Raw genomic sequence first — 57,671 nt, forward strand, 5'->3', positions numbered from 1 at the left:
TCATCGCCGTCTGCGGCCTTCTCTACGGCCTCACGTTCAACCCCGGCCTCATCGTCATGTTCGGCTTCCTGGTCAACCTGTTCGAACGCGGCTACACCGCACTGGCCTACGCCTACTCGCCCGAACTGTTCGACACCACCGGACGCTCCATGGGCACAGGCGTCTCCTACGGCCTGGGACGCCTCTCCAACGCAGCCGGTCCCCTGATCATCGCGGCTCTTTACAACGGCAGCGGCTACCAGAGCGTCTTCCTCTTCATCGCCGGCACCTGGCTGTTCGGCGCAGTCGCATTGGCCATCTTCGGCCCAGCCACCCAGAAGGCACGCCTCTCCGCCATGACCGGTGCCAACCCTACCGCCGGCCCCGCTGAGGACACCGCCTCCCTCACCGTTCAAAGCCGCGAACAACGCCAGTAACCACCACAACAACAGAGTCAAATGGAGGTTCAGGCAACGCCTGAACCTCCATTTGCTGCCTTAAGCGCGGAACGAGAACCATGTCCACGCGAACGCGACGACCGCGATCTGTCCAGAGTTTCGAGAAAGGACAGTTTCGGGGCCGTGCCGGATACGCCGCTCCCCCTTAACTGGTTGCCGAAATCTCCATTATCGGCAGTTTGTCTTAGCCTCCACTAGGGCAGATTGTGCATCAGTGTGTCCGTTCTCATTGCAGATGTCAGTTTTCGCACTGAACCCGTAATCGCTTTGGTCGCCGCCGATAAGGGCAAGAGCAGAGCAAAGGAGTTCGTCGTGGTCAAGCCCTGTTTGAGCTTGAACAATTGGGACTGAGGCCGATCACATGCCTTGTTATGGGAATCCGCTGGCGATTAGATGTGAGTTGCCCACAGGTCTCTGTCTTTCCGCCTTTTCCACTGCAATGTTCTGCGTTCGAAAGGCGGAGCGTTCCCTGCGAACGTCAAACTCAAAGATGAGGAATGAAATTGACGACTGCTAATTCCAATCAATCTCCGGCATCATCTCGTCCCTTCCGACGATGGTGGATGACCGCAGCACGAGCCAGCCGCTCCCGCGTCGGGGTCAGATCAGGGCTTCGGACTGCCGCGTTCAGTACGGCAGGAGCCCTTCTGCTGACTGGACTGGTTCAAGGGGCATCGATGGCGCGGGCCATTGAAGCTACAGCCGTAGACCCTGTCGCTCAGTTGATTAACCTCAAGGGGGCGGATGTCGACGCGGCCGCGAAGAACCGCAATGGCCTTACGTTCAAGGGCTTCGGCGTTCTCTCAGCCAACTCAACGAGTTCGTTGTTGATGGATTACAAAGCCCAGCAGCCCAAGAAGTACTGGGAGCTCATCGAGACCCTGTTTGGCGGTGACCATCCGATCATGTCGACGATCAAGATTGAGATGGGAAATGACCGCAACACCTCAACGGGACCCAATGCCGCCACGATGCGGTCTCGGGACGAATATCCGAACGTTCAGCGGGAGCCCGGTTTCCAATTGGCAGCCGACGCCCAGTCTGTGGCCCACGGGGACCTTCAGGTCAGCCTGCTCCGGTGGAGCCGTCCAGCTTGGGTGACGAGTGATGCAACGCAGTACATCTGGTTCAAGAACACTGTCTTGGCCGCTTATCGCGAATACGGGGTGATGGTCGGTTCCATCAACCCGGACACGAACGAAACCGGCAGCCCGAACGTGGAGCTTTACAAAACGTTCTCCGGCTGGGTGAGTGCGGACACCGCGGGGTACGAGGGCGCAACTGCCGACGACCCAAACAATGGATTCAAATCCGATAAGGAGAAATCCCTCTATCAGGCCATCAAGACCGTTGCCGGCGACACCGTTTCAACCCCGCCCACGTCCTTCGGCGACCAGCTCACCTCGCCAACGGATTCCTCCCTTCGCGATGCAGTTGATGCGGTGGGCTTTCACTACGCAACAGCGGACGACGCCAACGGCAATATGAAGAAGCTTGCCGAGACTTACGACAAGGAAGTGTGGAACTCCGAGGGGCAGGCCACTTTTTCCAACTCCGCGGACCGGCCGAACAACACCAGCGCCGACGGCCAAGGCGGGACGGGCACGAAGTTCGGCGGCACGGGCGGACCGCTCGAGATGAGCAACTGGGTTACGACGGGCTTCTCAAAGTCCCGGCGGACCCTCAATATCTTCCAGCCCGCGATCGGCTCGTTCTATGACGGTTTCCAGTATTCGTCGAAGGAACTGGTGAGCGCCCGTGACCCCTGGTCCGGGTGGCTCTACTATGACGGCGGCTTGGCCGCCATCGAACAGTTCACACAGTTCGCGAAACTTGGCTGGGAGAACGCCGACAACACGGCCGGCATCTGGCGGGGCATCCCCCAGGCCTCGGGCAGTGCGCTGGGCGGCGGAAACCCGCCCAGTGGGGCGCAGACTGGCGCCGCGTCCTACACGACGCTGGCCTCCCCGGATAAGTCCGATTTCTCCACCGTCATCGTCAACGACAGCGCATTCACCAAGACTTACAAGATCACAGCTACTGATCTGAACCTCGGTGCCGATTCCACGATGGAGTTGTGGGAAACCCGCGCCGCCGACGCCGGCCAGAAGTACGACGCCAATTACGTGGTGCCCGTCCAAGAGGTAGCTCCCGATGGGAGCGGCACCTACACAGTGACAATCAAGCCGTGGTCGACCCTAACCGCAACGACGCTTGATCACGCGACCAGGAACGCCGATGGCACCCTGACTGCCAAGGACGGCTACGGACCGAAGTTGCCGACCTCGCCCGAATACACCAATCCGAACGGTGGCCGCGACGTGCTCGACACCGACGCAAGCGGCAACACCAACGGTGCAGTGGACGATAAGTTCCTCTACGCCGATGACTTCAACTATAAAGAAGAAGCCAATATCCTGGCCTACGATCCGAAGACCGGGGCGCTCTCCCCGTCCGACCAGACGTACCTGGACAGCCGGGGCAGCAAGGCCAAGCCGGCGGGCACTCCCAACGTCCAGCCCGAGGACGACGGGGCTACCCCGCGCTACACCAATGACACCAACGGAGCCTTCGAATCCGTTGCAACGGATGACCCGGCCCACGGGAGAGTTCTGCGCCAACAGGTAGGTCCCGGAATGGCGGGTGGAGCCTGGAACGGCGGCGACCCGAAGACAACCATCGGAGACTACCGGTGGGCCAACTACAAAGCCTCCGTTGACGTCCGCTTCGACGACGGAACCGGCCAATACGCCACCATCGGCGCCCGCGAGCAGGGCGGTTCGGGCAACGGGCAGAACGTCTCCGCCGCCGAACTGAAGGTCGAACCAACCGGGGCATGGAGCCTTCTGCGCTACGGCAGCGTCGTCGCCAGCGGCACCGCCACGGATAAACCCGCCACGAACTTCCGCGCCGGCCCCAACAGCTGGAACAACATCGCGGTCCAGGTCGCAGGGAATGTCTACACCGCCTATATCAACGGCGTGGAGGTCACCTCCTACACCGACACGGCCCCCCAGGCGACCGGACGCATCCAGCTTGGATCAGCCTTCACCATCACCCAGTTCGACAACCTTAAGATCGAAAAGGTCCCCGGCTACACGGCCTACTACACCCAAGTCATCGACGGCATGCACCAGACCAGCTGGGACAACAACTCCACCCCGGTGCTGAAATTCAACGACAAGTGGAGCCACGCCAACGGCCAGGGCATGTACGAATGGCAGCGCACCGCATCCAAGAGCACCGGCAAAGGCGCAGCCCTGACCTGCACGTTCACCGGAACCGGGCTTGACGTGATCGGCAACAACCCCGGCACCGCGAAACTAAATGTCACCGTCGACGGCATACGCATCGCCTCAAACGCACCGACCTGGCAGGCCGGCAGCGAACGCACAACCTTTACCCTGCGCGGACTGGAAAACACCGAGCACACCGTTGTCCTGGAAACAGCAACCGACGACGCCATCAACGTCGACGCCGTCGGGGTCATCAAAGCCAACGCAGACGCCGCCGCTGTCGACACCACCGGCCTCCAGACCCAGATTGCAACGGCCAAAGCACTCAACGAGGCCGACTGGAGCACGGCGACCTGGGCCCCGCTGGCAGACATCCTCGCCGACGCCCAAAAGGCAGTGGCCAACCCGGCAGGCTACGGCCTCGACACAGAAGGAGCCACTGCGCTGGCCGCGCGCCTCGCTGTAGCGGGCACACAGCTGGTCCCGAAGGACGTCAGCCCTGACGTCCGGGACCTCGGAGTACTTTCAGTGACAGCAGGCGGTGCCCTGCCCAAAACCGTGACCATCGACGGGGTGGAAACAGCCGTCGTATGGGACACCAGTGCAGCGCCGACCGTGGCAGGCGCCAAAGAACTCGCCTCCGTTCAGGTCACCGGCCGCACCGAGCAGAAACTGCCGTCAACGGGCCTCTACCAAAGGTTCAGCGCAGCGGCACTGCTCACCCCGGCGGACCTGGCATACTTCATCGATTCCGGCTCCGGCGACGCAGGTACCGGCTCCGCATACGCCGCGGTGAAAGCCGCCCAGCCGGGCCTGTCCAATGCTGTGGCAGACCAAAAGTGGAACGGCTCCGACGCCGGGACGACCTGGGGTTACTCCACCGCGTCCACGGCCGCTCCGGTGCCCGGCAGCTCTACCGACTGGGGATCGTCGTACCTGTCGGCCAATTACAACCAGCCCATTGACTACCACCTGTCCCTGCCCGCCGGTACGTATAACATCGTTGCGGTCCAGGCGCCCCGGGCAAATACCACGACCAACATCTATTCAACGGTCACGTCAGGCAGCTACCAGAACAAGGTCACGGCCACCTCGACCGGGGCGGCGACACCGATCACTCAAAAGATCACGCTGACTGATCCTGCGGTGGTCAATGTCTCCTTCGGTACCAACGGCACCAGCGGATACAACGCCCGGATGGCGCTCCTCTACGTGCAGGCAGTCCCCCGAGACCTTGGTTTCCTGGGCACCCTGACCACGGATGCAGATCTGCCAACGACGGTCACCGTCGACGGAAAGTCCGCACCTGTTACCTGGGACAAGGACTCCGCAGCGCAGCAACGCACCGACTACAAGCCATTGGTGTTGAAAGGAACCATCGGCGACAGCCAAGCCAGGCAGCCCATCGTTGCCCGCTACGAAGTCGTCCCCGCACAGCTGTCCTACTACATTGACTCCGGCACCAACGGCGCGGACTCTCCACAATTCACCTCGGTCAAGAATTCCCGGACCACTCTTCTTAACGACAAATCCGACCAGGCATCGCAGGGCGCAGACCAGTGGGGCTACGTCGCCGACGGGATGAAGGTCAAGGCCGGGACCGATCTGGCCGATAAATACTCCACCGGCCTGTACCAGGACACCACGCAGTTGATCTACCGGCTGCCCCTTTCCGCGGGCACCTACGCCCTTACGGCGGGCTTCACCGAATGGTGGAACCTGGCGCGCACGCTCAACCACACCGTCTCCGTGGCAGGAGAAGAGCTGGCAAAGGGAAACATCCCGTTGTCCGGTACGAACAGCCCGCTCTCGGGTGACCTGAAGTTCACCCTCACCCAGCCGGCAACAGTCGAATACCGGGTCACCAACGAGGGAGCGGGCAGCGAAAAGCCCGTCATCTCCTGGCTCGCGGTGGCCAAGTTGACCGACATGTCAGGGCTGCAGACGGCCGTTGACTCCGCCTCTACGCTTCGCGCCGACGACTACACACCGGAGTCCTGGAGCCCCTTTGCCGCGGCTTTGGAAGGAGCCCGCACCATTCTCGGGAAGCCAAGCACCCTGCAGGACAAGGTCGACGCCGCGACCCAGGCCCTGTCCCAGGCCCGAGCCGCGCTGGTGAAGGCGATTCCCGTCACGGTGACGACCCAGTACAAATGCGTCGCTAACAAGGCAGTGCTGATGATCACCGCAGAGAACAAGAATGACCTGCCGGTCACGGTGACACTGAATAGTCCGATCGGAACAAAAACCTTCGACGACATCCCGTCGGGCAAGAGCCGGACGCATCCGTTCAACACCCTGGCCTCCAGCGTTTCGGCCGGCTCGGTGGAGGTAGTCCTGACGGGCGCCGTTGATGGTAAAACCACCACACAAAAGCGGTCCGTGGCTTACCCGGCCTACACCTGCTGACCGTACCGGAGGAGACCGCCCCGGGCGCGGTCTCCTCCCGTAGGGCTGCTCAAAAGCTAAAGCCCGGCACCGCAAAGTGACAAACGTCCAAGCATCCCTGGACCAGCAAACACATTGCTGGTCCAGGAATGCTGGACGCCCCTCCATACAGCATTCCTGCACATCGAAGGGCCCTTGGCGGTAACTACCGCCAAGGGCCCTTCGATGTGGCTGAGGGTCAACTTCCCGGCGTCAGCGCCGCCCATACAGAGTCAACATCCACCGCTGTGCCATCAGCGAATTCGAACGTGCCCGCATCCGTGAAACCGGCGCCGTCCATTTCCAGCCGCAGGCCCTCGCCGCCAAGCCCGACCAGGGCCACATAGTCACCGTCTCTTGCCGGGCCGGAGGTGCCGATCCAGGGAATGATCAAGTGGTTGCCCATGGGGTGCGGTGCGTCCTGGCACCACGTGCCGGCGTCGCCACATTGTCCGCCCGACGCGATCGGGCGGACGTCAGAGAGCACCTCCGAGCTTGGATCCACTGGCCAGCCCCCAATGCGCAGTCGGACGTCGGAACCGGACGCACCGCGCACCCGCACGAGCCGCAACTCGACCGCGCCGTGGGTCAGGGACACCACGGTGGCCTCCGGCCCGGGGGTGGCTGTGCCGGCGGCGCCGCTGCCGTGGTCAGGGCCGCCGTCGGGATCCACCTCAATCCAGTTCGTGGTGGCGCGCGAAGCTCCCACCTGCACACCGTCCCGTTCGAAATGGCGGAGAAACTCGAAACCGGTGCGGTGGGTCAGCCGGGCGGCCCCGTCCACAAAGACGACGGCATTGTCCAGAGATTCAGCCTTAAGGTCGGGGAAGGTCGCGGTCGAGTAACCTAACCGTGCGTACAGAGGAGAGTCCGCGACCCGGACGCCGGGGTTGGCGTGGTCGGTTCCATGGTTCCGGACCCGTACGATGCCGTCGGCTACGGTTCCATCGACCTGCCAACCGGGCGCGGAAATCAAGTGCCGGGTGTCAGTGAGTTCGACGGGTAGGGGTTCCTCGACGGACGTCCATGCTGGGTGCTCGGCGGGCAGTGCGAGGCCCATCATGCCCTTCGCCGCCCAGTACGGGGATCCTGCACCTGAGTATGACTGTTTCATGCCTGGGAACTCGCCGTGGAAACCGATGGTGAGCAAGCCGTCGTCGTTAAGGGCACCTCGGTCCATGAAGTACTTCAGGATGCCGGATGCGGCGCGCCGGGAAACGCCTGGGGTGAGCCGGGTATGCCCGGGTACCTGGCCAGCCCAGAACGGTGCTGCTGCCGCAAAGCGGTATATCAGGCTGCGTCCCTGGATCAAGGGGGCTCCGTTGGAACCGACCAGGTGTACGGCGTCGTCTAGGAAGTCTGCCAGGCGATCACCGTCCACTTTGGTGCGTGCGCGGACCCTCGGGTCGTCCGGCGCCATCAGTTGCAGCAGTTGCGGATAGACCTGGAAGGCCCAGCCGACGTAGTGGTCGTAGGCCCGTTCTGAGCCGTCGGCAAACCACCCGTGGCCCCGATAGAGGGCATCGTGGATCGCGAGTCCGGCGTCAATGTCCTCGTCGGAGTACCCTCCGCCGACGCTGGCGAGGAATATCTCGACGACAATCTGGAACCACACCCAGTTGATCGGTGGATACTTTTCGCCGATCACCGTCGCGAACCAGGTCACCAGCTGCTCCTGGACGCGCTGCGGGAGCTTGTCCCAGAGCACCTCCCTTGTCAGGGCCAGGCCCACGGCCAGCGAGGCGGCTTCGACCTTGGCCTGGTCCAGTTCACCCGGCGTGGGCCAGCGGTCCGGGTTGTGCGGGTCGGTCCCGGCATCGAGTCCCTGCGCGTACCAATCGGCGATCCAGCCGGTTTGTTCAGGGTCGCCGGCGATGCGGAAGGAGGCGAGCAGGAAGGTCCGGGCGAACGCTTCGAGTGAATCGCTGCGCCGGCCGTAAGCGCTGGTTGCGCCGGGGAGGTGCAGGTTGGCGTGGTCGTCGGTGGCGTGGCGATGTGCCGAGCGGAGCATGTAGTCGGCGTAGGCGCACCAGTGCTCACGGGTCAGGCCTGTGTAGGGCGACAGGTCCCGATCAAGGGGAGGCAGGGACAAGGCCAGGGGTGGGGCCGTGGAGGGCATGGGTTCCTCACTAGGAGCTATTGGTTATGCGGCAGTGGTTACGTCAGGGCGGCAGCGGCTTCAATCGCGGCTAATCCAGGCGATGGCCCGGCGCAGGATCTCGCGGTGTTCGGGTGACTGGTAGGAAGCGGCGTCGTGGCCGAGGGCGTCGTAGAAGGTCCTCCCGCCCCTGCCTGTTCCGGTGCCGCGGCGTTCCAGTGACCACAGCAACGGGTGGTCCGCACCGTCATGGCTGTGTGTGGCGTGGACTGTGATGTCAGGCGAGGTGCGGAGGTAGCTGTAGCGCTCATCCAGCAGTTCGAAGTCGGGGATTCCCGCCGTTACTGCGCCGGAGTGGGGAAGGACGTCGATGGTGGCCGGCCCGTATTTCGGGTGCATGGATGTGCCGCGGATCCAGCGGCCGCCCAGTCCTTCCTCCCAGGCAGGCAGGTCCTTGAAGCTGGTCGAGCTGGAATGGGAGACCAGCAGCGGCCGCTCCGAGTGCAGCCAACGGGTGAGCCCTGCTGCGGCCGCGGGTGTGCCCGGGGACGGGGCGCCATCGCGCGGCAGTCCTACATTGATTGCGAGCAGGGAAGGCAGGGCCGCGTCCTGCGCTTCTGCAAGGTCAGCCAGGGCGGCATCGACCTCGTCAGGGATACTGACCTCGAAGCCTGCCGCGCCGAGCAGGTCTGCCAACGCGGCAGAGGTGTCGGTAAAGGGATGCCAGGGGTCGGCGTACCGTCCGGTGCCGCTGAGCAACAGAGCCGTGGGTCGGTTACACCCCGGGGCGGTCAAAGGGATTCCTGCAGGACGCTGGCGGCCGCAAGCCGCGGTGCACCCACGGAGGATTCGCGCAGGATCAGTTCCGGGTTCAGGTCGATGCGGTGCACGGGACGCATGCGCCCTTCGGCAAGCCGGGCCGCCATCAGCTGCACCGCCACTTTCCCGACGTACTGTTTAGGTGGGCGGACGGCCGAGATGGCAGGTTCCGCAAGGTAGGCGACCTCGTCGTCGTACCCTACGATCGCCATCTCACCGGGGACGGACACGCCCCGGTCTCCGCAGTGCTGGACAAAGGCCACCGCTTGGGTGTCTGAGTGGACCAGCATGGCGCTGGTCCCAGTCCTGCTGCACAAGTCCAGGACGTGATCGAAGTGTGTACTGCGCTCACCGTTTTCCTGTTTGGCAGAATCCTCGTGGACCGAGCCATCCAGCGGGATCTTCAGCGCGGCCAGTGCCTGCCGCCAACCCCGTACGACGTGCGGGCTCGTGGGGCTGGACGAATCGGTCAGGCAGCCGATCCTGCGGTGTCCTTCCTGCCACAGGTGGCGAACCGCCATGCCTGCGCCGAAGGCGTGGTCAGTGGCAACCCACTCGAGGCGGTGCGCGGGGGTGTCTGCAGGTGCGCGGCGCTCGGCGAGCACTACAGGTATGGGCAGAGCGTTCAACCAGCGCAGCAGTTCCTGTCCCTGCTCTCCGGTCATGTCCGGAGCCATGATGAGGCCGTCGATGTTCTGCGTGTCCAGCAGTGCCTGGACGTGCCGGCGGTTGTCGGTAGCATCGTAGGCGGAACCTCGGACCAGGATCCGCAGGTTCTGTTGGTCCGCTTCGGCCCGGGCACCGCTGATCACCTGTGGCCAGTAATAGTCCAGTGAGGGCACCACCATGCCGATGGAATAACTGCGTGCTGCCTGCCGTGCTGCAGCTGTCGTCTTGTCCAGTGCGCTGGGCAGCGTCGCGCCGCCGTGCACGCGGGATACCAACCCTTCGTCGGCGAGGATGTTCACGTCACGGCGGATGGTCAGTTCGCTGACGCCCAGCTTGGCGGCTATGTCGCGGACGGTGATGGCGCCGTGCGCGCGAAGCTCCTCCATGAGCCGCTCCCGCCGTTGCAAAGAGAACAGGGACTTGCCTGCTGGTTCGGGGTTTGTTCGGTCAGGGCTCATGATGTTGCCTCCACGGTGAGGATGAATGCGCCGGCGGCGCGGCTTTTGGTGGGCATTCGGAATCGCAGTCGGGTGAGCTTGGCGCCCCACACATCTGCGAGCAGTGGATCGTCGAGGTGCCATTCGTCCACGAGGGCGTCGGCGGAGCCAGGTTCCCACCGAAGGGTGGCTCCCCGGTCCTGGCGGGCCCCGGGAATTCCTGTTGGCCGTATGGTGGCGCGCCCCGGTTGCAGCTGGAGCGTGCCGGCCGTGAGGTAAGTGATGTCGACGTCGGACGGTACGTCTTTGCCTTGGGCGTCCTGCAGCTGGGCCGGCAGTTCCCACCGGTCGGAAATAGTGATCGCCCCGGGTTCGCGGTTAAGGCAGGAACTGCGGATCCAGTTCTCCGGCTTGAGCCCGTAGGCCGCACCGAGGGCCAGCGTAAGGCCTGGGTTTCCCGCGGTAGGTGACTCCACGACCTTCGCCGCGAACGCTTTCCCGGTTCCCTGTTCCAGCCCGAAGGGTGACGGGACACTGTGCCAGGCGCTTTGCATGGCGCGGATCTGATACCGGTCGGGGCCGAAGGTCTTTGCTGTATAGGTCGGTTGGCCCGCATCGACCAGCAGGGGAACTCCGTCAACTGCGATGACAACGGAGCCGACATCCCGGTGGTTGTGGTGCTCACCGTTGTGTCCGCCCTTGGCTGCGAGGTAGAGGCCCTTCTCGGTGCCGCCGGTTTCACGTGCAGTCATGATCTGCACCGAGGGCAGGTATGCAAGTTCGACCAGTGGCGGCCGCGTTGTTCCCTCACTCTCGGGTGGGGCTGCCCGGGCGAGCAGGAAGTGCAACACCCGGCCAAGTCCCGCGGCGGCCTCAACAGCGCCGGTCATCATGGCTGCGGCATGCCCGCCCGCTGATTCGTCACCAAGGCGCCGAGCCCACCGATACAGCATCTCCCACGGTAGGCTCTTCGCCGCACGGGCGGGACCGTCGGCCACGTTCAGGAACCAGGTGCCGCCGATGTGCATCCTGTGCGGAAAGGCCACAAGCTCGCTGACCACCGGCATTCCGCCGTCGAGCACGCCATCGGTGGCCTGTTCAAGCAGGGCGAGGCCTTCGAGCGCACGCCCGGCACCATTCCACCAATATGCGAAGCCTTCGTCGACGGCACCATCAGGAGGGATGGAGGCAAGGAAGCGGTCAAGCCCTTCGATGCATCTGGCCAGAGCGCGCGCCTGCGTGTGTGCGTCATCCACCAGGAACAGTGCAGCGACGATCAGGTTAGTGTGAATCCAGGGGTTCCAGTTGTGAACATCCCCTTTCAGGCCCAGCCAGTGCCAGTCCAGCCGCTCCAGGAATGGCTGGACCACGCGTTCGGACGTCTCCTTGCGGATGCGCCTACGCAGCCCGGGGGCCCTCGAGTCAAGCTGCTCCCCCAGGACGTGGTCAATCCATGCCAGTTGTGCAGCAACCTCGCCTGCGCCGAGGTCCAGGAAAGGGCGCGTCATATCCGGGACCACGCCGCCGGAATGGGCGAAGACGTCGTCGTGCGCGGCCCAGCTCCAGGAGCTTTGCTCGCAGAGCAGGAAGACGCCATCGATGACTTCGTCAAGCCATTCGTTCAGACTCGAACCACTGGGGTCCGAATCTCCCACCTGGGCATGTTCGGGAACGAGGGCCATGACGACTGCGCGTGTGAGTCGCATCTGCCGTCCGGCCACCAAGGTTTCGTAGGCCGTCCGGTTGCCGTCACGGAAGTACCTTGCGTAGTGCGACACCAGCGGTTGCGGCCATGGTGTGCCCCTCTCCGCGGCGGCCTGTTGCCATAGCTCGCCCAAGCTATCGGCGCACAGTGAGTTCCACACTGCATCGGCGGCAGGAGGGACGCTGATCCGGGCGGCGGCTCCTTCCAGCAGAACCTGAAGTTGTGCCACAGAAGCAGCGGGGCCCCATGAGGACGCCAAGGGCATGGACCCCGCCTCGTGCGGAACTGTAAAGGCGCTGGAGGATGTCATTACGGTACCTAATGTTCGAGTTAGATTGTTTTGTATTGACTATGAACGAGTCGATTGTTCTGTCTTGTTCCTGAGTATCTAATGATTGTTAGATGTGATGCAAGACATGCTCGAACAAACCGGCGACACCACCCAAAGAAGAGAGGAGGCCCGGATGTCTCACAAGCCAAAGGCCCTGCTGGTCATGAACCGCGGAACCTTTGCAGAACAGTTTGACGCCACACGCCTCGCCCGCCTGTCGGGCCTGGTCGACCTCGGCGGACAGCCATGGACCGATTCCCTTGAATACCCGAAGCTGGCACCTCATCTTTCGGAAGTTGAAATCCTGCTGACCAGCTGGGGCGTGCCGCAGCTAGACGCTGTGGCGCTGGAGCGTATGCCGAAACTGCGCGCAGTATTTCACTGTGCCGGTACGGTGCGGAGCTTCGTCAGCCAGGAACTGTGGGACCGAGGCATCCTTGTGACCAATGGCGCCGATGCCAATGCCATCCCGGTCGCCGAGTTCACGTTCGCGACCATCGTGCTCGCTGGCAAGAAGGCGCAGGTGCTGGCTAATGACGCCCGCATTTTCCGTGAGGACTGGAGCTACAGCACCCGTCGCGGTGACTTGGGCAATAGCGGCAGGACGATCGGAATCATCGGCTTTTCGCGCATCGGCCGTAGAGTGGTCCAGCTCGTCCAGCAGCTTCAGGATGTCACGTGCCTGGTCGCAGACCCGTACGCAGACGCCACTGCGGTTGCTGCCGTCGGCGGCAGGCTGGTCCAGTTGCCGGAGCTGCTGGCCACCTCAGACATTGTCTCCGTGCACGCCCCGGCCCTTCCGGAGACCCGGCACATGATCGGCGGCCCGGAATTGCGTGCCCTCAAGGACCACGCAACCCTGATCAATACAGCGCGCGGCTCGCTGGTGGATACCAAGGCGCTCGAGGCCGAATGCTCCACCGGCCGCATCCACGCCATCCTTGATGTCACAGAGCCCGAGCCTTTGCCCGCAAATTCAGTTCTGTACGACCTGCCCAATGTCGAGATCACCCCACATATCGCCGGGTCGCTTGGCACGGAAACCCGCAGGATGTCCGATGCCGCACTGGACGACCTGGAGCGGTACCTGACTGGCCAACAGCTACTGGCCCAAGTGGTCTCCGAAGACCTGTCCCTCAGCGCCTGACCAAACCCACAGGCCGTAGAAACGGCCCCTACCGAATCCCACAAAAGGAGAACGCAATGAAGCGCAGAACTTTCGCCGCCCTCGCACTGGCGGTGACCACCTCACTGGGCCTGTCGGCCTGTTCAGGTGCCGCCGGCGGCCCCGCAGAACCGCAAGGACAGAACGGCAAGACCGTTCTGACCGTTTCTGTCTGGAACTACGAGGGAACCCCGGAGTTCAAGGCTCTGTTCGACGCATATGAGGCGGCCAATCCCAACGTGGACATCCAGCCGGTCGACATCCTCGCCGACGACTACCCGCAAAAGGTCACCACCATGCTGGCTGGCGGGGACAAGACGGATGTCTTGACCATGAAGAACGTGATCGACTACTCCCGCTATGCCAACAACGGACAGCTGCAGGAGATCGGCGACGTGGTCAACTCAGTCGGCAAGGATAAACTGGCCACCCTCGACGCGTTCGACATCAACGGCAAGTACTTCGCTGCTCCGTACCGCCAGGACTTCTGGCTCCTCTACTACAACAAGGACCTCTTCAAGGCCGCCGGTGTCGATGACCCCAAAAACCTGACCTGGGAAGAGTACGCGGCGCTGGCCAAGAAACTCACGACCGAGGCCAATGGCAAGAAGGTATACGGCACCTACCAGCACATCTGGCGCTCGGTCGTGCAGGCCATTTCCGCGGCCCAAAACGGCAAGGACCAGAACAGCGGTGACTACAGCTACTTCCAGGACCAGTACAACACTGCGCTGGACCTTCAGAAGAGCGGGGCCACGCTGGACTACGGCACCGCCAAAAGCCAGAAGACCAGCTACCGAACCATGTTTGAAACCGGCCAGGCTGCAATGATGCCCATGGGCACTTGGTACATCGCCGGTGTTCTGCAGGCCAAGAAGGACGGCAAGACCAACGTCAACTGGGGCCTGGCTCCGATGCCGCAGAAAAATGACGACGGCAAGGTCAACACGTTCGGTTCTCCCACGGCCTTCGCCGTGAACAAGAACGCCTCCCACTCGGACGAGGCCAAGAAGTTCATCACCTGGGCCGCCGGGGAGGAAGGCGCAAAGGCCATTTCCAAGATTGGTGTCGTCCCTGCCTTCCAGAGCGATGCTGTGAAGGATGCTTATTTCAAGCTCGATGGCATGCCTACCGACGACCTGTCCAAGAAGGCCTTCACTCCGGACCAGACCGCGCTGGAAATGCCGGTTAGCGACAAGTCTGCCGCTACCGACAAGGTGCTCAACCAGGAGCATGATCTGATCATGGTCGGCGAAAAGTCAGTAACCGATGGCATCGCCGAGATGGGCAAGCGCGTCAAGAGCGAAGTCCTCGGCCAATAATGAACCCTGGTTCCGGTGCCGCCACATGCGGCACCGGAACCGGAATTGAACTCTCCTGATCCTGAAAAGGAGGAACGCTTCCAGCCACGGGAGCGGTCATCATGACTACAGAAACCATCCCCCAGGCACCTGCCCCCGTGCAGAGCCGCGGCAACAGGAAGCAGGCCAGGCGCAACACGCTGATCGGCTGGACCTTCATCCTGCCGAACTTCATCGGCTTCCTCGCCTTCACCCTCATCCCGGTACTGGCCGCGTTCGCGCTCTCCTTCATGGAGTGGACCTCCTTCAGCGCCCCCAAGTGGGTGGGCTTGGCCAACTTCCAGCGGATGCTGGCCAGTGACTCCTTTTGGATTGCCCTGCGGAACACGGTGGTCTACGCCGTGGGCCACGTCCCCCTCACCATGGCACTGGCCCTTCTGCTCGCGATGCTCCTGAACCGCAAGCTCAAGGGCATCGGATTCTTCCGCGTCGCCATTTTCTTTCCCTACATCACCTCGCTGGTGGCTGTCGCCGTCGTCTGGAACATGCTGTTCAGTCCGGACAACGGCCCCATCAACCAGCTCCTGCACTCCATCGGCATCGCCGATGCACCGGGCTGGACTTCCAGCTCGGACTGGGCCCTTCCCGCGGTCATCATCACCAGCGTGTGGAAGGACATGGGCTACTACATGGTGCTCTACCTGGCCGGCCTGCAGGCCATCCCTACCGAACTCTATGAAGCAGCGGAGGTTGATGGCGCCAGCGCCTGGCAGCGCTTCTGGAACGTCACCATCCCCTCTCTGCGCCCCACCACGTTCTTCGTGGTCGTGATGCTGACCGTCTCCAGCTTCAAGGTGTTCGACCTCATCGTAGTCATGACCAACGGCGGGCCGGGACGCTCAACAACAGTCCTGTCCCAGCTCATCTACCAGGAAGGCATTGGCGAAGGGAAGTTCGGCTACTCCTCGGCCATCTCCCTGGTGCTGTTCCTCATTGTCCTGACGGTCACCGTCCTGCAATTCAAGATCCAACAGCGGAGGGAACGCTGATGACCAACATGGCCGAAGACCTCAAAGCCGAGGCACCTTTCGGGGCCGGTACAGCCCTCCCGTCGCCCACGGGGCGCACCAACCGTTCCAGCCGCGAAAAGAAGGCCCGCACCACCGACTACGTCATCTACGGGGTACTCGCAGTCCTCGTGGTGGCGCTCATGGTGCCGTTCATCTGGATGCTTTCCTCCTCGCTGAAGGAAAACAACCAGGTCCTGACCGTGCCCATCCAGTGGATCCCCAGCGAGTTCGTGTGGAGCAACTATGCGGACATCTGGACACGCATCCCCATGATGGGCTACCTGCAGAACTCGCTGTACCTGGCCGTCATCATTACCTGCCTCCAGGTGCTTACCGGTTCACTGGCGGCCTACGGGTTCTCCAAGGTCCGTTTCCCGGGCCGCGATGTCCTGTTCCTGGCCTATATCGGAACCATCGCCGTGCCGTGGCAGGCCTACATGGTGCCGCAGTACATCATGATGCAGAACCTCGGCCTGACCAACAGCTTCAACGCCCTGATCCTGCTGCAGGCCTTCGGTGCGTTCGGTGTTTTCCTGATGCGCCAGTACTACATGACCATCCCGGACGAACTGTGCGAGGCGGCCCGGATTGACGGCCTGAGCGAGTATGGCATCTGGGCGAGGGTGATCCTGCCGCTGTCCAAGCCGGCTCTGGCCAGCCTGGCGCTGCTGACGTTCGTGAACACCTGGAACGACTACATGGGCCCGTTCATCTACCTCACTTCCAACCGCCTCTGGACCGTCCAGCTGGGCCTGCGCTCGTTCGTCGGCCAGTTTGACGCGGAGTACGCCATGATCATGACTGGCTCGGTTATCTCGGTGCTCCCCATCCTGGTCATCTTCCTGATCGGCCAGCGCTACTTCATCCAGGGCATCGCCACGAGCGGCATGAAAGGATGACCTTCATGGCACAGCACCCGGTGCGTCGGCGCGGCCTGGTTGGGCGCATCCCCAGCCCCGGGTTCGAAACGTTCGGCGGTATCTTCGGCTTCATCTACACTTTCCTGACCGGAAACGTGCTGATGGCCCTGGCCAATGCCCCACTGGTGCTGTGCCTGGCCCTGGTTGCCGACCCTCTCGCTGCGTGGCCGTTCTTCCTGGCGCTGTCCGTCACTATCCCTCCGTCGCTCGCCAGCCTCTTCGCCTCCTTCCAGGCATTGAATGACGACGGGGCCGCGACGAAGCCTGTCGCCTCCTTCCTGCGCGGCTACCGGCGCGGATTCCGGCGGGCAGCCCCGCTGGGCCTGGCGGCCGTGGCGGTACTGTTGTTCCTCGGCATGGACCTTGCCATAGTCCAGCCCATGCCTGCCGGAGCCGTACTGGTACCCGTGATAGTGGTGGCCTCCGCGGTCGCCCTCAGCGTGGCTGTGATGGCGCTTGCCGGCGTCGTCCTGCTGCCCACGGCCGGGCTGAAAAGCCTGCTCAAGGCATCCCTGTACCTTTCCGTGCAGCGCTGGTACCTGAGCCTGGCCATGCTGGTACTGCTGGGCATCATCGCCGCTGCGGCATTGCTCCAGCCCGTCCTCGGCGTTGCCCTGGCGCCGGCGCCACTGCTATTCGTCGTCTGGAGCAACGCCTCCTACGCCTACTCCGCTGCCCTGCGCTCTACTTAGGAACTCTTCTTGCCCACTTTTGCCATCGGCGACCATGACTTCCTCCTGGACGGCGAACCGTTCCGGATCCTCTCCGGCGCCATCCACTACTTTCGCGTCCACCCCGACCTGTGGGCTGACAGGATTCACAAAGCGCGGCTCATGGGTCTCAACACCATCGAGACGTATGTCCCCTGGAATGAGCACTCACCAACCGCGGGGGAGTTCATCACTCACGGTGGCCTGGACCTCGGCCGGTTCCTTGATCTTGTAGCAGCAGAGGGGATGCGCGCCATCGTCCGGCCCGGCCCCTACATCTGCGCCGAGTGGGACAACGGCGGACTTCCCGCCTGGCTCTTCGCGGACCCCACGATTGGTGTCCGCAGCAGCGAACCTGGCTACCTGGCCGCCGTCGACCACTTCATGGAGCAAGTCCTACCCACCGTGGTGGATCGCCAGATCAGCCGAGGCGGCCCGGTCATCCTCTTCCAGATCGAAAACGAGTACGGCGCCTACGGCTCGGACAAGGCCTACCTGCAGCACCTGGTGGATACGGCAAAGCGCGCCGGGATAGATGTCCCGCTGTTCACCTGCGATCAGCCCTTCGGCACCATGATCGAAGACGGCTCCCTGCCCGGGCTGCACAAAACTGCGACCTTTGGCTCACGTGCCGACGAGCGGCTCGCATTCCTGCGGGAACGTCAGCCGGACGGCCCGCTCATGTGCGCCGAGTTCTGGAACGGATGGTTCGACAACTGGGGCACACAGCACCACACGACGGATGCTGCCGCCTCGGCGGCGGAACTGGACGCCTTGCTGACGGCGGGGGCCTCTGTGAACATCTACATGTTCCACGGCGGCACGAACTTCGGCTTCACCAACGGTGCCAATGACAAAGGCATTTACGAACCCACCATCACCTCCTACGATTACGACGCGCCGCTCACCGAAGACGGGCACCCAACCGACAAATATTTCGCTTTCCGGGACGTCATTGCCAAACACGTCGAAATACCGGACAGTGTGCCGCTAAGGCGCCCGGTTGCCGCTGATGCGGCGCTATCCATGACCGCATCTGTGCCGCTGCTCAAGGTCGTCGACGATCTGGGGAAAGCAATGCAGACCTCGGGACCGGTACCGACGGTCGAACGCACCGGTCAGTACCGTGGTTTCTACCTTTACGAAGCATCAGTGGCATCCGGTGGAGTGCTGACCTTTGAGGAGATCCGTGACCGCGCACAATTCTTCCTGGACGGTACACCGATCGGAGTGCTTAGCCGTGAACTCGGCGAACGGAGCATCACCATTCCGGGAGAGGGCCGGTTGGCGGTGCTGCTGGAGGACCAAGGCCGCGTGAACTACGGGCAGCGAATCGGCGAGGTCAAGGGTTTGATCGGGCCAGCCAAACTCAACGGCCGGGAGATCCACGGCTGGAGAGTGCGAAGCGTGGACTTTGATCGTCTGGCTGTCCTCGGTGCCGAAGCAACGCCACTCGATCCCGATGCTGGGGTAGGTGGGCCGTCCATTTGCTTTGCCCAGTTCAGGCTTGATCATCCCGGTGACCGGTACCTACGACTGGATGGCTGGACCAAGGGCTCCGTCTTTATCAACGGATTCAATCTTGGTCGGTACTGGAGTCGGGGGCCTCAACGCACCCTCTACATTCCCGGTCCGGCCCTGCAGGAAGGCATTAACGAGCTTGCCATCGTTGAACTTCACGGGAGCACCAGTACCGTTGTCCAATTCACGTCTGCACCCGATCTCGGCCCTGCCGAGAAATAGAGTCCCACCCAGCGCATCAAGAAGGAGCGATCATGACCCCCCTAAACCATATTGAATTCCATGTCGCCGCCCCTCAAGCAGTCGAGGAAGAGCTTGACTCGGCAGTTGCCGTTCTGCAGCCGGCCGCCGTGGATGAACGTCACGGAGTCCTTGTTACCCGGCACTCGCCTACGCACTATTCAGTAGCGATATCCGCGGCCGTACCCTTTGGCACCATCATGGAACAGAGCTACTGAACATGTCCACGCGTTGTAGCGCCCGGCTGGATTGAGGGCGACAAAAGTGAGAATTCTGGTTACGGGGGGCACTGGCTACATCGGTTCCCACACTGTTCTTTCCCTGCAGGAAGCTGGCCACGACGTGGTCGTCATCGACAACCTGGTCAATTCCAGCGACGAATCGCTTCGCCGCGTGGCCGAACTCTCCGGCAAGACTGCGGAGTTCCACAACGTTGACCTGGTGGACGAGGCCGCCCTCGAAAACGTCATTACCGGCAGCGATATTGAAGCCGTCATTCACTTCGCGGGACTCAAGGCCGTCGGGGAGTCAGTGCAGGAGCCGCTGAAGTACTACTACAACAACCTGGTGGGAACGCTGAACCTGGTCCGCGTCATGGACAGGCACGATGTCCGGTCCATCGTCTTCAGCTCGTCGGCTACCGTCTACGGGGAACACAACCCCATCCCGTACGTGGAAAGGATGGAGATCGGCGCGAACAACCCCTACGGGCGCACCAAGGAACAGATCGAGGACATCCTCTCGGACCTGGGCGCCGCTGACTCCCGCTGGCACATAGCACTGCTGCGCTACTTCAACCCGGTGGGCGCGCACCCCTCGGGCCGCATCGGCGAAGACCCGCAGGGCATCCCGAACAACCTGGTCCCGTTCATCGCCCAGGTTGCCGTGGGCCGGCGCGAGAAGCTCATGGTGTTCGGCGGCGACTACGACACCCCCGACGGCACCTGCCAGCGCGACTACATCCACGTGGTGGACCTCGCAGAGGGGCACGTCGCGGCACTGAACCGTATTGCAGGCCGCACTGGTGTCTTCCGCTGGAACCTTGGCTCGGGAAAGGGCTCCTCGGTCCTGGAGGTCCTGCGGTCCTTCGAGAAGGCCGTGGGTAAGCCCATTCCTTACGAGATCACCGGCCGCCGCGCGGGAGACCTTCCTGCTTTCTGGGCCGATGCCACGTCTGCGCTGGAGGACCTGAGCTGGTCCCCCGCCAAGACCGTGGACCAGATGTGCGAGGACCACTGGCGCTGGCAGAAGAGCAACCCCCAAGGCTACCCCTCCTAATTTCGGAGCATCGGATCCGGGTGAGGGCACATCGGCCCGAGGGCTGACGCCTACGGGTTGAGTAATGCCGCCCCGCCGGCAGAGTTGCGATGCGGTCCCAGCCCTTGGCGGCGACGGCCTTTGCGGGGGAGATCCAGCGGCCGCCCACGCAGGTCACGTTGGGCAGCTTCAGGTGTCCGGGCCGTGGCCAGGCTGATACACCCCCCAGTGGGGCAGAACTGCACCGCCTGCGGGGCCAGCGGGAATAACTTCATGGCGTCCAAACCGGATTCGAGGACGACCACGACTTCGCCAACCGTGGCGACACCGGCATGCGCCTCGGTACGGGCGGGAATGCCGCCGGGCCCGCCGCGGTGCCCACTAAACCTCTGAAATCGTCCTCTCCGGGCATAACCGCTCGCGACGCACCGGAGCCCGGATTGTTTTGTGTGGCATCTGTGTTGCTTGGCTGGCTGTTCTGGGACGATGGGGCCATGGACGAAGCGACCCGGCATGAGATCCATCTGGGGACCACCGGGATGAACATCCACGATCTTGTGCGCGAATTCAATGCAAACCTGGGGACGACTGTCGTCCAGACGATGGCCGGCGTGAAGGACCGCACCTCCCCGTTCCGGTGGGCTAAGCCTGACGGCCCGGAACCCCGGCCGGACGTCGAGTTCCGCCTGAGGTTGGGTCATGGCGTGTCGAAGACCCTTCAGCTTGCCGAAGGCAGGCATGTAGCGTTGGCTTGGCTGACGGGGGCCAATCCCCGCCTGGACGAAGAACTTCCCGTCCTTTACATCCAGCAGTTGCGTTCCCGTGAAGTTTGGGGAGCGGCCGAAGCATTCGTGAACGACACATACGCCACATAATCAAGGCGGCCAAGGATGCCGGTGCGCCTCCACGGGACCCAACCCTTGTCCCGGCAGCCGAAGAGATCGTGTTCGGGGAGGCGAAGGATCACTACCGCGGGTTTTCGGCCGGAAAGAACTCCGTCGCCGGTCCAATGCCCATCGGACAAGCCAGGCACTAGCGATTCCCGGGACGACACGGCAACCGCGGGTGAAATGAGCGCGATCGACACGGAAACCAAACGCAAGCTCCGTGAGATGGGCGCCGTCCCGATGCTCGGAGCACTTGAGGCCCAGGACGAGACGCTCGTGCTCGGCATGGCCTTCGAGGAACGGCTCCGCCTGATTGTCGACGAAGCCCACTCCGGCTTCAACCACGCCAAGGTCGAAGGACTGATTCGACGGGCAGGATTACGCTACCCGGGCGCGGACCTGCGCCGGCTCGACCTCGTGGACGAGGACTGGACCGGAACCTGATCGCCCAGCTCGGCACGTGCTCGTTCATCGAACGGCAGCAGAACGTCGTATTTCAAGGATTTACCGGGTCCGGGAAGTCCTACCTGGGATGCGCTCTGGCTAAGCAGGCCTGCCAGCACCGGATCCGGGCCCACTACGTCCGCATGCCCGACCTCGAGGAAGCCTGGGCGCTGGCAAAGGACAAGCCATTGGGCGTCACGAAGTTCCTGAAGAAATACGCGGCCTTCACCCTGCTGGTGATCGACGAATGGCTTCTCGACTACCCCGACGAGGGCATGCACAGCATGCTGCTGGAGCTACTCGAGCGCAGGTACGACACAGCTTCCACCGTGTCGGCACCCAATACGCCAAGAAGGACTGGCACAAGCGACTCGGCTCCGGGGTCCACGCCGATGCGATCATGGACCGCATCGTGCACAACACCATCTGGGTCGATACCGGCAACCACAACATGCGTGAACACGCCAGAGTGACGCAATAAGAAACCCCGGTGGGAGCCGGCGGCCCCCATAGCCACGGCCACTGGCCCCCACCGGCAATATCAATGGCCCCCAAAGGCAAGATCGACTGGCCTCCAACCCTTCAAATACTCATGATGGAGCGGTCAAATTCCCGGACAGCATCCAACTCCTCGCCGAAAACGACTTTCCTGCCAGTTTGTTCCTGACGAGCAACACGGTCCGGGACAACCCGGCCTTTTTCAAGGCCTTCATGGAACGAGGCAGCCGGATCGAAAACCACACCGTCAGCCATAACGTGAACATGACCACCCAGTGGGGCTACCAGCGGCAACTCGACGACATTATCGGGATGCAGGATTTCGCCGCACAACAATACGGTCGCAAACCCGCCCTGTTTAGGCCCCCTGGAGGCGCCTACTCCACGACCATGCGGCAAGCAGCCGCAGCCGCCGGACTCAAAGCAATCATCACCTGGGAAGCCAAAGCCAATCCGGCCGCATGGACTACCAATACGGCAACACCCTACGGCCCGGCGACATCGTCCTGATGCACTTCCGAGCCGAATCCCCCGCCGATTTCGCGCTTTCCGTGCAGCACAAGACGCCGCCGGCCTGCAAGTGGTGCTGCTGGAGGACTTCCCCGGCCTAACGTGATGCTCGACCGAGGCGATGACCCGGCTCCGGCCTACCGACCACGTCGCGGCCTTGTTGGCCGAGCGCCACTCCCGACCGTGGCCCAGGCCTGGTTCCGGGGCCTGAACCCGAAGCTGGACGACGTCCCGCCGGACAGGCTGCTGCATCGCGAGGGCCATGTCGACAAGGCCGCACAATCCGTCCTTGCCGATGCCCGTGCCTTCACGGCCGCAGGATGGAGCAGAACGAACTGGCCATCATCCCGCCGGCCGGCACTGTATGGCGCATCGGGTTCCGCCCCGAACCGTGGGCGTGGAGCGGCTGGGAATGGACAACCCACGGCCGGTTCCCCGGCTGCTGGGATGACTTGCACGGAAATTTCCGGACCGTGCATGCAGATCTGCGGATCGCGAGCCTTGCCAAACGTCGCGGTAATGGCTTCACAGCTCCGGGTTCTGGAGGTCTAAAGAGTCCCTGAACTTCGCATTGTCAGCAAGACCATTTTCCTGCCGGTCGACCGCTCCGAAACGCTGCTAAGCAGCTCGTCTCGTTATGCCGAGGATGCGCCCGACTTCTTTCCAAGTGGCCCCGGCTGCTCACTCGTCACAGGCCCTGGCCGCGATACGCGGATCCACGGCCCCTCAGTGGTCGCTGAGTTCTGTCAGGGCGGCAAGGGTTTCGCTTTGGTTAGCGCCATGCGTCTAGTCCAGTTCACACCAGACGATACGAAGTGACAGCGGGTTCTGCCTGTCCGGGCCGGCCATTGCGGCCGGGCGCTCCCGCCAGCGCCGGCTTCGGGGGTGTCCCGTTGGCTTTTGCTGGAGAGGGCGGCGCTGCCGGAACCTGGTACGCGGCGATAATGTCCTTTATCCCGGACGGGCAGGAGAACCGGTAATGAGATCGTCCCCGATTCGCCAGCTGCTGCCAAGGTGGATCGCCCACTCCGCCAGATTGACGAGATCTCCTTATCGGGGTTCGAGTGGAACGAGTTGAAGTAGCTGCGGGAACTCCAGCCTGGACGTATTTGACGTTTCCACAGATAGGAGCCGCCTCTGTTATCAGAGCGGTCTCGCGCATCTGCTGCGTGAAGCGCTGAAGCCACCACAGTCGTGCATCTAATGCATGTTTTGGTTTCCCTCAGAAGCGTCTATTCGGTCCACGGCGTGGACGGATTCAGAGCATCGATTTCCGCATACTCAGCCTCGGAAGGATGCCATTCAGCGGCTTCAATGTTCGCGATGACCTGCTGCGGGTTGCTGGCACCAGCGATAACAGAGGCCACTGCAGGGTTGTGTGTTAGCCCGCCAAAAGCCACATTTAGAACCGAGAGGTCGCGAGGCCTTGCCCACGCGGAAAATTTCTCAACAACGTCGAGTGCTTCATTGGTGGCCAGCTCCGGTGTCGTGCTCAAGCGCGCCCCTAGAGGAATCTCCTTGCGAGATATTTTTCCGGTCAGTAGACCTTGTGCGAGCGGAAAGTACGGAAATATGCCAAGACCATAATGGACTGCTGTTGGGACAGTGTCTGTTTCGGCCCAGCGCTCGATCATGTTCCAGAGATATGAACCGGACACAAAGCCATTACCGCCCTGCAACCGTGCCAGGTGCTGTGATTCTGCAATCTGCCAACCACGGAAGGCGGTGTGTCCAAAGTATCGGATCTTCCCTTCCCGTACGAGGTCAGCCAATGTGGAAACAGTTTCTTCAAGGGGTGTTCCAGGGTCGAATCGGTGGTATTGGTAGAGGTCGATGTAGTCAGTTTTGAGTCTCCTCAGGCTGCCTTCGAGAGCTATTCGAATTGCCGAACGCCCTCCACGTGATCCGGATTGCGGGCCGGCATTGGCACGTAGCTTGTGGTGCCCGAACTTTGTACCGATAATCACCTGGTCGCGCTTGGATTCAAGCACCTCTCCAAGGAGTTCTTCCGATGCGCCTGGGATTGCCCCGTAGGATTCTGCGGTATCGATGAAGGTCACTCCGTGCTCGAGAGCAGTATGTACGACGGCCCGGGTCTCCTTAAGGTCGAGACGCCTTCCAAAGTTATTGCCCCCAAGTCCGACCTCCGAGACGACCAGTCCTGAATTCCCCACTCTTCTGTAACGCATGCAGTACCTCCTATATTGATTAGATGCCTCTACCCGGGCGGTACGGCAATCATCTGCACGGAGGCCCGGAGGAATTCCGGCAACAAGATCCATGAGATTGAACTGTCGACCCCTGATATAGCCAAGCGATTTCCTGACGTTGGCTCGTATACAACAGCCTGCATTTCAATATCGCAAGCGGCCAGGCCCGCCTTGGAAACGTGCTCATGGCCATAGCGGACAGGAAAGAGCGCACATGCGCTCCGTGGACCTGCGGGCGGTGGCTCAGTGGGTGAACTAGGCCACCGCCCGGCGATACCGGACGACGGTCAGCGGTAGTACGCGGGGAGCGCGTGTTCCTCCATATATTCACGCGCAGCGATGAGATCAGCTGCCGGGTCTGCAGCTGCGTCCAGTTCGATAAGTGCCCATCCGGAGTAGTCCACATCGCGCAACTTGGACGCCCACGCAGCCCAGTCGACTGCTCCTGAACCTACCCGGGCATACATTTCCTGGTGCGCGGCGGGTTTGATCATGGCCATGTTTTCACGAGCAGGACCGCTAACGTCCTTCCAGTGGGTTATCGAAACCCGCTGAGAGTGATCCTCCAACACGGATACAGGGTTAGTCCCGCCAGCGAGGATCTGAGCAGTATCTGGGCAGAAGTCGATAAACACAGGGTCGGTCAGTGTCAGGAAAAGGTCGATGTCGCGACGGAACCAAAAGACCGACCCCGAGGCCGCGTGCAGGGCAAGCCGGACACCATGCTGGCGTGTGACGAGTCCCATCTTGTTGATGAAGTCGGCGAGTTTCTGGGCATAGGCAAGGTCCACGAAGCCGGCGCCTGGTTCATTCCAGAGGGGACGCATCGGCAGGCCGGCCACCATGATGTCCGCACCTGCAGCACGGATGAAGTCCGCATACGCAGCAACCTCCGCCAGGATTTCCTTCTGGCGCTCGGGCTTCATCCATTCGGTCCGGTCCCAGTTGGCTGGGTCGTTGAAAAGCAGACCACAGTAGAAGCCGCTGCAAAGTTCCAGGCCGCGGTCCCCAAGGGCACGTACGAAGCCGTCAACGGTCGTGTAGCGCTCCAGGGCGTTACGCCAGTCGCTCAGTCCGACCGTAAGTTCAACCCCCTGAATGCCTACTTTCTCGAGGATGTCGAGTGACTTGTCCCAAAAGACTTTTGGCGACACGGAGTCACGGTAGTAGACCTTGCTGTAGTCGTCCAGCCCCCACAAATCCGTGTTGTACATCGTGATGAAATCCATTGCGAGCCGCAGCTGCGGCTTTTCGTCTGACATTGACATTGAATTGCTTCCTTTTCGTTGAATCGCGACGGTCGGATCGCCGTCGCCCGTCCTCCGGAACTGAGCCAGTGGTCGGAGGGTGATGGAAAGTTTGGATCTTCGGTCAGGGGCTACTCACCTGATCAAGTCCGGTCTTCGCCAGGGAACACGTGTAGCGCCAGCTTTTGGCCGATCCGGAATTCAGGTCCGTAGTTTGCCGGATGTTGGTTGCCCATGAGCACCTCGCTTTCATTGTCGGGAATTTTGGATCGGAAGAGTTGTGAGGCCCTGCCATGAGCCGGATGATGGTCCCCCGTGCTGGCATGGGCTTCGGGCTGCGTGTTGGTAATGTCTTCCAGCGGGAATCCTTTCCTTGCCACCTTCATGTTTTGGACCTGGCGGGATACACAAGGGCCTGGTGCCCATCGGCATGGTGGAACAGCCTGCGGCCGCATCCGTTGTCCAGAATCAGCCATACGATGGTGCCGTCAGGCAGCACCGCGTCCACGGTTCCCTTGTAATCGGGTTCGCCCTCGGGGCCGAGCAACAGCACAGAGTCCCCCGGAATGAGCTCGCACCAGTCCGCAACGACGGATCTCCTGTACCCATATCGTGTCGGTCTGTTCCGTTGCTCAGGCAGGAGTTTCCCGGCCGAATTCATACGCTCATTCCTTCCCCCGGTTTTGTCAGACGGCCCTCGGGACATCTCACAGAATCAGGGAGTCGGTAGGTGCTGGGTCGTTCGGATTCACGATGCCACCAGCCGGCCCACGGGTCCGACGTCAAGAGGCCCTGAGGGGTGCGTTTCCCGGCGCCTGATTCTTCACAATCACCGGATCCACCTCCCATGTCGGCTAGGTCGACAAATCGGACGCCGAGACGTTTCAGATGTTCTTTCAAGGTCTTGCCTTTCGGTCGGTGGCCGGAGGTGGATACATCCAGAGACCCCGGTCCTCACCCGGCCGACAGTTCGAGGGAGATTGACGGTTGGCGATTTGGAGGCCGACCACCGTCCACACAGGTAACGTCGCGTCATTTGGCCACTTACCCGTGCGTGAGGTGTTCGGATAGTATGTCGGCGAAGACGTTTGGCCGCTCAAGGGCGGCTGCGTGACGGCCGTGGTCTATCAACTTAAGACCTGAATTCGGGATCAGGCGGGCGATGGTCTCGGCTCCTAATTGGAAGGCGACGGCATCGTCTCTTCCGCACACGACCAGCGTTTTGCTGCTGATGATTGGCAGATCTTCAGTAATGTCGGCAGCAGCCAGAAGTGAGCAAGCCTGGGCATATCCCTGTGGGGCAGTTTCGAGCAGGGCTGACCGCACCTCCGCGACTGTGTCACCGCCGATGCTGAGTGCTTCGGCCGTGAACCAGAGGTTCATTGTTGCCTCGAGCACGGGAACCATCCCTGAAGCCGGTACAGAGTTCATTCGATTTCTCCATAAATCTCGTAGGGCATTTGGGTAGCGTGGTACCGTCGCGACGAGGGTGAGGGTTTTCACGAAGTCTGGATAGCGGGCGGCAAGCCGAGCAGCGATGATCCCTCCCAGAGACATACCAACCAAGTGAATGCCGCCACTCTTATCATCTGGAGAGATTTGAGTCATCACATCGTCAACCCACGTATCGATATCGTTTGGCTGGCCCGACAATATAGGGCGACACCCGTGACCTGGCAGATCTGGAGTTTGAATTGCGGCTCGCTTGAGCAGTACCTTTATGGGGGACCAGGACAGGCCGGAGACGCCCAGCGCGTGGAGCATGACCACGGGGGTATGCGTGGATTCAGACACATCGTTCCTTCCAACAAATCTGACGGTCCTCGGACGGCTGCCGGGCTCGGGGTTCGGAAAAGTCGATTTAGGTTTCCTCGACCTCAGCGGGTCGGGTCGGTCCGGACTGTCTATATGTCACGAGTGAAGCAACCATGAGCGTTGACATGATGATTGCCATGGGAACCAGCGAATCGGTTCCAACCAAACCGGTGAGTGGTATCACTGATGCGCCGGCCAGCAACCGGGAACCACCGACGAGGGCTGAAGCCGCGCCGCTTGATCCTGCGGAATCCGCCTGTGTCAGGGACATGATTGCTGTCATCAGCAGGCCCGTGGCCGATGTTTGCGTGAAGAAGCAAGCGCAGGTGAGCCACAGCGGCGGCTGTCCCATCAGGGAAAAAATAAGCAGCGCAGTTGCCCCGAAAGCACCCCACATCAGGCCAGCGGCCAAAAGCACTTGGTGTCGAAATCGTCCTGCCAACACGCCGAACAGTGCCGCGGCGCCGACGATGCCGACAGCGTTAATGGAAAAAATCACCGAATACAGGGCTGGTGGGACACCGTAAGTTGAACGCAAGACGAATGATGAAGCGGCGACATAGGTCATGAGGCTTGCTTGCGCCAGGCTTCCGACTATGACGTATCCCGCAAAAGTCCGCTGGGTTAGCAGCTGATGCATTCTTTGGAGATTGGCTCGAACCGATATTCCTCCGCGTCGACAGGCTGGAAGGGTTTCCGGAATCCAAGTGAGAGTACCGGCCGTCATCAGAACCCCCAGCGCTGCCAGCGAGACGAAGATCAGGCGCCAGTTCCCCAGGGCAAGGACCACGTTGCCAAAGAGTGGTGCCACGACCGGAGCCATGGCACCTATCGAGGTCAGGATAGCGAAGCGGCGCGCAGCACTGTGTCCGTGACTGGCGTCAGAAATGACTGCTCTGCTGAGAACGACGCCGGCAGCACCTGCGAATCCCTGAACAGCTCGGATGAGAATCAGGAGTTCGATGGTGGGAGCAATGGCACAGAGGAGACTGCAGACAGTGAAGGCCACGGAACCGATGAGCAGCAGCCCACGCCGGCCCAGTCCATCGCTGAGGGTTCCGATCAGCAGCTGGCCTGCCGCCATCCCGATTAGAAATCCGGTGAGGGTCATCTGCACCGCTGACGGCGACGTGCCCCATTCGGTCTGCATGTCCGGGAACGCTGAGAGGTACATGTCGGTGGCCCAGGGCGATAACCCGGCAAGAAGAATCAACACCGCCATCGGCGAAGTCCTTCTAACCCAGAGGGGCGCTAGCCCGGTGATCCGCCGGTAAGGAAACAGACTCGCTTGGCCGGTAAATAGCAGAACCGGTCTGGTCATTCGACGTCCAAATGGGAGGAAGGAAGTGTGGCGTTCTCGCGAGCAAATGCATGCTCCCGGGGTCGATGCGAATCTGCGATCGAGTCCGTCGCCAGGACGGCCAACGCCAGACTGGTGAGCGTTGGATTGCAGGCAGTCGCTGTAGGTATCAAACCGTTTCCAGCAAGGTAGAGGTTCTCGAATCCCCAAACGCGTGAACGGGAGTCACAGACGCTCGTGCCGTCCTCCAGGGGCCCAATCCTGTAACTGCCTTGGTAATGAAGGGAACTACCGGCGGGCAGGAGACGCGCCTCACCGCCGGAGGCATACCGGCCCAACGAGGTCACAGCAGCATCCAGATCGGCGATGGCCGCAGCAATATTTGCCTGGTCTTTTTCGGTCAGCGTGTAAGTGATCCGCATGGCTGGAAGACCGTTGTCATCCAGTTGAGCCTCATCAAAGGTAACGCAGTCCTCAAACTGAATATCCTTGGGGGCAAACCAGCCAAACGTGACGAGGTGCTCATTCTCGGAGATATCCACTCCGTCCACCGTTATCGGCGCCGTCTCCATTTGCATGATTTGCCCGTGGAAGGGATGACGTTCGTCATCGAAAGGAATCCACAGGACACCTTTTAGTTGGTCGCGGTTGTCCGCAAGGTCGGCCGCGGCTGCGAACTCAGAGCTGGTGACACTAACCTTGCCAGGATCTATCTCGATGGCGCTCACAATCTGAGGCTGATCATTGAGGTAGTGACCGAGCGCCGGAGGCCTGATCCCTGAGGCCCACAGCAACTGCGGGGTCCGGAGGCTATCAGCTGCCACAACTACCCACGCCGCCTGAACCGTGTAGCTCCTGCCAGTACGGAGATCGCGCAGACTCGCGCCAGAAACGCGGTTGGGTTCCGTCAAAAGCCGCTCGCATACGGTACGATCTCGGATTTCGAAGCGTTCCCACGATTGCGAATCGGAGAGCGCGGCCAGGATCTTGTCCGCTCCCGTCCATTCCGGCAGCGGACCACCTGTGGGCTCACAGGCAAGGGGCATGGCCTGCACGCGACGGGCTGCTGGCCTCCCCTCGTCGTAAATCTTTGACAGCGTCCGTCGGATCGCCGCGTTCGCCGGGGTTTCCGGGAAGGCAGTCTGGGTGACCCTCAGCAACCTGCGGGCCTCGTCAAAAGCCTTGTCCAGAACGGCACCGTCAATGAAGTCAATCTTCTCGGATCCGCCGGGCGGTGGGCAGGCACATGTCCAATGAGCGCCCATCCCGCCGACGTTGGTGGACATTGCTGCGGCCGGCATGTCCTTCTGGAGCGATCCAGATGCAAATGGCCGGACGAGATGGGTGCCAGGTCTGGCAACGATTTCAGCATCGCCGCTCAGCTGTCCGTCTGTGTGCGAACCCTCAGAGGCCTTCTGCGCAGCACCACGTTCTGCAACGGGGAGGTTGCGAACATTGCGTCCCCACGTTTCGGTCAGCCTTGGCCCGGCATCGATCATTAGAATGTTGGCTTCGGGCATGAGGTCATAGAGGCGCCGGGCGTGTGCCGATCCTGCCGGGCCACTACCGATGATCAACACGTCCACAGATTCGCTGTTGTGTCCGAACGATGTGCCAGGAGAAGACATTTAGCCACTGATCCTTTTGTCTGGGGTGGGTTGATATGAAGGAATCGGAAGGAGCTGCCGTCCCCAGCCAAACGACGCGTTCCTGAACAAGGTTTTTGCGAGCCGGCGGAGGAGTCTTGAGCGATCTACGCCGAACCGGTCATCGAGTGGCTGGCCCATCTGAGCCAACCATTCACATCAGCAGTCCTCGTGTAGGCCGATCAGGTCGTATCAAACGACGATACTTCCGCGCCACTACTTGTAGTAAAGCATTACTGTGCTGCTATAGTAAAGCATTGCCATGAGGGTAAAGTGTTCCGACGATGCGGTCGGAACGAGGGATTTTGGAGGTTAATGTGATCAACGCAGCGGTGATCGGCCTCGGTTGGTGGGGCAGCACTTTGGTGCGGACCCTGCAGGGTTCCGACAGCATCCGGATCAGCACTGGGGTGGACCCAAATGAAGCGGGGATGCTGGCAGGCAGGGATCTTGGACTTCGGATGGCGGGCTCCTTCGAAGAGGTCGTCGCCGACCCTTCCATTGATGCAGTACTGCTCTGCACGCCCCACAAATTCCATGCCGCCCAGGTCGTCGCGGCGGCAAAATCAGGCAAGCATGTCTTTTGCGAAAAGCCCTTTACCGACAACGTTCGCGCGGCCGAAGAGGCGCTCGATGCGGTGTCGCGGGCCGGTGTCGTCCTTGGCATCGGGCATGAGCGGCGCTTTGAGCCAGCCGTGATGCAGATGAGGGACCTCGTCAGCTCCGGAAAGCTGGGAGATGCGGTCTCTTTCGAGGGCAATTTCAGCCAAGACAAGTTTTTGGCCCTGCCGCGAGATAACTGGCGGCTGTCCGCAGAGCATGCTCCCGTCGGACCGCTTTCGGCCACAGGCATTCACCTTGTGGACATGGCCATCTCCTTGCTGGGCCATCCGGACCAGGTGTGGGCGAACCTATCTAGTGATTTTGCCGGGTTTGATAACGGCGATTCCTTGAGTATCAGTCTCAAATTTTCCAAGGGGCGGACGGCCACGATCAATGCAATTCTTGTCACGCCTTTTGTGGGCCGCGCCGCTGTCTACGGGACTGAGGGGTGGTTTGAGATCCGCGATAGGACACATCCTGAGGCTTCGACGGGTTGGGACCTTGCGCTCAGCTTGCGGGGGCAGGACACGCAGGTGGACTTTTCCCCACCCTATTCGGCCGTTCGTGCCAATGTGGAAGCCTTTGCCATGGCTGCAACAGGAGACGCGGAGTATCCGGTTACTCATGCGGAGATTCGGTCCAACGTGGCTACTTTTGAAGCCATTCTTGCCTCCGTTCGGTCGGGCGCGATAGAGCGCGTCGGTTAGCTCGGGCGCAACTTGTCTGTCGATCGGAGCTTTGGTCACCTGGACCCGATGCTTGATGCCAGCCATCCTGGGTCGCGTGGCACGGTACCCACGCCGGCCGCCCGTCTGATCTCCGATCGGCCGGATTTGCCTCCATGGGCTGCGGAAGCCGCCGGGGAGATTGATCTGGGTCAGTTGGCCGAGGGGGTTGTTTCGGCCTGCCTGACCGCAGTCTTTGGGCGTTACCGCCGAGACGACGAGTTTGTGTTGGCGCTGAGGGCGAGCGTTTGGCAGAACCTCTCAGCTATTCGCCAGCTCTTGACGGGGACAGCGGGGTTGGGGACCAGTCCGCGGGACCATGTGCATGCCTTCGCCACAGTTCAGGCGAAGCTGGTAATTCCGCAGACGTTGCTGCAACGCTCCTATCGGGTTGCCTTTTTTCAGATATGGTCAGCTTGGAGCGCACGGCTTGACGCAGCCGCGAAACGGCTGAACGTAGAACGCGACGATGCGCTGGCTGCGCAATGCGACCTGTCAGTGCTGATATTCGCCTATCAGGATCAAGTGGCCTCGGAGGTGGCGGACATTTACGCGAGTGATTATGACTTGCTCAGTCAGTCCCGGGGGCACTTGAGACAACGGATCGTCCGCGACCTGCTGGCAGAAGCAACGCAGGCTATCCCCCCTTCCGACGCGGCCATCCTAGGTTATCCATTGCAGGCAAACCACGTCGCAATCATCCTTCCCTCTACCAAAGAGGCAGATTGTGGCAGCATACGCGAGGCTCTTCGCAAGCAATTGCCCGGGATCCAGACGTTGGTGCAGCCGAGGTCTCTGCAGTCGGTCACAATGTGGGCGGGGTACCCGCGGGCCTGGTCCCAGAAGCAGCAGGGGAAACTGGTCGAAGCGCTGCAGGGTGCCAGCGTCATGGCCTCATTCAGCCGAGCACACCAAGGAATGGAAGGATTCCGTCAGGCCTACCGCGAAGCCATCGCTGTGGAATCCGTCAGGGAGGGCTGGCAAGATAATGACGCTCCGCGGCTTTTGTCCTATGAGAACGTAGCGCTTGAAATCCTGCTCCTACGAGATGTACCGGCTGCCGCTGGCTTCGTCGCGGCCGAACTTGGCCCTCTCAGTGAGCCGACGCCGGAAGCTGAGCGCTTGCGGCAGACCCTAGCCCTGTGGCTGGACCTGAACAGCCACGTCTCGACGGCTGAAAAGCTGGGAGTCCACGAACACACGGTACGCAACCGGCTCAAGCGCATCGACGACCTTCTGGGCCAGCCTTGGCAGACCAGACGTACCGAACTCCGGGTGGCCCTCCGCCTGCTGCGAATGGTCAGAAGGGAACAAGGATAGGATATGGTGCTTCGATGACTACTTCGGCCCAGAGGCCCGGGGGTGCCAATAAGGTCACCGGCAGGACACGGGCTGCAAAGGCAAATCTCCAGCCCCGCAGGACGTATGCGGTGGAAACCACTGCCGTTGCCGGAGGCGACGATCTTGGCGAGCGTCCACGTCAAGCAACTGTGAGGGACGTGGCCCGGGAAGCCAACGTCTCCACGGCGACAGTATCTCGAGTCACCAGCAACAAAGGATATCCGGTATCTGCAGCCGCGAGGGCGAGGGTCCTGGAGGCTGTCAGCCGGCTCGGATATTCGCCCAACGACCTGGCCCGGAGTCTTCTCCAGGAGCGAACCTTTACCGTTGGAGTGGTTGTCCCTGACCTCTCCAACCCACATCATCCAGACATCGTGCGCGGTGTAGAGGAAACGGCAGCAGCAAACGGCTACTCCGTGCAGTTTTGCAGCACGGATAACGAGCCGGACAGGCTGGCTTCCTATCTGGACCAGATGGCGAGCAAACGTGTAGACGGTATCATTCTGGCCGGAGGCGGGCTCGATCCGGATCGGGCGCTGGGTGCCATCGGGCCATTCCGGATGCGGACCATCGTTGTTGGACGGTATTCGAATTCTGTGTTCCCCAGCGTTGAGTCAGACAACCGCGCCGCAGGGCAGCTGGCCACACGACACATCCTGGAACTGGGTCACCGTCGGCTCGGGGCCATTACAGGTCCTGCCACCGCGACTGCGTCGGCTGATCGTCTGGCCGGCGCCTTGGAGGTGCTGAAAGAGTTTGGCCTCACCAGCCGGGCAACATCCGTCGTTGAATCGGACTTCTCCGCGGAAGGCGGCTACGCCGCCGCCAAGAAACTTCTCAAACGAAAGTCTCCGCCGACGGCGATCATTGCTTCAAATGATGCCATGGCCATCGGTGCCATGGCAGCGGCCGCGGATATGGGACTCGGCGTACCGAATGACCTTGCGGTGATGGGTTACGACGATATTGTGACCGCCCGTTTCCTGCGCCCTTCGCTAACAACCATAGCCCTTCCAACGCATGAGATGGGTTCCACCGCGATGTCCCTGCTGATGCAGCTTATCGACGGGGAAGCAGTTCCTCAGCGGACGATTCTGGGCGTTGATCTAGTCGTGCGCCAGTCCACTACAGGTCGCTGACCTAACACTCAGCCCTGCAACGGCCAGGGGCGCGCACACTAGGGTTCCATGACCAGCATGCGCGCCCCACCAAGCCCCTAGCTAGGGGGTCGACCCGCTTGGCCCGGCTGTGACCGGTGCGTCCGCCACATTCATGATCAGTGCCAGTGACGTGTAGTAGCCCACAGTTCCGAGAAGGTCGATCAGTTTGCTCGAAGACAGCAGCGATTCGACCGGCGCGAACCGGTGGGAGGAGACGCGTCCAGTGCGGAGCAATTCGGTAACCATGTCGTGTAGTGGAACAAGATCGTCAGATGCCGGTTGGGTACCCGCCCGGGCGGAACGCACGTCTTCGTCTGTGACCCCGGCAGCGCGGGCCAGGGGCTCATGATGTGCCCACTCAAACGGCTGGTCCCAGTGCGCTGCCACCAGCAGGACGACATACTCGAAATACCGACGTGGCAGCTCGCTGCCGTATCGAAGGTATGCCCCCGTGTCCTGCAGTGGGCCCATCAGGCCGGGAGAATGCAGGAGAGGCTTGAAGGGACCGTACAAGGCCCCCCTGGGTCCACTGGCCACCGACGCCGCGGCTTCAGATTGGGCATCGGACCAGTTCTTACGCTCCGGCATCCCGATGCGGACCTGAGAGGTTGTTTCCTGCGACACTATTTCAAGCCCGCATTCACCATAGGCATCACAACCGAGGACATGAGTTCCATGCTCCTGCGCGCAAGCTTGGGGTCAACCCAATCCAGGCCTGCGTAGACCAGTTCGCCAAATTCTCCGGTTGCTTCGACGAGGCCAAGGATCTGCTCCGCGACCGACTCAGCAGTACCGACGATTACCAAGTCGTCCAAGACCTTTTCGAGCGTCACGGACTCGTCAGGCTGGTTACGATCGGATTTGAATAATTCAAGACGTCCAATCTTTGTCATCTTCTGCAGCATCTGACTGTAGTAGGCGCGATAGGGACTCCGGGGGTCGTCCTTGCCGTAGGCGCGGGCGGTGGCCTCATCGTCCGCAACGAAGATTGTTCGTGCAACCCGCCAATCGCTGGTGTCCGCCGTCGCGCCCAGCTGCGCACGTCCCTGGACGTAGTTGGGCCAATGCGTGGCCACCCAGGCGGGCAGCAGGAAGTTGGCGGACAGAGGGTGAAAGTCCTTCTCCCCCATGGCGATGACGCCCTTGGAATATGGTGCGACGACAGTACCCACAATCTCCGGTCGTGGCGTCTGCAGCGGCCGGGCGACAACGCCGACCCCGAGATCCTTATCGATCGTCCGTCGCGTCGAAACAGAAAAACGACCGGCCTCGATGTCATATGGCGGGTCGGACTCCCACAGCTTGACAATGACCTCGACGGCGTCCGCGAACATGCCGTTTCGGTCTTCCTCCAGGATGCCAAGCAGTTCGGCGTCGGAAGGGAGAGCACCGGGGCTGACTCCGAGAATAAAGCGACCATTCGATAGGTGATCGAACATGGCGGCGTTGACAGCCACGAGCGCCGGATGCTGATGCGAAAGGTTGGTCGTACCCGTTCCAAGTTTGATCTGTTTCGTGCGGTCAATCAGCGTTGCAAGAAACAGCATGCTGTTAGTGATGGTCTCGAACCTGTCAGTCAGGTGCTCTCCGATGAAAGCATCATGGAAGCCGAGTTGATCCGCAAGGATGACAGCTTCCTGATCTTCCGCCAAAGTATCCTGCCATGGCCGGTCGGAAGGATGCATAGGCATCGCGAAATAACCCAGTCGCACGATGGTTCCTTTCATGGTGCTTGTCGCGCTCAGCGCCGAACTCTTAGATCAAATCGCGTCTGCGCCGGGCACGCACTGGCGGAAAGGTCCAATCGCGGCCGGCGCCAGGTCCGCAACCTGTGAACCGCCCCGCGTCCGGAACGCGACTGTGTCGGATTCCGTCAATTCGTCCGGAAAGTATTGCCGCTAAGACAGAAGCGGTGCTGTTCAGCGCGCTTATACCTTTGACTCGTTGAGGATCGGAGCCGAGACCGATCGCCCACGAAATCCGGAGGACATGCGATGACAGCAGGGGTAGACAAGCCCGAAACGCAGACCCAGGCAGGAGCTCTGCCGCCACTGACCGGCGAGGAGTTCCGCTTTGTTGTGGGGCACTTGCCGAGCGGAGTGACGGTGGTGACAACACAGGACACTGAGGGCCGGCACGGAATGACGGCAAGCTCCGTGACTTCACTTTCTCTGGAGCCGCCCATGATCCTTGCCTGCTTGAACAGGTCTGCCCCAACCACGTCTGTGGTGGCCGAAACGGGACGCTTCGCCGTCAATATCCTGGGAGCTGGCCAAGGAGATCTGGCACTACAATTTGCACGCCCCAGCGAGGATAAGTTCGCCGGAGTGTCCTTGGCTGAATCCTTCGACGATATCCCTGTCCTTTCGGACTCACTCGCCTATATCGTCTGCGACGTCGCCGAGACCGTGCAGGCCGGAACTCATACCGTGTTTCTAGGGCGCGTCCAGGCCGCTTCAGCCTCACCCGGGATGCCGCTGGCCTACTATCGTGGTGGATTTGGCAAATTCCAGCAAGAACGGGACGAGCATGCCCTCGAATGGGTCCGTTCCCGGATCATCCGCGGAGAATACCTGGCAGGTAAGTCGCTCACGGCCGAAGACCTCGCAAGGGAATCAGGGCTGGACCATGCGGCCTGCTATTTCGCCCTCACGCGGATGCTTTCCGATGGCCTCATGTCGAGGGGAGAACAGGATTCATTCATCGTTGAGCCATTCAGCGCGACGGCAGCCGACATGACCTTTGACGCACGCTGCGCCCTGGAGCTTGCAGCGCTCGAACTGGGGGCCGAGACTATCTCGGACGACCAGATCGCGGCATTGCAGTCGAATTGGGATGAAATGTCGAGGTTCCTGATCGCGAACACGTTTGTTGACTTCGAACGCTACCTCGATGCCAACAATGCTTTCCATTCCGGTGTCGTCTCCTTGGCCGCCAACGCGCGCGTCATGGCAGCGTACGCCGGACTGCAGGTGCGAGCGGCAATGCAGCGGAGCTTCGGTTCAACGGCAGAGTCCTCGGAGCGTTTCCTGTCGATCCAGGCCAGGCTCTTGGACGCCTTGGGCCGGAGGGACCTTGCCGGTGCCCGACAAGCGACGCGAGACTATAACGTCGCGGCCAAGGCGCGGGCACGCGAAGTCCTTGAGTCCCTGCATATTCCCCATGTGTGACTAAGCCCGGTCACCTGAGATATAAGTCCCCCGCGGGCCCCGTTTCGGTCCTAAACAGCAATGCCCACAGCCCTTTAGGCTGTGGGCATTGCTGTTGGGACTATTCGACGGGGGACTCACTGCTTAGCATTTTTATTGCCGTATTAAGCCAAAATGTCGAGGGCCCGGCTCGCTATGTCTGGTCAGCATTGAACAGAATGGGGGTGAGCAGGACCCTCGACCACTTAGTTGACGAGCAGAGCCGATGTGATGCTGGGTGGCAACCCCGCTACTGTGCATCACATCGGCTTTGGACGCCCTGTTAGACGGACACCTTGGAGAGCTCCTGGTCGATCTTCTCCTGGGCGTGCGCCGGCACAGCGACTTTGCGCCCCTTGGCGGTTTCCTGAGTATTTGCGCCCTGGTGCGCCATCAGAATTTCTGCTTCATCCTGGCCAATGTTGCGGGCAAGGAATGCTTCGCCGGGTGACACGTAGCCGCTGGCGCCCTTCGTGCAGACGTAGGACTCCGACTCGGCACCGTCTTCCGAAACGAGGACAAGCAGCACCGTGCCTCGTGCGACGAAGAGAGCGATTTCGGTATCGTGCACCTGGAGCTCGGTTTCGGTCCCGGGTTCGATGGTTGCGTCAACGTAGAACAAGTCCTGCGACTGGCATTCCTCGGCGGACGCAATGATCTCCGACCGGAATCCCGGCCAGTAGTCGTCAGTCTTAACGGTGTTTTTTCGGTCAATGACCTTGGTCAGGCCCATAATGTGCTCCTTTTAGCGGTTTCTTCTATCGAGCGGACCGTTTGTCAGCTCTTTGCTTCCATGTCCAGCGAGTCGAGCGTGATGCCGCGCTGCGCCAGGTGATCGACAACGACCGACGGCGGGTCGACCCACACGGTGCCGGCATTGTCTTTTTCGTTGACGCCGGCATAGCAAAAGATGACTTCGCCAAAATCGGTGTCGCTGCGGTTGATGCCGACGTGGATCTCGCCCTTGCCGACGTATCCGAAGGTTCCCGGGTCGCAGTCGGTGGACTTGAAGTCGTTGGTTTCTTCCGAACCGGAAAGATGGGTGTTGTGACCACTAAGCAGGTACCAGATCACCTCGACGTTGTTGTGCACGTGGGCCTGGTTGCGGGAACCCGGGGGCATGAGTGTGTAGCCCATGACGATGTTCTTCGAGCCGGTGGTGCTGCCGCTGACCATGAAGTCGATACCGAACCCCTGTTCAAACGAGGAGTCGAGTTCGCGCTTCTCCGGCGGGACCTGAATCTTGCTGCGCATTGTTATACCTTTCTTTTGGGATCTAGAGAATTTTGTCGCGGGACCGCATTGGGCGGTCGGCGGGGAACATGAGGGAGCTGGCGTCGAGACCGAGGTCAACGAGGAGTTTTAGCTGCGTAAACGCTGCCGAGTATCCCTCGAGCACCGGGACGTCCCATCCGCGTTCCAAGAGGCCAGCCTTGACGAAGGGCTGCAGCCAAAATGTCCCGGAGCAACCGAAGGTGATGACCTGCGCCCCGTCTTCGAGAATCGCCGCCTCGGCGGCATCGACTGCCGCCTTCACCGCTGAGGAGTCTTCGCCACGGAGCGCGCGAGCCTTGTGTACGGGCAGCGAGTCGGCCTGATCGTCATAACCGGGACGGCCCAAGGGGTAAGGGATTAACCGCATCGAGGCAAACCGGTTCTCCATACCTGCCTGGGTCACCAGGTTCCGGTAATACATGGCGTGGCTCTCGGCAAGGTCGATGATAGAGAACTTCTGGCCCACCATTGATGCCACTTGGAATTGGGCGGTGGCGCACGACGTCACGGGGATGTTGTAGCGTTTGCCGATCTCCCTGGCTTCCAGGGCGCCGGGTTCGCCGCCTCCAAGCAGCATGATGCCGTTGTAGCGCCCGGACTCGCACGCCTCCTTAACGATCGCCAATCGCGCTGCTGCGACCAGCGCAAATTCCTCCCGGTTTTCCACGGGCCAGTCGCCATACGGCGCCCTCGGACCCGGATGGAAATCCCAGTCCACACCCTCGAGATAGCGGCCAAGGCCCAGATTCTCGTAGTTCATCAGCAGCTGTTCCTTCTCACCTTCGACAGTCCAGGTAAGAAATTCACTCTCGCTGTCGATGGCGAATGGCTGAATGAAGACAAAACGGTACTTTGACTGGCTCATGAGTTCACCGACGCCAACGTCGTAGCCAAGTGCACGGACTTCACGCCCCAGCAGGGCAAGTTGGACGGGGTGACGAGGTCGACCCCGTATTTGGTGTTTTGGCTGTTCGCCACGCGTGCTCCTCTTCATTAAGGGCCAGGGATTCAGAAAGAAACTGACGGTCTGCACTACACAGGGCAGGTGGTCAGATGACCCAGTTGACAGGCCGGGCGCGGTCCGCGTCTGGCCGTCAGGCCTCCGCGGTTGAAGCCGTCCGGCGAGTGCGTCCACAACGATAGTAATGCATTACTACACTGCCCGCTAGAGGGTTCTGTGATTACAATGCCTGTACGTTTTGATAGACCAGGCGTGGCGGTCAACCTCTCCGTCTCCATGCGTATTCGAACGCCACCTCTTCAACCCGCCCACGGGCGCATCGCCAGCGGACGGCTGGAAGCTGTGTCTGCGGCGATTATGACGCTTATTTCGACCCGGCATCAGCACTGGTGATGCATCAGAGAAAGATTCAGAGGGCCCCTGAATGACAAATACCCTGCACTTTCCGATGCCCGTAATCCCTGATCCGAAATCAGGGCCAGCACTCAGATGGGGGGTGCTGGCCCCAGGAGACATTGCAGGCAGGGTGGTGAACAGCCTCCACCGCCTAAGTCGGCAGCGGGTTATTGCCGTCGGTTCCCGATCGACTGAACGTGCAGAACAGTTCAGATCGCAGCATGGGATCGAGAGGGCCTATTCATCCTATGCTCGGCTCGTCGCTGATAAGGACGTCGACGCCGTCTACATCGCCTCGCCCCACAGCTTTCATGCGGAGCATGCCCTCCTGGCTATTGCTTCAGGAAAACATGTCCTGATCGAGAAACCGTTGGCTCGCAACGCACATGAAGCCAGGACCGTCTTCGCTGCAGGCCGCGACGCCGGAGTCCTGGTGATGGAAGCGATGTGGATGCGCTTCCTTCCTCAGGCGGCTGTAATCAAGCAACTTCTGAGGGACGGCCATTTCGGACGCATCGTAAACGTATCAGCGGACCACGGGCAATACTTCGAGTTCAATCCGAACAGTCGGCTGTTCGCCCCTTCGCTCGCGGGCGGTGCAATGCTCGACCTGGGCATCTACCCCCTTTCATTCATGCAAATGGTGCTCGGTTACACAACGCAGATCGCCGCGGTAGGAACACTTACCTCAACAGGTGTGGATGCGACCGTGAACGCCATTCTGCAGTACCGGAACGCGATGGGCGTCCTGGGGACGACCTTGGAAGCCCAATCGCCTACTACGGCCACGATCGTCGGAACTGACGCCCGACTCGAGCTCCGGGGGAGGTTCTATATGCCTACGGAAATGGGATACATCCGTCGCGACGGATGTACCCGCCACATTGGCCCGTTCGGGCTTAGGGCTGGGGACGGACGCGTGTATCAGTTCACCCACTTCGCTCAACTGGTAGCCGACCAACAGCCGGAATCGCCAATGCATCCTGCCGATGACGTGTTGGAGACACTCATGATGTCAGACAAGATCAGGGCGGTCGTTGGCGCCATTCCCCCGGAAGAGAATCCGCTGCAGCACAGTTCCGAGCGGATTGCCGCGGAAGCGGCGCGGAAGTGGCGGGAGGCCGCCGAAATTGAGGACTTTGAGCTGGCCCGCATCTTCCGGCCCGCCATCCCTGACGGGTTACTTAATGTGCTGCGCCGGCAGGTTGAAATGACGCATCCCCGGCTGTCGAAGAACGAATTGCAGGTGGTCGACGGCTACCTTCGCCGGCAGTTCTGGGCAACTGCGCTTGATCACAAGGGGAGTCTTGACTAACAAGGGGACAGGCACTTTACTGGCGTAGTAAAGGATTACTATGCCGGTCTACTGCTGGCCTGTAGCGCCTTGGCTTTCGGAGGCCGTTCTGGCTTTCCAACCTGGCGCATCCCCTCGATTGGCCATTCACGGTCGCGAAGGATGAATGAATCCGCGGCACACAACGCGAAGGACGTTTTGATGAAGTTGCTAGATACAGCCCGTGAAATCCCCACGCTCACCACACGCGAGCGTGACCGTCGGTGGAACATGTTGCGTGAGCTGATGGAAGAGAACGACGTCGATTGTCTTCTTGTTCCGCCCACTGGATTCGACGGTCCTGATACCTACATCACCAACGACTCTCCCGGATCCACAGTCATATTTCCGAGGATAGGCGAGCCCACCGCCATTCAGCGGGGAGGCTTTGTGGCCGGTGGTTGGTTGCAAGCCCACGAATGGGATGAAGAGTCGTGGGTTCGCGACATGCGATTCCACCCCGGGGTGCCCTCCATTGCGGCGATCCTTAAGGAGAAGGGCCTGGAAAAGGGCCGGATCGGAACTATCGGTGTCTTGGGTGGCACGCACCTCAATCCCCATGGTTGGACCCCGGCGCCCATGTGGGCAAAGCTTCAGGAGGCACTCCCTGACGCGGAATTCGTTGAACTTGTCGAACAGTTCGTTCTGCGGTGGATGGTGAAGAGCGACGATGAACTCGTTCTTCACCATTATGTAGCTGGCGTGGCAGAGGCCGCTTGCCAGGTGATGCTTGAAGAAACAAAGGTGGGAGCCAACGAAGCGGATATCTACGCCGCAGTCATGGGCGAAATTTATCGGCGCGGCGTAAACGCTACGCCCATGAACTTCCACAGCGGAAAAGGAAACCTGAGCTGGGCCCGTCCACGCTGGCTGGCCCGGCCTCAAAAGCCCCGCACCATCGAGAACGGTGATGTTATTCTTTCCGAACTCTTTGCAACGGTCGGCAACGTTGAAGCATCGGCGCAGATGTGTATCGGCGTTGGGGACGTCGACGAATCCTATATCCGTGCGGCGAAGATCGCCCGAGAATGCTATGAACAGGCTTTGGCAACAATGCGGCCCGGAATTCGTTTTGAGGAGCTGGCTCTGGCGATGAGTGCCCCTCTGGAGCCGGCAGGGGCCTGGCAGCTAACCCCTCAGATTCACAGCCAATCGCCCCTCCAGCTAGTCAGCAGAGTCTCCCAGGACATTGATGTCAGCATTACGAGCAAGTTCAAGGATGTGTTCGAGCGTCCCATCGATCACCCGGACGTCATTCTTAAGCCAGGGATGCTGTTTCAAGTCGAAGCAAACGCCTCGATTGGCCGTTCCCGCGTGAACATCGGCGGCAATATGTATGTAAGCGAGGACGGGTGCGTGGAACTGAACTCATTGCCGACCGAGATGCGGTTCGTGCACGCCTGACAGCAAGTCCCTGCTGAAATAGGTGGCACCCTGGAGTTCAGATCAATGTGCCTCTCATGATGGCACGCAGCGGTTGGTCGATCCCGCCAGTATTTTTGGCTGCGCGCTCCAGAGTTGCACGTCCCCAGAACGTCGTAATCATGCAAGTCCCGGAGCACACATCCCACGCGCGTGCCCTAGTCCGGTGCAAGGCATCAGGCTGGGTGACAGCACCCTTCCGGATCGGCAACGCATCGACACCCTTCCCCCACTACTTTAGGAGCCTCTTTGATCTCCATTCCAGATTCCTCCCACGCAGCCCCGGCCACGTTCGGGGTGGCCATGGTCGGTTATGCCTTTATGGGTAAGGCGCATTCGAACGCGTGGCGGAATGTGGCCAGCTTTTTTGATGTACCGGCCTTTGAACAGAAGGTCCTCGTTGGGCGGCATGCGGAGCACGTGGCTGAAGCTGCGGACAGGTATGGGTGGGCAGAGTCTGCCACGGACTGGCGGTCGGTGATAGCCCGGGATGACATTCATGTGGTCGATATTTGTGCCCCGGGGTGGATGCATGCCGAGATTGCCATCGCGGCGCTTGAGGCTGGTAAACACGTGCTGGTTGAAAAACCGCTCGCGAACACTGTTGCCGAGGCAGAAGCGATGACTGCCGTGGCTGCGAGGGCACGTTCCCGGGGTGTGCAGTCGATGATCGGGTTTAATTACCGCCGGATCCCGGCCCTCGCGCTGGCCAAAGAGCTGATCGCTGAGGGCCGGCTCGGTACCGTCCGCCATGTCCGGGCCGCGTATTTGCAGGACTGGCTTGCCGACGCCGGGTCACCGATGACGTGGCGGTTGCGGAAGGAATCTGCCGGTTCTGGGGCCCTTGGTGATATCGCCAGCCACGCTATTGACCAGATCCAGTACCTTACGGGTGGAAGGGTTGCAGAAGTAACTGGAACGCTGAGAACGTTTGTCACGGAACGGCCGGGCCCGAGGGGTCCGGAAAAAGTCACGGTGGATGACGCTGTATGGGCAACGCTGGGTCTGACGGGTAACATCGGCGCTTCCATAGAGGCGTCCCGCGTGGCGACCGGTCAGAAGAACTCTCTGCAGATCGAGGTTTATGGCACGAAGGGAGCACTTACGTTCGATCTGGAGAATCTGAACGAGCTGGATTTCCTGGACGCCACCGTGCCCGTCCGGGAGCAGGGCTTCCGCAGGATCCTGGTCAATGAACCCGAACATCCCTACCTGGCGGCGTGGTGGCCGCAGGGCCACATCATCGGCTGGGAACACACATTCACGCATCAAATCCGGGACTTCCTGACCGCCATCGGCTCAGGCAAGGCACCGTCGCCCTCGTTCGAAGACGGCCTGCAGATCCAACGTGTCCTGAGCGCGATCGAAACCTCGGCCGCTGACAGGAGTTCCCTTACGCCCGTTGACACGCCCGTTTTCGCTACTCGAGGAGCCTGACCATGTCCCGCCCGTTTACCCTGTTCACCGGCCAGTGGGCCGACCTGCCCTTCGAAGAAGTCGCACGCCTGGCCTCCGGCTGGGGCTACGACGGCCTCGAAATCGCCGCGTCCGGCGACCACCTCGACGCCTGGCGCTGGGACGAACCCGGCTACATCGACTCCAAACTCGCAATCCTCGACAAATACAACCTCAAAGTCTGGGCCATCTCCAACCACCTCACCGGCCAGGCCGTCTGCGATGACCCCATCGACTTCCGCCACCAGGCCATCGTCCGCTCCAAGGTCTGGGGCGACGGCGACCCCGAAGGCGTCCGCCAACGCGCCGCCGAGGAAATGAAACACACCGCCCGGCTCGCCAAAGCCCTCGGCGTGGACACCGTCGTCGGCTTCACCGGCTCCGCCATCTGGCAATACGTCGCCATGTTCCCGCCCGTCCCCGAAAAAGTCATCGACGCCGGCTACCAGGACTTCGCCGACCGCTGGAACCCCATCCTGGACGTCTTCGACGAAAACGGCGTCCGCTTCGCCCACGAAGTCCACCCCTCCGAAATCGCCTACGACTACTGGACCACCGTCCGCACCCTCGAAGCCATCGGCCACCGCGAAGCGTTCGGCCTGAACTGGGACCCCTCCCACATGATGTGGCAGGGCATCGACCCCGTCTCCTTCATCTGGGACTTCAAGGACCGGATCTACCACGTGGACTGCAAGGACACCAAGATCCGCCAGACCGGACGCAACACCGTCCTCGGCTCCCACCTGCCCTGGGGCGACCCCCGCCGCGGCTGGGACTTCGTCTCCGCCGGCCGCGGCGACGTCCCCTGGGAAGCCTCCTTCCGCGCACTCGCCGCCATCGGCTACAACGGCCCCATCAGCATCGAATGGGAAGACGCCGGCATGGACCGCCTCCACGGCGCCCCCGAAGCCCTCGCAGCCCTCAAGAAATACGACTTCCCCGCCTCCCAAACCAGCTTCGACGCCGCCTTCAGTTCTAAGGACTGAACCGGTGCGCAGGCGTGCGTCCAGGCGACGGGCCGAAATGGTCCTGCGGCGGTATACGAGCTGGTTCCATGCATCTTCTGGGCACACGCCTGGACCAGCGCTGACGGGATCGACATCGCAGTCGCTACCGGCTCCCCCGTCGAAGTAGCTGTCAGCGATGCTCGGCATGTTAACTGCCGCATGAGCGGGGCCACGAGCCGAACAGCAGAGAAATACTCGGTCACCCCAGCGACTGAGAAAAGTGCCTATGCCTTTGAAGTTCCATCTGTAGCCTTCGTTGGGCCAAAGTTGCAGCGCGGCTTCGGCCAGCCACCGTTCAAAAGCATCTTGACTAGCCATGGACAGCGACGTACGCTACATCACAGTAAAGCATTACTATAGCTTTCCTTAGCATGACCAATCGCCCTGTCTCCGCGACGCGCGGAAGGGCAACCCCATCAACGGAGATAAGGGATACAACCCATGAATCGTGCAAAGTTTCGAATGCTGCGCTCGGCCCTTGCCGTAGGCGTAGTGGCCATGTTGGCCACTGCCTGCGGGGGCGGCGGAGCAACGAGTCCCGCAGGCAGTGGTAAGGGCGGCGATGTAGTGGCACAGGCCAAATCAGAAGGTGAAACGGCTTCGAAGAATTTCACGCCCGCTCTCAAAGATTTGATCGAGAAAGCCAAAGCCGAGGGAACGGCAAATTTGTTCGTCGGCTCCGCTAAATACACGGCCGACCAGCAGGCTATGCTTTCCCAGGCCGTAAGCGCGTACTTCGGTATTGACCTGAAGGTGCAGACACAGTCACTCGGATCTTGGCCCGATGCTTATCAGCAAGTCTCCCAGAGCCTCAAGGCAGGGGCGACTCCGCAGATCGACCTTTGGGTTGCCTCGATGGACTTCAATTCCCAGCTGGGACAGAACGGTCAGGCGGCATCAGTGGACTGGGCAGCCCTGGGCGCGCCCGCAGACGACATCCTCAAAGTTCCCGGCGCTGACTCGCTGTACATTCAGGATTCGGTTCGAGCCATTATTTACAACACGAATCTGGTTAAGAAGGAAGACGTCCCGAAGTCGTGGGAGGACTTGTACGATCCCAAGTACACCGGCAAAATCGCCTCCGTTCCGCTTCCCACGATGTGGCCGGCAGTCGGCCTCGCCACCGGACAGCAGCAGGCTGTGGACATGGTCACAAAGCTTGTCAAGGATCAGAAGATGGCCCTTCTGCCCTCGTTGAGCCAAGTTCAGCAGGGTGTCGCTGACGGGCAGTACTCCATCGGTATCGGCCTTATTTCTGAGCCCCTCCGCGGAAAGGGCGCGCCCATTGCTTCCGCGCACGTGAAGACGGGCGTGATTCCCGCAGGCGCCGTACCACTCAAATCCGCTCCGCATCCTGCGGCGGCGACCTTGCTGGCGTACTTCCTGACGCAAGCCAAAGCCGGACAGGCAGCTGCTTTCCAGGTTCTGACGTGGGTCAAACACACCAACGAGGGCACCGAGGCCTATGAAATTGCCAATGATGCAGGAGTGGTGGTCGCGCCGGTGGATTTCCAAACCACAGTTGTTCCGGAATGGGTCCCGAAATTCTCCAAGGCTCTTGGACTCAGCTGATCGACAGACGACATCAAGGTTAGGCGTGGGAGGAACCCATGACAAAGACAAGTGAACGCCAAAAAGTCCTGGACGTAGCGCCGGTAGGAATCCCTGACGAGTCTGGCCGCCCAACGGCGAGCAACTCATCGAAACTGCGGCTGCCAGACTTTCGCCTCGGCGTTGTGGGCTTCTTCGTGCTGGTTGGTGTTGCCCTTGTTTCGCTGCAACTGATCGTTCTGATCATCGCTGCCTTCAACGGAACATCGCTTTTCGAAGGCTTCGAAGCAACACTGAACAACTTTTCTGATGTTTTCCTGAATCCGCTCTTCCTGCCAACTATGGGGAACACGCTTCTACTTGGCGCCGGAAGTATCGTATTTATGCTTCTCTTCGCAGTGCCGTTCGCCTGGCTGTATGCGCGTACGGCACTGCGGGGCAGAAGCCTGCTGCTCGTTCTGGTTACTCTTCCGGTGGCCATGCCTGGGTTCATCGTAGCGATCGGCTATACCTACTGGCTCAATTCCGCCAATGGTCTTGCCAACCTGCTGGCGCGGGACTGGTTCGGAATTCAGGGGCCCGTGTTTGACGTATCAGACATGTTCTGGATGGTCTTTCTTCAAGGAACTATCCTTTCCACTCCGGCATTTTTCATGCTGGTGCCCAGTTTTGAAGCCATGGACGGCCGGCTGGAGGAGGCTGCTCAAGTTAGCGGTCTGAGCAGATTGTCCACGACACTGCACATCTCGCTACCTTTGATTTCCCCGGCGATCATCGCGACCGCCATCTTCTACTTTATCGCAGCCATTGAAATGTTCGACTTTGCTGCCGTCCTCGGCCTCCCTGTACAGCGGTTCGTCCTATCAACCTGGCTGTACGCTCTCGTTCAGCCCGCCAGTGGGGCGCCGCAATACGGACAGGCTGCAGCGCTTGGCATGTTTGCCATTCTGATCATCAGTGTCCTGATGGTCCTCTATCTGAGGGCCATGCGGCGGGCGAAGCGGAATATCCTGGTTACCGGAAAACCCGCCCAGCAGCTGCGCATCCCGCTGTCAAGGAAGGCTCAGATTGGCGCGTGGGCATTCATTGGCATTTACATTCTGCTGACAATTGTTCTGCCTGTCCTTTCTCTCCTGTGGTCCTCGGTGCTTTCCTACTTCCAGGCTCCCTCGCCGGCAGCGTTTGCAGCCATGAACTTCGACGCCTACAAGCAAGCCTTCGCAGAGATAGCCCCGATCCTCGGAAACACGCTTGCCGTCGTCGTCGCAGTGCCAACCGTAGCTGTGTTGATCGCTGCCAGCACAGCTCTCGTGGTAACCCGGACGAAGTCGCGTGCAGGGAAGATCCTCGACGGGGGAATCATGATTTCAGTGGCAATACCGGCGATCGTCGGCACGGTTTCCTTCCTCTACGTTGGACTATTGATTTACAAGGTTGTCCCCATTTACACGACAATTTGGATCCTGGTCCTTGCTATCGTTGCCCGGCAAATCCCGTGGGCCAACAGGACAATCTCGTCATCAATGGTCCAAATTGCGCCAGAACTTGAAGAAGCAGCATCGACTTCAGGCATTTCCAAAGGGCGAACATTCAGCTCCATTGTGATTCCGTTGGTCAAACCGGCACTGATGTTCTCGTGGTTCTGGGTTGCACTCCTGGCTATGCGCGACTTGACGGTTCCGGCAATGCTGAGCACCGACAGTACCCAGCTACTTTCGACAACGATCTTCAAGTTCAGCGAAGCAGGGCAGCGAACGCTGTCCTCTGCAATCGGCGTGATCCTGTTGGTCGCCATAGCCATCGTCGTCACTATTTTTGAAATAGTCGTGCGGCGCTCCGATCGTCAATCAAAATAAGAAACTGCCAGAATGCGGAGGGCCTTCCATTTACGGGTCACCCCCCTTCGAACAGCAGATAATGTGAGGTCAGGAAATGACTCAAAATATGATCGAAATTGAAAACTTAACAAAGTCATTTTTCCTGCGGAAGCGGGGAAAGATAACGCGCCAGGTTGACGCCATGAAGGATGTTAACCTTTCAATAAAAGAGGGTGAATTCTTCGTTCTGCTTGGTGCGTCCGGATCGGGGAAGACTACGACCCTTCGGTGCGTGGCAGGGCTGGAAACGGCGACGTCGGGCAATATTCGGATCAACAATACATCCGTTTATTCGTCAAGCTCACGACAAGACGTTCCGCCTCAGCAACGGCCGATCGCGATGGTCTTTCAGTCCTACGCTCTGTGGCCCCATCTCGACGTCAGGGGAAACATCGAGTTTGCCCTGCGTAAGGGAGCACGGCGCCCCGACCCCAAGGTCATCAAGTCGCGGGTCGATGAGGTGCTGCAGTTGCTCAACCTCCAGGAGCAGGAGCAGCGGCCCGTCGCCCAGCTGTCGGGCGGCCAACAGCAGCGTGTGGCCTTGGCCCGGGCCCTCGCTCTCGAGCCCAGAGTGCTGCTCATGGACGAGCCGTTGTCCAATCTGGACATGAAGCTTCGGGCAAAGCTTCGGGTGGACTTGAAGCGCATCACAAGCAGCCTGGGAATCACAACCCTTTACGTCACTCATGACCAGTCCGAGGCCTTGGCGATGGCTGATCGAGTGGCGGTAATGGATCAGGGCCGCGTTATCCAGGTCGGAACCCCCACTGAAATTTACGGACGTCCCAACAGCACCTTCGTTGGCCAATTCCTTGGTGAGATGAACGTCATCCAGGGAGAACTACTCACCCCTCCAAGCAAAGAATCAACGCTCGTCCAATCCTCTCTTGGTCCCGTGGAAGTAACCGGGTCCAGCTATCAAGGGGACGACAGGGAAATTGTCATAGGCATTCGTCCAGAAGACGTTCGCCCTGCCACGGAGGCGGGCAAGAACACTTGCCGGGCAACTGTGAAGGCGAGGTCCTACCTTGGCGATTGCACCGTTTGGGACCTCGATGTGAGCGGTGTCAAGGTAACGGCCAAATGGCACGGCGTAGCCTCCTTTTCTGAAGGGGACGAGATTTGGATCAGCCTTCCGCCTGAGCTCGTCCACATATTTCCTGGCGAAGGGACTACCGCCCGCATCGACGGACCGAAACGGTCCATGACAATTGATTCCCAGTCTGAAATTGCGACGCCCACGCCTATCAGCAGCGCCTTCTAGCGCACCATGCATCAGATTCCGGTAGTTCGCCCTCAGCTGGGATGACCCGACCGCCCTTTCAAGTACAGGAGCACTATGCAAAGCTCAGAGCTGCCCTCGGAAACAGATCTGGACAAATGGATGACATCCCTCTCCAACTGGAACCGATGGGGAGAAGATGACCAGTTGGGCACCCTAAATCACATCACGCCTGAACGACGCGCCGCCGCTGCTCGGCTCGTCACGGACGGTGTGACCATTGGCTGCTCGCGACTTATTTCCTATGAAACTGCTGCGGATGTCCCGCACGCGGCTGATCATTACATGACATCAAGCGGTGACGCCTACCGACCCGGAGAGGGCCCTAACCTGCAGATGGCTGCGGACTACTTCGGCCTCATCTTCCACGGAAACGGCGTCACACATCTTGATAGTCTGTCGCACTTCTTCTGGGACGGCCGGATGTACAACGGATTCCCCTCCACCCTTGTGTCAAACTCGGAAGGCGCCAAATCGCTCAGTATCGATGTCGTCCGGGACGCTATCGTCGGGCGTGCCCTTCTAGTGGATGTCCCAAGACTGCGCGGTATCGACGTCGTGCCACGCAAAGAAAGCGTCAGGCTGTCAGACATTGAAGCCGCGGAACGAGAGTGCGGATTTGAAGTCGGCCCCGGCGATATCCTCATGATCCGCACAGGACAGATAGGACACCGCAAGGTCACTGGACCACTGAATCCGCTACTCACCGGCAGTGCTGGGCCAGATCCTGAGTTACTTCCCTTCTTTCATGAACGGAGAATATCGGTTATCGCCTGCGATGGGCCGAACGAGGTTTATCCATCCCGGTACGAGAAATACACGGCGCCGATCCACCAGATTGGGATTGTTGCTATGGGCCTGTGGCTGCTGGACCACGTGGACATGGAAGAGCTTTCCAGGGCATGTGCTTCGAGGAATCGCTGGGAATTCATGATGACTGTGTCCCCACTGCGGATTTTCAATGGGACTGGATCCCCCGTCAACCCCATTGCCGTTTTTTAGTCTGATAACGCACAGGCCATAACTCGAGTCTGACGCCCCAGGACTGGCGTGCTGGTCAGCGATGCTGATGCCGCGGGTTAAAGGCGGTGCGTATGACCTGCAAACGCTTCACTATAACTGAGGACCTGGAAGAGATCCCAGAGCGCTGATGGCTGGCCCAAAGAGAGCAGCAACCAGTACTGTCCGGAAACAACCACTGAAAGCATAGATGACTTATTCAGCAGCGGATGACCGCTACGATTGCATGCCCTACCGCCGGGTCGGCCGTAGCGGCCTGAAGCTTCCGGCCATTTCCCTGGGCCTCTGGCACAACTTCGGCGATGACAAGCGTTTTGATGAACAGCGCGCAATCCTGCGCCGCGCCTTCGACCTCGGCGTGAACCACTTCGATCTCGCCAACAACTACGGCCCGCCGGACGGGTCCGCGGAGACCAACTTCGGCCGGCACCTCCGGGACGACTTCAAGCCGTACCGTGACGAGCTGGTGATCTCCACCAAGGCCGGGTTCCACATGTGGCCCGGCCCCTACGGCGAGTGGGGTTCCCGCAAGTACCTGATCTCCAGCCTGGACCAGTCGCTCCAACGGATGGGCCTGGACTATGTGGACATCTTCTACAGCCACCGGCCGGACCCCGAAACGCCGCTGGAAGAGACCATGGGTGCCCTGGACTATGCGGTCCGCTCGGGCAAGGCGCTCTACGCTGGCATCTCCTCCTACACCCCGGAGCAGACCATTGAGGCTGCCCGGATCCTAAAGGAAATGGGGACGCCACTGCTCATCCACCAACCCAGGTATTCGATGCTGAACCGCTGTACCGAAAACGGCAGCCCCAACCTGTACGAGGCCCTCGACCAGGTGGGAGCCGGATCCATAGCCTACTCACCCCTCGCTCAAGGCCTGCTCACAAACCGCTACCTGAGGGGTGTGCCTGCGGATTCCCGTGCGGCCAAGGGGGGCTTCCTGTCCGAGTCGGCGCTCACCGAAGACACTTTGACCCGCGTCCGTGGACTCAACGCAATCGCCGAGAATCGCGGCCAGACTCTTGCCCAGATGGCCATCGCCTGGATCCTTCGCCACCAGAAAAAAGGTTCGCGGGTAACCTCGGCATTGGTAGGAGCGTCGAGTGTTACACAACTCGAAGACACTCTCGGTGCCATCACGAACCTGAAATTCAGTGAGGAGGAACTGAAGGCCATCGACGAATTTGCCGTGGAACCCGACAGCACCTGAGAAGCGGCAGGTTCATCTCCAACTAGCTGACATCGGACCTGACTTGGCTCAATTGCTTAGTGCGTGACTTATGGGCTCCGGATGGCGTCGAGAATGACTTGCTGCTCGACGGCAATCCTTGGGGCGAATGTCCGGGTGGTGCCGTTGATGGTGAGCCCTGTCCGGCACTGGACAACCCGGGAACCGCAAGCGCGGCGAACGCGATGGTCTGGTGCGCCTCGTTCGCGTCGCGGGCTGCGGTGAAACAGGGGCCTGGCGCGCAGGTTGGTTTGCTCATCCTGAAGGCCTGCTCGACATCCCACAGCTCGTGGTAAATGCTGAGTGACTTCCCCTGCGGCCATGACGGTCGCAGGGATATTCGTCAGGTAACCTTTCAGGCCGGCCAGTTGCCGGGCACGCGTCAATGACGCCTTGTCGAGGCTGCGCGCCCCGCCGGAAGTCTTGACAGACCTCGGGGTCCGGGCCGCCTTCTGGCCCTCGATGACCTCGCTGGCCCAGTTCTCCCCGGCCGTGAGCGTCTTGTTGTCGTGGACGGCTCTCTTGCCGGAGTACGCCCACACGGTAGGCCAGGAGCCCGGGTGCTGCTCTGTATCCCAGACGGGTTCGGCGCAGGTCGCACCGAACTCGGCCTTCGCATGCGCCAAGCCGACGTGCTCAACGATGCGCCGCCGGCCCGGACATACTCCGCGATCTGCACTCCGGTCCCATTGGAAGCCGTCAGAACCCTCCTGATGAATGCCACACGGCGACACGAGAACAAAATCCTGTTAGTGCGTGAAAACCGCCCACCGCAAACATCACCGCAGGCCAACGACCGACGTACCTGCGAAATTGCAGCCCCTGAGCCAACTCAGGTCGGACTCTGCGGCAAGACCCGGGCTTCGTAGCCTCGGAAGCGACCGTCCATAGAGAAATCACTTCTAATCGGCCGCACACCGTCGATTCTGTCGCCGCTTGGGCCAGCCGGTGTAGGCCTCGGCGAGGTAAGCCATGCCGTGCCGGGAGGAGACCACGGAGTTGAGCTCGCCGAGCTGGCGGGCACGGGAGAAATCGTCGGCATCGGCCGGAGTGTGCAGCATGGTGGTCATCCAGTAGGAGAACTGCTGCGCCTTCCACACCCGGCCCAGGGCACGCTCGCTGTAGGTCTCAAGGAGCTTGTCCGAGCCGGAGTTGTAGTGGCTGTCCAGCCCCTCGAAGAGGACCTTGACGTCGTTGATGGCCAGGTTGAGGCCCTTGGCGCCGGTGGGCGGGACCGTGTGCGCGGCGTCGCCGGCCAGGAAGAGGTTGCCGTGGCGCATGGGAGTGTGGACGAAGCTGCGGAACGGCAGCACCATCTTTTCCAGGACCGGGCCTTCCTTGAGCTCGAAGCCGTTGCCGTTGACGCGGCTGCGGAATTCGGCCCAGATCCGGTCGTCATCCCATTCCGCCACGTTTTCCTTGGGGTCGCACTGGAAGTACATCCGCTGCACCGTTTCGGTGCGCTGGCTGATCAGGGCGAAGCCGTTGGCCGAGTTGGCGTAGATCAGTTCGTCGGAGCTGCGGGGCGCCTCGGCCAGGATGCCGAACCAGGCGAAAGGGTATTCATGGAAGTACCACTTGCGGTTGGCTTCAGGGATCTGGAACCGGCAGTGGCTGCGGGAGCCGTCCGCGCCCACCAGGAAGTCTGCCTGGATCTCGTATTCAACGCCGTCGGGGTCGGTGAACCAGACTTTCGGCTTGCCTTCCAGGTCATGGACGGTGGTGTCGGTGACGCTGTAGCGCACGTCCCCGCCGTCTTCCTTCCTGCGTGCAGCGAGGTCCAGGAACACGTCCGTCTGCGGATACAGCCAGACGGACTCCCCCACCAGGCCCTTGAAATCGATGCGGTGGCTCTCGCCGTTGAACCGCAGCTCGATGCCGTCGTGCCGGTCACCATCGCGGAGCACCCGGTCCGAGACCCCGCTGTCCACCAGCAGGTTTGCCGTCCCGTGCTCGAGGATGCCGGCACGGACGGTTTCGGAGATCTGCTTGTGACTCCTGACCTCGATCACCGTCGAATCGATCCCGCCCTTGGCCAGCAGGTGGGACAGCATCAGCCCGGCAGGGCCGGCTCCCACGATGGCTACCTGTGTGCTGATGATTGTTCGTGCCATGACTGCATCTCGCTTCGCTGCGGGGGCCCGGTGCCGGAGTGGTTCTCCAATTCCAGTGTGCGGCAGAAGGGATGACCACACTTACGGCAATTCCTTTGAATGGAAAAAGCAAAGTGACACATTCTTCCGCCAACGGGCATAGGATGACGCCGGCAACGATCAAGGAGTGGCGCTGCCCAAGGCGCCGTGTCGACCTGTCGCTAAGCGCGTCAAGAATAGGTTCGGCGAAAAGCACTGCGGGACGCCGCCAAGCCTCAGTAGTGGCTTGCCGCGAATGTCGATGAAGCCGTTTGGAGGTGGTCACGGCTGATTTTGCTCGTTGTGTCCAGACCAATTAGCTGAAGTCCTCGCTGGTACTCCATGCGCAAGATTTCAATTGCCCGCTCCACACCGCGCTCCCCACCAGCCATGAGCCCATACAAGTATGCACGCCCAGCCATCGCGGCGTCAGCGCCGGAGGCAATAGCCGCGATGACGTCCTGGCCATGCCGGATACCACCGTCAAGAATGACGGTCGCTTCGGGGCCTACTGCCTCCCTCACCGAGGGAAGGACATCCAGCGTTGCCGGGGTGCGGTCCAGCTGCCGGCCGCCGTGGTTCGAAACGATGATGCCGTCGGCTCCTGCGTCCATGACACGGACGGCATCGCGCGCGCTGAGCACGCCCTTTACCAGGAGCTTGTGCGGCCACTTTGCGCGCAACCCGGCCAGGTCTTGTTGCACTGGAGCGGCTTCTTGCCCGGATCAGATGCTCCAGGATGGCGCCGACGCTAGGAACGGTCCACCAGAGGCTTCATTTCATAGCTTGTGTTTCTCGTTTTCAGTCATCGTCACGGGAATCTGCCACTGCTCCCTGTTCAAGGGCAGCAGTAATCGCCTGCGGAGACGGCAGCGCCGCCCGTTCCTCCGGAGGAAGGGAGTCGTAGGTGTAGGAGCTAACGGCGACGGGCTGGGAGGACCCGTCGAGTGCGTACCTGACTGTCGGCTCATGCTTTGAGCCGCACACGAGTATGCCCACCGTAGGGGCCATCCCTGGGAACTTCACCAAGTCGTTGACAGCCGCCACGTAGAAATTCAACTGCCCCAGGTGCTCGGGCCTGAACTTGCCGGACTTGAGTTCCACGACAACAAAACGGTTGGTCGGCACATGTACCAGGAGAAGGTCGATGTAGAAGTCCTCACCTTCTACATCGAGGTGGAACTGCCGGCCATAGAAGGCGAAGCCTCGGCCGAACTCAGCCAACGTCTGAGACATCCGCTGGGTCATGGCCTCCTCCATGGCCAGTTCTTCGACTTCCTTGGTTAAGCCCAGGAAGTCGAAGACCAAGGGATCCTTGGCAACACTGCGTGCCAAGGCCGCCCCATCTTCGGACAGGCGTTCTTCAAGGTTGTTCGGTGCAGCACCAGCCCTGCGATGAAGTCCAGTCGTGATCTGGTGCTCAAGGACTTCAAGCCTCCAGTTGTACTCGCCTGCGCGTTCCGCATACCAATTGCGGATTTCGGGGTCCTTCAGTTTGAGCAGTTCGATGATGTGCCCCCACGGCAGGCCACCAACCCGAGCCTTGTCCTCGGGGTCGGACAAGTCCCAGGCCGTTGCGAATGCGCGCATATAGAAGAGGTTTGAACGTGAGAATCCACGCATGTGAGGAAACGCTGATTTCAGATCTGTTGCCAATCGCTGCAGCATCTTGGTCCCCCAGGGCTGGGCCGCCTGTCGTTCCAGGATCGTGGATCCTATCTCCCAGTACATCTGGACCATGGCATTGCTTGCGGCCTGCTGAGCACGCGACTGTGCGGAGCTGACGAGTTCCTTGAGGGAAACGAGGATGCCGGCATAGCCGTTGGGCAGTTCAGGTTCTATCTGGGGCACGCCCCCACCTTAGTCGTTGGCGCAGACAGGGACCTCGGCACGGCCGACCCCTAAATAGTCCAAAGAACTTTGGACAATTCGGAACTCACTCCTACGTGGCTTCCAATCTGGAAGTAAATAGTCCAGAGAACTTTGGACAGTTGGGCGCCAGACGGAGGATCAGCCGGCTTTGACACACCGAGTCCGGCCCACCATGGGTTCGGCGCACGGCGGGCTGCTCTCTCTTAGACGAGGTCTGCACTTGTCCCACAGCCTGTGGGACAAGTGCAGGGTCGGATGGGAGGGGTTACCTGCTCAGGCCGCTCTTCCCTCGTTCCGCCCCCATTGATTTGCCGGGGCGGGTCTTCCTTGCCTTGGCGACCCCCCTGTCCGCAGTTACGGCGGCACTGGGGTGGGTGCCTTCGCTGCGTGCGGCAGTGAGCCGCCCGCGGATCTGGGCTGCATTGGCGCCGGTGTTCTCGAGGGATTCAGCGAATTTTGCGTGGTGTTCGGCTGAGCCGTAGCCGGCGGCTGATGCGGTTTCTGCTTTGAGTCCCTGATCGGTAAGGCTGCTGTGGTTGCCGGTGACGCGGTTTTCGATTTCGCGGCCGACGCCTTCGAGGCGGGCGAAGAGTTCCTTTTCGGCCCGTTCATACCGCTGCTCCACTGACGCCACTTGCGAGCCTGTGAAGCCGCCCTCGGCCAGGAGCTTGGCTTCGTGCATCTCCTTGGCCGCTTTCACGAACATGGGGTCCTGGAAGTGCGTATCGCCGGCTCCGTTGATGCTCGCGGCGGTTTCCTTGCGCAGCTGCTCAATGTCGGGGCCGTTGATGCCGTCCTTGCCGATGAGGAACAGACGCTCTTTGATCTCATCGTCTGCAACCGCAGTCGCTTTGGGCGTTTTCGCGTTGTGGGCGCGCTGCAGGGCCTGTGCCAGTTCGGGGTTTGCCAGGTACTCCACGGGTACCTGGTGGCGCTCCAT

46 protein-coding genes (1 of these 46 running past the window's edge) are annotated in these 57,671 nt (G+C 60.9%); 27 read left to right on the forward strand and 19 right to left on the reverse strand.

All coding sequences use genetic code 11. The features are described 5' to 3' along the window. Positions 1-416, forward strand: a 416-nt coding sequence (locus K4G53_RS12120) for an MFS transporter (RefSeq protein WP_221385963.1), incomplete at its 5' end; no start/stop codon positions are given. Between the two features lie 698 nt (positions 417-1,114). Then, entirely contained in the window at positions 1,115-6,082 is a 4,968-nt protein-coding gene (locus K4G53_RS12125) for a family 16 glycoside hydrolase (RefSeq protein WP_221385964.1), read from the forward strand. A gap of 217 nt (positions 6,083-6,299) precedes the next feature. Here the strand turns inward: K4G53_RS12125 and K4G53_RS12130 are convergent, their stop codons facing one another. The 4 genes from K4G53_RS12130 to K4G53_RS12145 are packed head-to-tail and all read right to left on the reverse strand — an operon-like array spanning position 6,300 to position 11,901. Then, the gene (locus tag K4G53_RS12130) at positions 6,300-8,219 is read right to left on the reverse strand and encodes a DUF2264 domain-containing protein (protein WP_221385965.1); all 1,920 of its coding nucleotides are present in this window, start codon (positions 8,217-8,219) and stop codon (positions 6,300-6,302) included. Positions 8,220-8,279: 60 nt separating this feature from the next. Next, a complete protein-coding gene (locus tag K4G53_RS12135) occupies positions 8,280-8,957 on the reverse strand; it encodes a ThuA domain-containing protein (protein ID WP_260323572.1) in 678 nt (225 codons plus the stop codon). A gap of 32 nt (positions 8,958-8,989) precedes the next feature. Beyond that, a complete protein-coding gene (locus K4G53_RS12140; protein WP_221385967.1) occupies positions 8,990-10,144 on the reverse strand; it encodes a LacI family DNA-binding transcriptional regulator in 1,155 nt (384 codons plus the stop codon). Continuing rightward, the gene (locus K4G53_RS12145) at positions 10,141-11,901 is read right to left on the reverse strand and encodes a heparinase II/III family protein (protein WP_308287872.1); all 1,761 of its coding nucleotides are present in this window, start codon (positions 11,899-11,901) and stop codon (positions 10,141-10,143) included. The genes K4G53_RS12140 and K4G53_RS12145 overlap by 4 nt, the downstream gene beginning before the upstream one ends. A gap of 343 nt (positions 11,902-12,244) precedes the next feature. Here K4G53_RS12145 and K4G53_RS12150 point away from each other — a divergent pair, with 343 nt between their 5' ends. The 12 genes from K4G53_RS12150 to K4G53_RS12200 all read left to right on the forward strand — a co-directional run bounded on the left by K4G53_RS12150 (position 12,245) and on the right by K4G53_RS12200 (position 22,682). Beyond that, entirely contained in the window at positions 12,245-13,306 is a 1,062-nt protein-coding gene (locus K4G53_RS12150; protein WP_308287873.1) for a hydroxyacid dehydrogenase, read from the forward strand. A gap of 56 nt (positions 13,307-13,362) precedes the next feature. After that, positions 13,363-14,646 (forward strand): ABC transporter substrate-binding protein, encoded by a 1,284-nt coding sequence (locus tag K4G53_RS12155; protein ID WP_221385968.1) that lies wholly within the window; start codon positions 13,363-13,365, stop codon positions 14,644-14,646. Between the two features lie 101 nt (positions 14,647-14,747). Further along, positions 14,748-15,674: a carbohydrate ABC transporter permease gene (locus K4G53_RS12160; RefSeq protein ID WP_221385969.1), complete on the forward strand. Its 927-nt coding sequence runs from the start codon at positions 14,748-14,750 to the stop codon at positions 15,672-15,674. Then, positions 15,674-16,594, forward strand: a complete 921-nt coding sequence (locus K4G53_RS12165) for a carbohydrate ABC transporter permease (protein ID WP_221385970.1) — start codon at positions 15,674-15,676, stop codon at positions 16,592-16,594. Before K4G53_RS12160 ends, K4G53_RS12165 begins: the two co-directional genes overlap by 1 nt. Positions 16,595-16,599: 5 nt before the next feature. Further along, the gene (locus tag K4G53_RS12170; protein WP_260323573.1) at positions 16,600-17,307 is read left to right on the forward strand and encodes a hypothetical protein; all 708 of its coding nucleotides are present in this window, start codon (positions 16,600-16,602) and stop codon (positions 17,305-17,307) included. 9 nt (positions 17,308-17,316) lie between these two features. After that, positions 17,317-19,068: a beta-galactosidase family protein gene (locus K4G53_RS12175; RefSeq protein WP_221385972.1), complete on the forward strand. Its 1,752-nt coding sequence runs from the start codon at positions 17,317-17,319 to the stop codon at positions 19,066-19,068. A 32-nt stretch (positions 19,069-19,100) separates the two neighbouring features. Next, the gene (locus K4G53_RS12180; protein ID WP_221385973.1) at positions 19,101-19,304 is read left to right on the forward strand and encodes a hypothetical protein; all 204 of its coding nucleotides are present in this window, start codon (positions 19,101-19,103) and stop codon (positions 19,302-19,304) included. Between the two features lie 46 nt (positions 19,305-19,350). Beyond that, complete coding sequence (gene galE, locus K4G53_RS12185) at positions 19,351-20,364, forward strand: UDP-glucose 4-epimerase GalE (RefSeq protein ID WP_221385974.1); 1,014 nt, start codon at positions 19,351-19,353, stop codon at positions 20,362-20,364. Positions 20,365-20,837: 473 nt separating this feature from the next. Then, positions 20,838-21,218, forward strand: coding sequence for a hypothetical protein (locus K4G53_RS12190; protein WP_221385975.1), 381 nt, complete (start codon positions 20,838-20,840; stop codon positions 21,216-21,218). A 195-nt stretch (positions 21,219-21,413) separates the two neighbouring features. Then, positions 21,414-21,674: a hypothetical protein gene (locus tag K4G53_RS21455; RefSeq protein ID WP_308287874.1), complete on the forward strand. Its 261-nt coding sequence runs from the start codon at positions 21,414-21,416 to the stop codon at positions 21,672-21,674. A gap of 26 nt (positions 21,675-21,700) precedes the next feature. After that, positions 21,701-22,147, forward strand: a complete 447-nt coding sequence (locus tag K4G53_RS21460) for an ATP-binding protein (RefSeq protein ID WP_308287875.1) — start codon at positions 21,701-21,703, stop codon at positions 22,145-22,147. A gap of 184 nt (positions 22,148-22,331) precedes the next feature. Continuing rightward, positions 22,332-22,682 carry a polysaccharide deacetylase family protein gene (locus K4G53_RS12200; RefSeq protein ID WP_260323574.1) on the forward strand — a complete coding sequence of 117 codons (351 nt, stop codon included), beginning with the start codon at positions 22,332-22,334 and terminating at the stop codon, positions 22,680-22,682. 1,232 nt (positions 22,683-23,914) lie between these two features. Here K4G53_RS12200 and K4G53_RS12205 read toward each other — a convergent pair. The 6 genes from K4G53_RS12205 to K4G53_RS12230 form a co-directional block, all read right to left on the reverse strand. Further along, positions 23,915-24,871: an aldo/keto reductase gene (locus tag K4G53_RS12205; protein ID WP_221385976.1), complete on the reverse strand. Its 957-nt coding sequence runs from the start codon at positions 24,869-24,871 to the stop codon at positions 23,915-23,917. A gap of 308 nt (positions 24,872-25,179) precedes the next feature. Beyond that, complete coding sequence (locus tag K4G53_RS12210; protein WP_221385977.1) at positions 25,180-26,154, reverse strand: sugar phosphate isomerase/epimerase; 975 nt, start codon at positions 26,152-26,154, stop codon at positions 25,180-25,182. Positions 26,155-26,282: 128 nt separating this feature from the next. Then, positions 26,283-26,525, reverse strand: coding sequence for a hypothetical protein (locus K4G53_RS12215; protein WP_221385978.1), 243 nt, complete (start codon positions 26,523-26,525; stop codon positions 26,283-26,285). A 658-nt stretch (positions 26,526-27,183) separates the two neighbouring features. Beyond that, a complete protein-coding gene (locus tag K4G53_RS12220; protein WP_221385979.1) occupies positions 27,184-27,933 on the reverse strand; it encodes an alpha/beta fold hydrolase in 750 nt (249 codons plus the stop codon). A 67-nt stretch (positions 27,934-28,000) separates the two neighbouring features. Next, positions 28,001-29,176: a multidrug effflux MFS transporter gene (locus tag K4G53_RS12225; protein WP_221385980.1), complete on the reverse strand. Its 1,176-nt coding sequence runs from the start codon at positions 29,174-29,176 to the stop codon at positions 28,001-28,003. A 95-nt stretch (positions 29,177-29,271) separates the two neighbouring features. Then, entirely contained in the window at positions 29,272-30,882 is a 1,611-nt protein-coding gene (locus tag K4G53_RS12230) for a GMC oxidoreductase (protein ID WP_221385981.1), read from the reverse strand. A gap of 335 nt (positions 30,883-31,217) precedes the next feature. On the opposite strand from K4G53_RS12230, the gene K4G53_RS12235 reads away from it, so the two are divergent. The 3 genes from K4G53_RS12235 to K4G53_RS12245 all read left to right on the forward strand — a co-directional run bounded on the left by K4G53_RS12235 (position 31,218) and on the right by K4G53_RS12245 (position 34,708). Next, on the forward strand, positions 31,218-32,210 hold the full coding sequence (locus K4G53_RS12235) for a Gfo/Idh/MocA family protein (protein ID WP_221385982.1): 993 nt from the start codon (positions 31,218-31,220) through the stop codon (positions 32,208-32,210). A 48-nt stretch (positions 32,211-32,258) separates the two neighbouring features. Then, positions 32,259-33,548 (forward strand): CdaR family transcriptional regulator, encoded by a 1,290-nt coding sequence (locus K4G53_RS12240; protein ID WP_221385983.1) that lies wholly within the window; start codon positions 32,259-32,261, stop codon positions 33,546-33,548. Positions 33,549-33,658: 110 nt separating this feature from the next. Further along, positions 33,659-34,708: a LacI family DNA-binding transcriptional regulator gene (locus K4G53_RS12245; protein ID WP_221385984.1), complete on the forward strand. Its 1,050-nt coding sequence runs from the start codon at positions 33,659-33,661 to the stop codon at positions 34,706-34,708. An 81-nt stretch (positions 34,709-34,789) separates the two neighbouring features. Here K4G53_RS12245 and K4G53_RS12250 read toward each other — a convergent pair whose 3' ends face one another. Both K4G53_RS12250 and K4G53_RS12255 read right to left on the reverse strand, forming a co-directional pair. Continuing rightward, on the reverse strand, positions 34,790-35,200 hold the full coding sequence (locus K4G53_RS12250; protein WP_221385985.1) for a carboxymuconolactone decarboxylase family protein: 411 nt from the start codon (positions 35,198-35,200) through the stop codon (positions 34,790-34,792). Positions 35,201-35,352: 152 nt separating this feature from the next. Continuing rightward, positions 35,353-36,456: an LLM class flavin-dependent oxidoreductase gene (locus tag K4G53_RS12255; protein WP_221385986.1), complete on the reverse strand. Its 1,104-nt coding sequence runs from the start codon at positions 36,454-36,456 to the stop codon at positions 35,353-35,355. A 267-nt stretch (positions 36,457-36,723) separates the two neighbouring features. Between K4G53_RS12255 and K4G53_RS12260 the strand changes: the two genes are divergently transcribed. Next, positions 36,724-37,899, forward strand: coding sequence for a flavin reductase (locus K4G53_RS12260; protein WP_221385987.1), 1,176 nt, complete (start codon positions 36,724-36,726; stop codon positions 37,897-37,899). A gap of 301 nt (positions 37,900-38,200) precedes the next feature. Here the strand turns inward: K4G53_RS12260 and K4G53_RS12265 are convergent, their stop codons facing one another. From K4G53_RS12265 to K4G53_RS12275, 3 genes are read right to left on the reverse strand one after another with little or no spacing between them, the layout of a single operon-like run. Continuing rightward, positions 38,201-38,650 carry a cupin domain-containing protein gene (locus K4G53_RS12265; RefSeq protein ID WP_221385988.1) on the reverse strand — a complete coding sequence of 150 codons (450 nt, stop codon included), beginning with the start codon at positions 38,648-38,650 and terminating at the stop codon, positions 38,201-38,203. A 44-nt stretch (positions 38,651-38,694) separates the two neighbouring features. After that, the gene (locus K4G53_RS12270; protein WP_221385989.1) at positions 38,695-39,171 is read right to left on the reverse strand and encodes a hypothetical protein; all 477 of its coding nucleotides are present in this window, start codon (positions 39,169-39,171) and stop codon (positions 38,695-38,697) included. A gap of 22 nt (positions 39,172-39,193) precedes the next feature. Then, positions 39,194-40,057: an aspartate/glutamate racemase family protein gene (locus K4G53_RS12275; RefSeq protein WP_221385990.1), complete on the reverse strand. Its 864-nt coding sequence runs from the start codon at positions 40,055-40,057 to the stop codon at positions 39,194-39,196. A gap of 544 nt (positions 40,058-40,601) precedes the next feature. Between K4G53_RS12275 and K4G53_RS12280 the strand changes: the two genes are divergently transcribed. From K4G53_RS12280 to mgrA, 9 genes are all read left to right on the forward strand, one after another. Beyond that, positions 40,602-41,864 carry a Gfo/Idh/MocA family protein gene (locus K4G53_RS12280; RefSeq protein WP_260323581.1) on the forward strand — a complete coding sequence of 421 codons (1,263 nt, stop codon included), beginning with the start codon at positions 40,602-40,604 and terminating at the stop codon, positions 41,862-41,864. A gap of 180 nt (positions 41,865-42,044) precedes the next feature. Then, positions 42,045-43,286: an aminopeptidase P family protein gene (locus K4G53_RS12285; RefSeq protein ID WP_221385992.1), complete on the forward strand. Its 1,242-nt coding sequence runs from the start codon at positions 42,045-42,047 to the stop codon at positions 43,284-43,286. Between the two features lie 321 nt (positions 43,287-43,607). After that, positions 43,608-44,741: a Gfo/Idh/MocA family protein gene (locus tag K4G53_RS12290; protein ID WP_221386007.1), complete on the forward strand. Its 1,134-nt coding sequence runs from the start codon at positions 43,608-43,610 to the stop codon at positions 44,739-44,741. Between the two features lie 2 nt (positions 44,742-44,743). Continuing rightward, positions 44,744-45,745 carry a sugar phosphate isomerase/epimerase gene (locus tag K4G53_RS12295; RefSeq protein WP_221385993.1) on the forward strand — a complete coding sequence of 334 codons (1,002 nt, stop codon included), beginning with the start codon at positions 44,744-44,746 and terminating at the stop codon, positions 45,743-45,745. A 462-nt stretch (positions 45,746-46,207) separates the two neighbouring features. Further along, on the forward strand, positions 46,208-47,338 hold the full coding sequence (locus tag K4G53_RS12300) for an ABC transporter substrate-binding protein (protein WP_221385994.1): 1,131 nt from the start codon (positions 46,208-46,210) through the stop codon (positions 47,336-47,338). Between the two features lie 38 nt (positions 47,339-47,376). Then, a complete protein-coding gene (locus tag K4G53_RS12305) occupies positions 47,377-49,173 on the forward strand; it encodes an iron ABC transporter permease (protein WP_221385995.1) in 1,797 nt (598 codons plus the stop codon). An 88-nt stretch (positions 49,174-49,261) separates the two neighbouring features. Continuing rightward, positions 49,262-50,458 carry an ABC transporter ATP-binding protein gene (locus K4G53_RS12310; RefSeq protein ID WP_221385996.1) on the forward strand — a complete coding sequence of 399 codons (1,197 nt, stop codon included), beginning with the start codon at positions 49,262-49,264 and terminating at the stop codon, positions 50,456-50,458. A gap of 75 nt (positions 50,459-50,533) precedes the next feature. Further along, positions 50,534-51,478: a cyclase family protein gene (locus K4G53_RS12315; RefSeq protein WP_221385997.1), complete on the forward strand. Its 945-nt coding sequence runs from the start codon at positions 50,534-50,536 to the stop codon at positions 51,476-51,478. A gap of 208 nt (positions 51,479-51,686) precedes the next feature. Then, positions 51,687-52,709, forward strand: a complete 1,023-nt coding sequence (mgrA, locus tag K4G53_RS12320; RefSeq protein WP_221385998.1) for an L-glyceraldehyde 3-phosphate reductase — start codon at positions 51,687-51,689, stop codon at positions 52,707-52,709. A gap of 920 nt (positions 52,710-53,629) precedes the next feature. On the opposite strand, the gene K4G53_RS12325 is transcribed toward mgrA, so the two are convergent. From K4G53_RS12325 to K4G53_RS12340, 4 genes are all read right to left on the reverse strand, one after another. Next, on the reverse strand, positions 53,630-54,841 hold the full coding sequence (locus tag K4G53_RS12325) for a 4-hydroxybenzoate 3-monooxygenase (RefSeq protein WP_221385999.1): 1,212 nt from the start codon (positions 54,839-54,841) through the stop codon (positions 53,630-53,632). Positions 54,842-55,095: 254 nt separating this feature from the next. After that, complete coding sequence (locus tag K4G53_RS12330; RefSeq protein ID WP_221386000.1) at positions 55,096-55,563, reverse strand: alpha-hydroxy acid oxidase; 468 nt, start codon at positions 55,561-55,563, stop codon at positions 55,096-55,098. Positions 55,564-55,660: 97 nt separating this feature from the next. Further along, complete coding sequence (locus K4G53_RS12335; protein WP_221386001.1) at positions 55,661-56,710, reverse strand: PDDEXK nuclease domain-containing protein; 1,050 nt, start codon at positions 56,708-56,710, stop codon at positions 55,661-55,663. Positions 56,711-56,996: 286 nt separating this feature from the next. Beyond that, positions 56,997-57,671, reverse strand: partial view of a hypothetical protein gene (locus K4G53_RS12340; RefSeq protein WP_221386002.1) — the 3' portion only. It continues 555 nt past the right edge of the window; the window shows 675 of its 1,230 coding nt (coding positions 556-1,230); its start codon lies off the right edge, out of view; it ends in the stop codon at positions 56,997-56,999.

Source organism: Arthrobacter sp. MAHUQ-56, assembly GCF_019710585.1.
Lineage (GTDB): Bacteria > Actinomycetota > Actinomycetes > Actinomycetales > Micrococcaceae > Arthrobacter.

Excerpts from the sequence above, each read along its gene's own strand:
- K4G53_RS12265 (WP_221385988.1), bottom strand. The coding sequence starts at position 38,650 with ATGGGCCTGACCAAGGTCATTGACCGAAAAAACACCGTTAAGACTGAC.
- K4G53_RS12230 (WP_221385981.1), bottom strand. The coding sequence starts at position 30,882 with ATGTCTTCTCCTGGCACATCGTTCGGACACAACAGCGAATCTGTGGAC.
- K4G53_RS12290 (WP_221386007.1), top strand. The coding sequence starts at position 43,608 with ATGGTCGGTTATGCCTTTATGGGTAAGGCGCATTCGAACGCGTGGCGG.
- K4G53_RS12210 (WP_221385977.1), bottom strand. The coding sequence starts at position 26,154 with ATGTCAGACGAAAAGCCGCAGCTGCGGCTCGCAATGGATTTCATCACG.
- K4G53_RS21455 (WP_308287874.1), top strand. The coding sequence starts at position 21,414 with ATGAGCGCGATCGACACGGAAACCAAACGCAAGCTCCGTGAGATGGGC.
- K4G53_RS12170 (WP_260323573.1), top strand. The coding sequence starts at position 16,600 with ATGGCACAGCACCCGGTGCGTCGGCGCGGCCTGGTTGGGCGCATCCCC.
- K4G53_RS12250 (WP_221385985.1), bottom strand. The coding sequence starts at position 35,200 with ATGGGCCCACTGCAGGACACGGGGGCATACCTTCGATACGGCAGCGAG.
- K4G53_RS12295 (WP_221385993.1), top strand. The coding sequence starts at position 44,744 with ATGTCCCGCCCGTTTACCCTGTTCACCGGCCAGTGGGCCGACCTGCCC.
- K4G53_RS12165 (WP_221385970.1), top strand. The coding sequence starts at position 15,674 with ATGACCAACATGGCCGAAGACCTCAAAGCCGAGGCACCTTTCGGGGCC.
- K4G53_RS12255 (WP_221385986.1), bottom strand. The coding sequence starts at position 36,456 with ATGAAAGGAACCATCGTGCGACTGGGTTATTTCGCGATGCCTATGCAT.
- K4G53_RS12310 (WP_221385996.1), top strand. The coding sequence starts at position 49,262 with ATGATCGAAATTGAAAACTTAACAAAGTCATTTTTCCTGCGGAAGCGG.
- K4G53_RS12150 (WP_308287873.1), top strand. The coding sequence starts at position 12,245 with ATGCTCGAACAAACCGGCGACACCACCCAAAGAAGAGAGGAGGCCCGG.
- K4G53_RS12270 (WP_221385989.1), bottom strand. The coding sequence starts at position 39,171 with ATGCGCAGCAAGATTCAGGTCCCGCCGGAGAAGCGCGAACTCGACTCC.
- K4G53_RS12240 (WP_221385983.1), top strand. The coding sequence starts at position 32,259 with ATGCTTGATGCCAGCCATCCTGGGTCGCGTGGCACGGTACCCACGCCG.
- K4G53_RS12305 (WP_221385995.1), top strand. The coding sequence starts at position 47,377 with ATGACAAAGACAAGTGAACGCCAAAAAGTCCTGGACGTAGCGCCGGTA.
- mgrA (WP_221385998.1), top strand. The coding sequence starts at position 51,687 with ATGACTTATTCAGCAGCGGATGACCGCTACGATTGCATGCCCTACCGC.
- K4G53_RS12315 (WP_221385997.1), top strand. The coding sequence starts at position 50,534 with ATGCAAAGCTCAGAGCTGCCCTCGGAAACAGATCTGGACAAATGGATG.
- K4G53_RS12190 (WP_221385975.1), top strand. The coding sequence starts at position 20,838 with ATGGACGAAGCGACCCGGCATGAGATCCATCTGGGGACCACCGGGATG.
- K4G53_RS12160 (WP_221385969.1), top strand. The coding sequence starts at position 14,748 with ATGACTACAGAAACCATCCCCCAGGCACCTGCCCCCGTGCAGAGCCGC.
- K4G53_RS12215 (WP_221385978.1), bottom strand. The coding sequence starts at position 26,525 with ATGAAGGTGGCAAGGAAAGGATTCCCGCTGGAAGACATTACCAACACG.
- K4G53_RS12155 (WP_221385968.1), top strand. The coding sequence starts at position 13,363 with ATGAAGCGCAGAACTTTCGCCGCCCTCGCACTGGCGGTGACCACCTCA.
- K4G53_RS12130 (WP_221385965.1), bottom strand. The coding sequence starts at position 8,219 with ATGCCCTCCACGGCCCCACCCCTGGCCTTGTCCCTGCCTCCCCTTGAT.
- K4G53_RS12205 (WP_221385976.1), bottom strand. The coding sequence starts at position 24,871 with ATGCGTTACAGAAGAGTGGGGAATTCAGGACTGGTCGTCTCGGAGGTC.
- K4G53_RS12280 (WP_260323581.1), top strand. The coding sequence starts at position 40,602 with ATGCCCGTAATCCCTGATCCGAAATCAGGGCCAGCACTCAGATGGGGG.
- K4G53_RS12285 (WP_221385992.1), top strand. The coding sequence starts at position 42,045 with ATGAAGTTGCTAGATACAGCCCGTGAAATCCCCACGCTCACCACACGC.
- K4G53_RS12225 (WP_221385980.1), bottom strand. The coding sequence starts at position 29,176 with ATGGCGGTGTTGATTCTTCTTGCCGGGTTATCGCCCTGGGCCACCGAC.
- K4G53_RS12275 (WP_221385990.1), bottom strand. The coding sequence starts at position 40,057 with ATGAGCCAGTCAAAGTACCGTTTTGTCTTCATTCAGCCATTCGCCATC.
- K4G53_RS12325 (WP_221385999.1), bottom strand. The coding sequence starts at position 54,841 with ATGGCACGAACAATCATCAGCACACAGGTAGCCATCGTGGGAGCCGGC.
- K4G53_RS12140 (WP_221385967.1), bottom strand. The coding sequence starts at position 10,144 with ATGAGCCCTGACCGAACAAACCCCGAACCAGCAGGCAAGTCCCTGTTC.
- K4G53_RS12125 (WP_221385964.1), top strand. The coding sequence starts at position 1,115 with ATGGCGCGGGCCATTGAAGCTACAGCCGTAGACCCTGTCGCTCAGTTG.
- K4G53_RS12300 (WP_221385994.1), top strand. The coding sequence starts at position 46,208 with ATGAATCGTGCAAAGTTTCGAATGCTGCGCTCGGCCCTTGCCGTAGGC.
- K4G53_RS12260 (WP_221385987.1), top strand. The coding sequence starts at position 36,724 with ATGACAGCAGGGGTAGACAAGCCCGAAACGCAGACCCAGGCAGGAGCT.
- K4G53_RS12180 (WP_221385973.1), top strand. The coding sequence starts at position 19,101 with ATGACCCCCCTAAACCATATTGAATTCCATGTCGCCGCCCCTCAAGCA.